40 protein-coding genes are annotated in these 42,949 nt (G+C 72.2%); 11 read left to right on the plus strand and 29 right to left on the minus strand.

Annotated features, from left to right (window positions below; all coding sequences use genetic code 11):
• Nucleotides 1-483: 483 nt before the first annotated feature.
• The 3 genes from rlmN to DEJ04_RS16250 form a co-directional block, all read right to left on the minus strand.
• Nucleotides 484-1,716 carry a 23S rRNA (adenine(2503)-C(2))-methyltransferase RlmN gene (rlmN, locus tag DEJ04_RS16240; protein ID WP_017885785.1) on the minus strand — a complete coding sequence of 411 codons (1,233 nt, stop codon included), beginning with the start codon at nucleotides 1,714-1,716 and terminating at the stop codon, nucleotides 484-486.
• Between the two features lie 93 nt (nucleotides 1,717-1,809).
• A complete protein-coding gene (locus DEJ04_RS16245) occupies nucleotides 1,810-2,763 on the minus strand; it encodes a C40 family peptidase (RefSeq protein WP_111047748.1) in 954 nt (317 codons plus the stop codon).
• Nucleotides 2,764-2,945: 182 nt separating this feature from the next.
• Nucleotides 2,946-3,695, minus strand: coding sequence for a pyridoxamine 5'-phosphate oxidase family protein (locus tag DEJ04_RS16250; RefSeq protein ID WP_111047749.1), 750 nt, complete (start codon nucleotides 3,693-3,695; stop codon nucleotides 2,946-2,948).
• A gap of 21 nt (nucleotides 3,696-3,716) precedes the next feature.
• Here DEJ04_RS16250 and DEJ04_RS16255 point away from each other — a divergent pair, with 21 nt between their 5' ends.
• The gene (locus tag DEJ04_RS16255) at nucleotides 3,717-5,159 is read left to right on the plus strand and encodes a PLP-dependent aminotransferase family protein (RefSeq protein WP_111047750.1); all 1,443 of its coding nucleotides are present in this window, start codon (nucleotides 3,717-3,719) and stop codon (nucleotides 5,157-5,159) included.
• A gap of 9 nt (nucleotides 5,160-5,168) precedes the next feature.
• On the opposite strand, the gene DEJ04_RS16260 is transcribed toward DEJ04_RS16255, so the two are convergent.
• From DEJ04_RS16260 to DEJ04_RS16270, 3 genes are all read right to left on the minus strand, one after another.
• A complete protein-coding gene (locus DEJ04_RS16260; RefSeq protein ID WP_111047751.1) occupies nucleotides 5,169-5,684 on the minus strand; it encodes a hypothetical protein in 516 nt (171 codons plus the stop codon).
• 85 nt (nucleotides 5,685-5,769) lie between these two features.
• A complete protein-coding gene (locus DEJ04_RS16265; protein ID WP_111047752.1) occupies nucleotides 5,770-5,964 on the minus strand; it encodes a hypothetical protein in 195 nt (64 codons plus the stop codon).
• 257 nt (nucleotides 5,965-6,221) lie between these two features.
• On the minus strand, nucleotides 6,222-6,983 hold the full coding sequence (locus DEJ04_RS16270) for an SDR family NAD(P)-dependent oxidoreductase (protein WP_111047753.1): 762 nt from the start codon (nucleotides 6,981-6,983) through the stop codon (nucleotides 6,222-6,224).
• An 80-nt stretch (nucleotides 6,984-7,063) separates the two neighbouring features.
• Here DEJ04_RS16270 and DEJ04_RS16275 point away from each other — a divergent pair, with 80 nt between their 5' ends.
• Nucleotides 7,064-8,659, plus strand: a complete 1,596-nt coding sequence (locus DEJ04_RS16275) for a hypothetical protein (RefSeq protein ID WP_111047754.1) — start codon at nucleotides 7,064-7,066, stop codon at nucleotides 8,657-8,659.
• 32 nt (nucleotides 8,660-8,691) lie between these two features.
• Here the strand turns inward: DEJ04_RS16275 and DEJ04_RS16280 are convergent, their stop codons facing one another.
• The 6 genes from DEJ04_RS16280 to DEJ04_RS16305 are packed head-to-tail and all read right to left on the minus strand — an operon-like array spanning nucleotide 8,692 to nucleotide 14,922.
• Nucleotides 8,692-9,609: a phosphogluconate dehydrogenase C-terminal domain-containing protein gene (locus tag DEJ04_RS16280; RefSeq protein ID WP_111047755.1), complete on the minus strand. Its 918-nt coding sequence runs from the start codon at nucleotides 9,607-9,609 to the stop codon at nucleotides 8,692-8,694.
• Nucleotides 9,606-10,451: a sugar phosphate isomerase/epimerase gene (locus tag DEJ04_RS16285; protein WP_111047756.1), complete on the minus strand. Its 846-nt coding sequence runs from the start codon at nucleotides 10,449-10,451 to the stop codon at nucleotides 9,606-9,608. Before DEJ04_RS16285 ends, DEJ04_RS16280 begins: the two co-directional genes overlap by 4 nt.
• A complete protein-coding gene (locus DEJ04_RS16290) occupies nucleotides 10,448-11,263 on the minus strand; it encodes a triose-phosphate isomerase family protein (protein WP_111047757.1) in 816 nt (271 codons plus the stop codon). Before DEJ04_RS16290 ends, DEJ04_RS16285 begins: the two co-directional genes overlap by 4 nt.
• Nucleotides 11,263-11,760, minus strand: coding sequence for a ribose-5-phosphate isomerase (locus tag DEJ04_RS16295; protein WP_111047758.1), 498 nt, complete (start codon nucleotides 11,758-11,760; stop codon nucleotides 11,263-11,265). Before DEJ04_RS16295 ends, DEJ04_RS16290 begins: the two co-directional genes overlap by 1 nt.
• 25 nt (nucleotides 11,761-11,785) lie before the next feature.
• Nucleotides 11,786-13,507, minus strand: coding sequence for a dihydroxyacetone kinase family protein (locus tag DEJ04_RS16300; protein WP_111047759.1), 1,722 nt, complete (start codon nucleotides 13,505-13,507; stop codon nucleotides 11,786-11,788).
• Nucleotides 13,504-14,922 (minus strand): MFS transporter, encoded by a 1,419-nt coding sequence (locus DEJ04_RS16305; protein ID WP_111024851.1) that lies wholly within the window; start codon nucleotides 14,920-14,922, stop codon nucleotides 13,504-13,506. The genes DEJ04_RS16300 and DEJ04_RS16305 overlap by 4 nt, the downstream gene beginning before the upstream one ends.
• A 216-nt stretch (nucleotides 14,923-15,138) precedes the next feature.
• Between DEJ04_RS16305 and DEJ04_RS16310 the strand changes: the two genes are divergently transcribed.
• Entirely contained in the window at nucleotides 15,139-15,888 is a 750-nt protein-coding gene (locus tag DEJ04_RS16310; RefSeq protein ID WP_111047760.1) for a FadR/GntR family transcriptional regulator, read from the plus strand.
• Between the two features lie 131 nt (nucleotides 15,889-16,019).
• Here DEJ04_RS16310 and DEJ04_RS16315 read toward each other — a convergent pair whose 3' ends face one another.
• Genes DEJ04_RS16315 through DEJ04_RS16330 form a run of 4 tightly spaced genes read right to left on the minus strand, consistent with a single transcriptional unit; the run spans nucleotide 16,020 to nucleotide 20,547 of the window.
• The gene (locus DEJ04_RS16315) at nucleotides 16,020-16,907 is read right to left on the minus strand and encodes a sugar phosphate isomerase/epimerase (protein WP_111047780.1); all 888 of its coding nucleotides are present in this window, start codon (nucleotides 16,905-16,907) and stop codon (nucleotides 16,020-16,022) included.
• 32 nt (nucleotides 16,908-16,939) lie between these two features.
• Nucleotides 16,940-18,151 (minus strand): DUF993 family protein, encoded by a 1,212-nt coding sequence (locus DEJ04_RS16320; RefSeq protein ID WP_111047761.1) that lies wholly within the window; start codon nucleotides 18,149-18,151, stop codon nucleotides 16,940-16,942.
• A complete protein-coding gene (locus DEJ04_RS16325; protein ID WP_111047762.1) occupies nucleotides 18,148-19,422 on the minus strand; it encodes a Gfo/Idh/MocA family protein in 1,275 nt (424 codons plus the stop codon). Before DEJ04_RS16325 ends, DEJ04_RS16320 begins: the two co-directional genes overlap by 4 nt.
• Before the next feature lie 57 nt (nucleotides 19,423-19,479).
• Nucleotides 19,480-20,547, minus strand: coding sequence for a LacI family DNA-binding transcriptional regulator (locus DEJ04_RS16330; protein WP_111047763.1), 1,068 nt, complete (start codon nucleotides 20,545-20,547; stop codon nucleotides 19,480-19,482).
• Nucleotides 20,548-20,793: 246 nt separating this feature from the next.
• Here DEJ04_RS16330 and DEJ04_RS16335 point away from each other — a divergent pair, with 246 nt between their 5' ends.
• The 6 genes from DEJ04_RS16335 to DEJ04_RS16360 all read left to right on the plus strand — a co-directional run bounded on the left by DEJ04_RS16335 (nucleotide 20,794) and on the right by DEJ04_RS16360 (nucleotide 28,121).
• Complete coding sequence (locus DEJ04_RS16335) at nucleotides 20,794-22,074, plus strand: extracellular solute-binding protein (RefSeq protein ID WP_258371408.1); 1,281 nt, start codon at nucleotides 20,794-20,796, stop codon at nucleotides 22,072-22,074.
• 114 nt (nucleotides 22,075-22,188) lie between these two features.
• Nucleotides 22,189-23,163 carry a carbohydrate ABC transporter permease gene (locus DEJ04_RS16340; protein WP_220034952.1) on the plus strand — a complete coding sequence of 325 codons (975 nt, stop codon included), beginning with the start codon at nucleotides 22,189-22,191 and terminating at the stop codon, nucleotides 23,161-23,163.
• Nucleotides 23,160-24,065 carry a carbohydrate ABC transporter permease gene (locus DEJ04_RS16345; protein WP_258371409.1) on the plus strand — a complete coding sequence of 302 codons (906 nt, stop codon included), beginning with the start codon at nucleotides 23,160-23,162 and terminating at the stop codon, nucleotides 24,063-24,065. Before DEJ04_RS16340 ends, DEJ04_RS16345 begins: the two co-directional genes overlap by 4 nt.
• Nucleotides 24,065-25,744, plus strand: a complete 1,680-nt coding sequence (locus DEJ04_RS16350; RefSeq protein WP_111047765.1) for a hypothetical protein — start codon at nucleotides 24,065-24,067, stop codon at nucleotides 25,742-25,744. Before DEJ04_RS16345 ends, DEJ04_RS16350 begins: the two co-directional genes overlap by 1 nt.
• A gap of 11 nt (nucleotides 25,745-25,755) precedes the next feature.
• Complete coding sequence (locus DEJ04_RS16355; protein ID WP_258371410.1) at nucleotides 25,756-27,639, plus strand: DUF6807 family protein; 1,884 nt, start codon at nucleotides 25,756-25,758, stop codon at nucleotides 27,637-27,639.
• Entirely contained in the window at nucleotides 27,636-28,121 is a 486-nt protein-coding gene (locus DEJ04_RS16360; protein WP_111047767.1) for a tetratricopeptide repeat protein, read from the plus strand. Before DEJ04_RS16355 ends, DEJ04_RS16360 begins: the two co-directional genes overlap by 4 nt.
• Nucleotides 28,122-28,127: 6 nt before the next feature.
• On the opposite strand, the gene DEJ04_RS16365 is transcribed toward DEJ04_RS16360, so the two are convergent.
• Both DEJ04_RS16365 and DEJ04_RS16370 read right to left on the minus strand, forming a co-directional pair.
• A complete protein-coding gene (locus tag DEJ04_RS16365; RefSeq protein ID WP_239001530.1) occupies nucleotides 28,128-28,340 on the minus strand; it encodes a PLDc N-terminal domain-containing protein in 213 nt (70 codons plus the stop codon).
• Nucleotides 28,341-28,473: 133 nt separating this feature from the next.
• Nucleotides 28,474-29,379 (minus strand): AraC family transcriptional regulator, encoded by a 906-nt coding sequence (locus DEJ04_RS16370; RefSeq protein WP_111047769.1) that lies wholly within the window; start codon nucleotides 29,377-29,379, stop codon nucleotides 28,474-28,476.
• Nucleotides 29,380-29,489: 110 nt separating this feature from the next.
• Here DEJ04_RS16370 and DEJ04_RS16375 point away from each other — a divergent pair, with 110 nt between their 5' ends.
• Nucleotides 29,490-30,287 (plus strand): SDR family NAD(P)-dependent oxidoreductase, encoded by a 798-nt coding sequence (locus DEJ04_RS16375; RefSeq protein WP_111047770.1) that lies wholly within the window; start codon nucleotides 29,490-29,492, stop codon nucleotides 30,285-30,287.
• Nucleotides 30,288-30,743: 456 nt separating this feature from the next.
• On the opposite strand, the gene DEJ04_RS16380 is transcribed toward DEJ04_RS16375, so the two are convergent.
• Both DEJ04_RS16380 and DEJ04_RS16385 read right to left on the minus strand, forming a co-directional pair.
• Nucleotides 30,744-32,156, minus strand: coding sequence for a GAF domain-containing serine/threonine-protein kinase (locus DEJ04_RS16380; RefSeq protein ID WP_111047771.1), 1,413 nt, complete (start codon nucleotides 32,154-32,156; stop codon nucleotides 30,744-30,746).
• 200 nt (nucleotides 32,157-32,356) lie between these two features.
• Entirely contained in the window at nucleotides 32,357-34,312 is a 1,956-nt protein-coding gene (locus DEJ04_RS16385) for a family 43 glycosylhydrolase (protein WP_111047772.1), read from the minus strand.
• Between the two features lie 104 nt (nucleotides 34,313-34,416).
• Here DEJ04_RS16385 and DEJ04_RS16390 point away from each other — a divergent pair, with 104 nt between their 5' ends.
• Nucleotides 34,417-35,022, plus strand: coding sequence for a dihydrofolate reductase family protein (locus DEJ04_RS16390; RefSeq protein WP_111047773.1), 606 nt, complete (start codon nucleotides 34,417-34,419; stop codon nucleotides 35,020-35,022).
• A 12-nt stretch (nucleotides 35,023-35,034) separates the two neighbouring features.
• Here DEJ04_RS16390 and DEJ04_RS16395 read toward each other — a convergent pair whose 3' ends face one another.
• The 9 genes from DEJ04_RS16395 to DEJ04_RS16435 form a co-directional block, all read right to left on the minus strand.
• Nucleotides 35,035-35,523: a hypothetical protein gene (locus DEJ04_RS16395; protein WP_111047774.1), complete on the minus strand. Its 489-nt coding sequence runs from the start codon at nucleotides 35,521-35,523 to the stop codon at nucleotides 35,035-35,037.
• Nucleotides 35,524-35,618: 95 nt separating this feature from the next.
• The gene (locus tag DEJ04_RS16400) at nucleotides 35,619-36,482 is read right to left on the minus strand and encodes an ABC transporter permease (RefSeq protein WP_111047775.1); all 864 of its coding nucleotides are present in this window, start codon (nucleotides 36,480-36,482) and stop codon (nucleotides 35,619-35,621) included.
• Entirely contained in the window at nucleotides 36,479-37,411 is a 933-nt protein-coding gene (locus DEJ04_RS16405) for an ABC transporter ATP-binding protein (RefSeq protein WP_111033997.1), read from the minus strand. Before DEJ04_RS16405 ends, DEJ04_RS16400 begins: the two co-directional genes overlap by 4 nt.
• A gap of 228 nt (nucleotides 37,412-37,639) precedes the next feature.
• Complete coding sequence (locus DEJ04_RS16410; protein ID WP_220035580.1) at nucleotides 37,640-38,125, minus strand: luciferase family protein; 486 nt, start codon at nucleotides 38,123-38,125, stop codon at nucleotides 37,640-37,642.
• A gap of 49 nt (nucleotides 38,126-38,174) precedes the next feature.
• Nucleotides 38,175-39,035: a hypothetical protein gene (locus DEJ04_RS16415; protein WP_111047776.1), complete on the minus strand. Its 861-nt coding sequence runs from the start codon at nucleotides 39,033-39,035 to the stop codon at nucleotides 38,175-38,177.
• A gap of 27 nt (nucleotides 39,036-39,062) precedes the next feature.
• Nucleotides 39,063-40,811 carry an AMP-binding protein gene (locus DEJ04_RS16420; RefSeq protein ID WP_181437863.1) on the minus strand — a complete coding sequence of 583 codons (1,749 nt, stop codon included), beginning with the start codon at nucleotides 40,809-40,811 and terminating at the stop codon, nucleotides 39,063-39,065.
• A gap of 19 nt (nucleotides 40,812-40,830) precedes the next feature.
• On the minus strand, nucleotides 40,831-41,481 hold the full coding sequence (locus DEJ04_RS16425; RefSeq protein WP_111047778.1) for an HAD family phosphatase: 651 nt from the start codon (nucleotides 41,479-41,481) through the stop codon (nucleotides 40,831-40,833).
• Nucleotides 41,478-42,146: an HAD-IA family hydrolase gene (locus DEJ04_RS16430; RefSeq protein ID WP_111047779.1), complete on the minus strand. Its 669-nt coding sequence runs from the start codon at nucleotides 42,144-42,146 to the stop codon at nucleotides 41,478-41,480. The genes DEJ04_RS16425 and DEJ04_RS16430 overlap by 4 nt, the downstream gene beginning before the upstream one ends.
• Nucleotides 42,143-42,658, minus strand: a complete 516-nt coding sequence (locus DEJ04_RS16435; protein ID WP_111031085.1) for an N-acetyltransferase — start codon at nucleotides 42,656-42,658, stop codon at nucleotides 42,143-42,145. Before DEJ04_RS16435 ends, DEJ04_RS16430 begins: the two co-directional genes overlap by 4 nt.
• Nucleotides 42,659-42,949: the final 291 nt, after the last annotated feature.

Consider the following 42,949-nt stretch of genomic DNA (forward strand, 5'->3'; position numbering starts at 1 on the left):
CAAAAGGAATTGCTTCATGACCCAGTCAGCAAGCCGACCAGGCACGAGGTCAATCAATAAATTGGCATTGACAATGTGCACGCTGTTGAGTTCTCAAGGACCAGACGCACTCCCCGCTCGACCCACAAAAGGTTCCGCCAGAGAGGCATTCGTCTTGTTCCACCGTCAGACACGTCGAATCACTTCGACTTCTTCGGGGGGATGTTGCCTGAGCGGGACCCCGTCCGGACTGCGCATCCAGGGCTTGCACCCTGTGACCGTCTCGGCCGTTCCGTTCTCCGCCTCAGCGGCAACGAGTGATTACTTTACACACGCCCCAGGGGCCCTGCCAACCGTCGTCCCTCCCGGGCGTGTCGCAGTCGGGTGAACGGCACGTGGCCCCCGGGTTTCCGGGGATCGACGGGGGTGAGCGCGACCCCGGGAACGACGGAAGGCACGGTGCGAACCCGCACCGTGCCTCCCGACTGAACGAACAGGACCGACCTACTCGGCCGCGGCCAACTGGCCGCACGCCCCGTCGATCTCCTTGCCGCGGGTGTCGCGCAGGGTCGTCGGGATGCCGGCGGCGTTGAGTCGGCGGACGAACTCGTCCTGCACGTGCACCTCGGACGAGGTCCACACCGAGCCCGGCGTCGGGTTGAGCGGGATCGGGTTGACGTGCACCCACCCCTTGCCGCGCTTGTTGAGCTTCTCGGCGAGCAGGTCGGCTCGCCAGGCGTGGTCGTTCATGTCCTTGATGAGCGCGTACTCGATCGAGACACGACGGCCCGTCTTCACGTAGTAGTTGTGGGCAGCGTCGATCGCCTCGTCGGCCTTCCAGCGCGAGTTCACCGGGATGAGCTCATCGCGGAGCTCGTCGTCGGGTGCGTGCAGGGACAGCGCGAACGTGAGCGGGATCCCTTCGTCCGCGAGCTTGATCATCGCCGGCACCAGTCCGACGGTCGACACCGTGATGCCGCGGGCACTCATGCCGAGACCGTTCGGCTGCGGTGCGACCATCAACCGCACGGCGTCCATCACCCGCTTGTAGTTCGCGAGCGGCTCCCCCATGCCCATGAACACGATGTTCGTCACGCGCTCGGCGTCGACGCGGTCGTTGCCGCCCTTGCGGGGATCACCCCCGAGCTCACCGGCGGCGATCGCGGCGTTGGCCCGGACGATCTGCTCGATGATCTCGGCAGTGGACATGTTGCGGGTCAGCCCCGCCTGACCGGTGGCGCAGAACGGGCAGTTCATGCCGCACCCGGCCTGGGACGAGACGCACAGGGTGATGCGGCCCGGGTAGCGCATGAGGACCGACTCGACCAGGGCGCCGTCGTGCAGCTTCCAGAGGAACTTGATCGTGTCGCCGTTGTCCGTCGCCAGCCGCCGGGTCTCGGTGAGGAGCGGCGGCAGCATCCCGGCGACGAGCTGCTCCCGCTGGGCGGCGGGCAGGTCGGTCATCTTGGCCGGGTCGGACGTGTAGTGCTGGAAGTAGTGGGTCGCGAGCTGCTTGGCGCGGAACCCGGGCAGGCCGAGTTCCTTCACGCGGGCCTCGCGTTCCTCGGCCGTCAGGTCGGCCAGGTGCACGGGCGGCTTGCCACGCTTCGGGGACGCGAACTGCAGCAGCGGGCGACCGTCGGTGTCGGTGGCCTGCTTCCAGCCCTCGGTGCGCGGGCGCACCTGCGGACGAGCAGACTGCTGCTGTTCGAACGGGGTACGGGTGTCGGAAGCCATCACTCCAGGATACGGGAGGCCCGTGATCGGTGGGGACGCCCCGTCCGGGTGGTCCTGGTGGTCACCACCAGGACCGCGCCACGGCTGGTCGAGTCAGCTGCCGGCGGGCAGGACGCGCGCGAAGTGGTGCGCCGCCGAGTACATCGGGACGATGTCGACGACCTCGCCCGGGTGCGGTGCCTGCAGGACGAGTCCCTGGCCGAGGTACAGGCCGACGTGGTCCTCGTCGTCGTACACGACGAGGTCGCCAGGCAGTGCCTCGGACTCGGGGATCGTGGTGGCGACGGCGTCCTGCGTCGGCACGTAGTGCACGAGCTGGATCCCCACCGCCTGGTACGCGACCATCGTGAGCCCGGAGCAGTCGATGCCCTCGTGGCTCGCGCCGCCCTCGACGTACGGGTCCCCCATGTACTGCAGGGCGGTCTGCACGATCGTGGCCCGGTCACCGCCGGCCGAGAGTGCGGCGGACAACGCGGACTGTGCCTGCGCGGTCGTCACCCCGAAGCGGAGGTCGAGCGTCGGGTACGACACGATCGTCGTCGTCGTGGTCATGCCGTCGGTGGAGACCACGGGGACCTGGACGTCGTGCGCCACCGTGAAGGTCTGGGCGGCCTGCGCCGTGGTCGTGCCCGAGCGGGTGTCCGCGGGCAGGGTGTCGGCGTTCGCGGGCAGGGCGAGCGTCAGGCTCGAGGTCACCGCGATCGCGGGGGCGAGCAGGATCGCCGCGCGCTTCGCGTTGGCGGAGCGACGGATGTGCCGCGGGTCGACGGCGCGCTCGGCACGCAGGGTGGCGGTCCGGCTCAGCACCGCACTGCCGGCCGACGACGCGACGGTGGCGGGACGCGGCTGCATCCGCACGGTCCGGGCCGGCTTCGGGTGCTCGACGAAGGTGGAGCGGGCGGCCGCGGGGCCGAGGGCCGAGCGGCGACCACGGGGACGGGACTGCTGCGTGTCCGACGTCAGCGGCGCGGGGCCGACCGCGGGGTGCGTGTGCGTTCGCGCGGGCTGACGGTCGTCGGCTGCTGCAGGCAGGGTGTGGCGTCCCATGGGTCCTTCCGGGTCGGGACCACTCGGCGGTCCGGAAAGTAACGTATTGGTCACGACGGTGCTCGCAGCTGGGCAGCGCCGGAGTGTTCCTGCAGCTGGTCACAGGAACGAGCACCGCTCGCAGGCCACTCCGACGACGCGCACGGGCGTTCCGGAGCCGGCCCGCGGCGGTGGACCCGGGTTCAGACCGGCGTGACCCGCATGACTGCGGCGATCCGGGCCTCCCGGTCGGCCGCCAGGCGGTCGAGGCGAGCCGACAGCGCGACGACCGAGGCGTCCACCGGGCTGTCCCCCGAGATGTCCCCCGGGATCGGGACCCCGGCGCGGACCGCGAGTGGCAGCACGCCCGCCCAGACGGTGTGGTCCTCACCGTCCGCCGGGTCCTCGCCGACACCGTGGGCTCGGACCTTGACGCTCGCGCGGTCGAGGGGCAGCTGGAGGACCTGGGTAGCGCGGACCTCCTTCGCGGTCATCTCGCGCACCTCGGCCCGGCGGCCCGGCATGAGGTGGTCGGCCACCTGCCAGAGGGCTTCGGTGCGCAGGTCGGTCGGCACCACGGTGGCGCGGCCGGCGATCATCGCGCTGCGGTAGTTCGCCGAGCTGTCGTTGGTCGAGCGTGCGAAGACGAGGCCGTCCAGGTGGGTGACGGTGGCGGCGACCGGGACGCCCCCGGCACCGGCGTCGAGGAACAGACCGCCACCGGTCGAGCCGTGCAGCAGCAGGACGGGACCGTCGCCGAGGTCTCCGACGGCGCAGAGGAACGGCAGGACGACGGGGTGGCCGCCGCGGACGACGCCGACGTGCGCGAGGTGGGCCTCGGCGAGGATCGCGTGCAGGACGGCGGGGTCGTCGGCCTGACGGTCGCGCAGGCGGCGGACGTGGAGCGAGGGGCCGTCGGTGGGCGGTTCTGGTTCGGGGCTCGAGGTGGGCATGCCGTCACGCTAGGGTCACCAGTGGTCCGGTGCCTGGACCAGATCGGGGCGATCACGGTGGACCAGTCGAGCAAGGTGTCCGGTGTGGTGGCACGGGTGCGCGGGATGGTGCACGACGGCACCCTGCGCGAGGGCGATCCGCTGCCGTCGACGCGGGCGCTGGCGGCGGAGCTCGGGGTGGCCCGGGGCACCGTCGTCGCGGCGTACGAGCAGCTCGACGGCGAGGGGTACCTGCGGACGCGGCACGGTGCCCTCGCGCGGGTTGCGGCGAATGTGACGGTGGACGCGGCTTCGGGCCCGGCTCCGGCTCCGGTCGGCGCCCGCTCCCCCGATCCGGACGGTCCGGCCCCGACGTCCTCGCTCATCGACTGCCGTCCGGGCATCCCCGCCGTCACCGCCATCCCGCAGCGGGACTGGCGGGCAGCCTGGCACGCAGCGGCGTCGGCCCCGCTCCGGAACGCGATCGCAGAGCCGCTCGGCTCCCCCGACCTGCGCGCACAGGTCGTCGCCCAGCTCGGCCTGACCCGCGGGTTCACGGCGTCGGTCGACCGGGTGCTCGTGACCGCGGGGACCTCGGAGGCACTGTCACTCGTCACCGAGGCGATGCGGGGGCTGCTGGGTCGCGCTCCCGTCGTCGCCGTCGAGGACCCCGGCTACCGCACCGGACACCGTGCGGTCACGAGCGCGGGCGGGTCCCTGGTGGGCGTCCCGGTCGGCGAGGACGGCCTCGACCTCGACGCACTCGAAGCCTCCGGACCGATCGACGCCGTCCTGGTCAGCCCGACGCACCAGTACCCGCTCGGGTCGGTGATGCCCGTCGCCCGGCGCCGGCGGCTGCTCACCTGGGCCGCCGCCACCGGCACCGTGGTGGTGGAGGACGACTACGACTCCGAGTTCCGGCACCGCGGCGCGCCCGTGCCCGCGCTGGCCGCACTCGACGCCGAGGGCGTGGTGCTGCACATCGGCGGGTTCTCGAAGACGCTCGACCCCCGGCTGCGGTGTGCCTACCTCGTGCTGCCGACGACTGCAGCGGCGGGTTCTCCGGTGGCGGACGCGGTGCTCGGTGCGCGTCGGGCTCGTGGCGCGGTCGTCGCCGAACCGGTGCAGGCCGCGCTCGTGCACCTGCTGCGGACGGGTGCGCTGCGGCGACACCTGGGTCGGGTCCGGCGGGACTACACGCACCGCCGGGCCCGGATCGCGACTCGGCTCGGCGACGTCGCCGGCCTGGAGGCCCGTGCCCTGAACGGCGGGCTGCACGCGGTGGTCACGTGGTCGGGTCCGACCACCGGGGCGGAGATCGCGCGTCGGATGGCGGACGCCGGGGTGCTCGTCGCGTCGCTCGAGGAGTACGGGCTCGCACCCGGCAGCACGCCGCCGGGCATCGTGTTCGGCTACGGCGCCGTGACGATGCCGGAGCTCGACCGGGCGCTCGACGCCCTGGTGACGGCGGTCACGGGACCCTGATCAGGGACGTCAGCCGCCGTACTGGGCGGTGCCCACGACGTTCGACCCGGCACCCCGGCACGCGGTGATCAGGGTCCGCCCGACGAGTTCCCACTCGGGAGTCATCTCGAGCGCCGGCCCGGACTTCGGTGCGGGGTGCGCGTCGAGGTACTCGTGCGCGTAGTCGATCGCGTCGTCGAGCTCCTCGTCGCTGCTCGACAGGTGCTCGTAGCCGAAGCGTTCCGCCGCGATCAGTGCCTGGTACTGCGCCTCGGAGAGATCGCCCTGGCTCCGCCCGACCGTCGCGTTCAGCGAAATGGTCGTCAGCGCACTGATCTGGCCGCAGATCGCCGCAGCACTCCGGTCCTCCTCCATCGGGTCCGTCGCGCCGCCCGCGGGCTGGGCGTCCGAGGTCTCCGAGGTCGCCTTCGGGGTCGACGTCGACCGCGCCGCTGCGTCGGCGCCGGCCGAGCAACCGGCGAGCGAGCCGGACACGAGGACCGCGCTCACGACGACGAGGGGCAGTGCGGACCGGAAGGAGACCATGGACGACATCGTGGCAGCGCCGTGGTGCCGTTCGCGTCGTCGTGTCCCGATCGAGACCTCGCCGAGACCGGATCGTGAGCTTGCGTCAGCGGGAGTCGGCGGTGCCGTTCTTCCGGGCGTTCACGAGGTCGGCGAGCGAGGGTTCTCCGGCGTCACCGGGCAGCGCGTGTCCGCGGCGGGCGGCCTTGCGGACCTGTCGGTAGGTGGTGACGTGGAGGGGGTCCACACCGTCGGCGGACTCGTAGTTCGACGGGGCGGTGGCGGTGGGTGATTCGGTCATCGCGACGGACGGTACGCGTGCCGGGAGCCGCGGAACCACGTGCTGCGTTCCGCGGCCAAACGGCGGGCGCGAGACGGACTGACGGGGACGCGCCGGGCCTCCAGGGCGGTGTGGCGGTTCGGCGGCGGGCGGGACCTGTCCGCGGAAGCGACAGACCTCGTCATCGCTGCGGCGACTGTCCCGTCAGGGCGACAGTGTGCCGCGAACGTTCGGTGGAACACTGTCGCTTTCGCAGGACAGGCAGGGCGTGAGTCGGGTCAGAGGCTCGTCATGCCACCGTCGACGCGGAACTCCGCCCCGGTGGCGTAGGACGACTCCACGCTGGCCAGGTAGACCATGATCCCGGTGACGTCGTCGGGAGTGCCCGGGCGACCGAGCGGGGTGCGGGCGACGATCGCGGCTCGGGCCTCGGGGTCACCGGAGATCGCCGACACGAGGCCGGTCTCGGTGTAGCCCGGCACGACCGTGTTCACCCGGATGCCGTCCCGCGCGTAGGCCATCGCAGTCGCCCGGACGAGTGCGTGGATGCCGCCCTTGGTCGAGGAGTACGCCGCGAATTCGGCGCCCTCACCGTTCAGGCCGGTCGGCGACCCGGTGGCGATGACCGACCCGCCGGTGCCGCCCGCGAGCATCGCCCGGACGGCGTGCTTGATCGTCAGGAACGTGCCGGTGAGGTTGACCGCGACCGTGCGGTCCCAGGTCTCCAGCGACAGGTCGGCGACCTTCGCGTCGTGGCCGAACAGCTGCACACCGGCGTTCGCGACCACCACGTCGGGGGTCGCACCACGCTCGGCCAGGTCGGCGAACCCCGCGGCCACGCTCGCCTCGTCGGCGATGTCCATCGTCAAGCCGATCGCGGTCGGGCCGGCTGCGGCGGCGGCACCGGCGGCCGCTTCGGCGTCGCGGTCGGCGTAGACGACGGTGGCCCCCTCGGCCACGAAGCGGTCGGCGATCGCGCGGCCGATGCCGGACCCCGCTCCCGTGACGAGTGCGGTCCGGCCGTCGAGTCGTGCGGTCATGTGGGACTCCGTCCTCAGAGCAGCGCTGCTCCGTCACCCCCATCATTGCCCAACCGGTTGACCGGTGCTAGGCATGCACCATGACTGCGACGTCGAACGACGAGATCGTGTCCGTCGGGCCCTGGCGTCTGGCACTGCGCGGAGCCGAACTCGCCGACGTCACGTTCCGGGGCGTGCTCGTCCTGCGTGCCGTCCGGTTCGTCGTCCGCGACCACGACTGGCGCACCGCCGACGACACGGTGCTGAGACGGACGGTGGACGGCGACGACGCGCGCATCCGCCTCGAGACCAGCGCACGCTACGACGGCGTCGAGGTCGTGCGCACCGTCCTCGAGGTCACGCTCGACGACGACACCCTGCGGGTCGCCGCGGTCGGGACGGTCACGCGGGCCTTCCGCCGCAACCGCATCGGGCTCGTCGTCCTGCACCCGCCGACCCTGGCCGGGCAGCCGCTCACGGTGCGGCATCCGTCCGGTGACACCACCGCGACGGCGTTCCCGTTCTGGATCGCGCCGCACCAGCCGGCCGTCGACGTCGCCGGGCTCGACTGGTCGGTGGGCGCGACCGCGCTGGCGCTCGACCTGACCGGCGACGTGTTCGAGACCGAGGACCAGCGCAACTGGACGGACGCCTCGTTCAAGACGTACTCGACGCCGCTCGCCGAGCCGTTCCCGGTCGCCCTCTCGCCGGGGACGACGGTCCGGCAGGGGCTCACCCTGCGTGCGACGGCGGTCGGTCCGGCAGGTGCCCCGGGCGCCCGGTCGGGAGGCGCGGCCTCCTCCGCCCCGGACCTCGCGGCGCTCGACGGGCCGGGTCCCGGTGCCGTGGTCACGCCGTCGCCGACGCTCCAGCTGCTCGCAGGTTCGGCACCGGTCGCTGCGCGCCCGGACGACGCCGACCTGCTCCGCGGGTTCCCGATCCTGGTCGAACCGGTCCTCGGGGCACCGAACGTCGAGGCGGTGCTCGCCTCGGCCCGGCGGGACGCGGGTGGCGCTCCCCTGGACGTCCGGTTCGTCACCGACGACCCGGTGCTGCTGCGCGCGGCGATCGACGCGGTGCTCGCGGGCGGGCCGGTGGCTCGCGTCGGGGCGTTCGACCCGGTGTCGCACGTGACGACGCCGGCGCTGCAGCGGGCACTGCGCGAAGCGGTGGCAGCGGTCGGCGCGCTGGAGGTCGTCGCCGGTACCCGTGCCCACTTCACCGAGCTGAACCGCTCGATCGCGGTGTTCTCGGGTTGGGACGGCCCCCTGACCTGCAGCGTGACGCCGCAGATGCACGACCGGTCGCCCGAACAGGTGACCGAGTCGATCCGGATGCAGCGCTGGGTGGTGAGCAGTGCCTCCAGGCTGGCCGCCGGCAGGGTGCTGCACGTCGGACCGGTGACGCTGCGGCCACGGTTCAACGCGGTGGCGACGGCGCCGACCCCGGTCGTGACGGACGCGACCGTCGAGCACGGGTACGGGCCGGAGACCGTTCCGGACGCGACCGACCCGGCGCAGCACACGCCGGCCGCCGAGCGGTGGTTCGCCGACGCGGCGCGAGCGCTGACGGTGCCGGGCGTGGCCTCGATCACGCTGGCGGAGGCGTGGGGGCCGCGCGGGTTCGTGGCCGCCGACGGCACGGGGAACGCCCCGCCGGAAGGGGGTCGGCGGGGCGTTCCGGTCCGGGCGCGCTGACGGGTCGGCGCGGAGGTCGGTGGCGGTGTGTCTCAGCGCCGGACGGCGTCGATCTTGAGCATCTTCGCGATGACCGAGTCGAGCTCGCTGTCGTCGAAGACCTGCTTCCAGTCCTCCTTGATGAGCTTCTCGCGGCCGTAGCCCATCGCGATGTGGCAGGCGTCGGAGAACGGGTTCGAGCCGCGCAGGCCGTTGGTCAGCGCGATCCAGGTGTGGCCGTAGAGCATGGCGCGGGCGGCCTCGCGGGGCACGCCGACACCGGTGACGGTCTCCTCGAGGGCGTCGTTGAGGAAGTCGCCGATCATGCAGGCGATGGTCTCGACGAGGGTGGGCTCGAGCACGGCGAGCTGCTTGACGGTGACCCAGTGCACCTGGATGACCGGGGCGTACATGGTGGTGATGACGGCCTCGGCGACGGCCTTGGCGCGGTCGCCCTCGTCGCCGAGCGACTCCGAGGCGTCGAAGGCCGCGATGACCTCCTGCGGGGCGGCGATGCCACCGAAGGTGTCGTCCCACTCGGCCTTGGTGGTGCGCTCGAGGAACACCGACGGGTGGCACGGGTGCGCCACGGCGTAGTGGATGTCCTCGCGCTTGGCGAGGAGACCGGCGTAGGCGGCCGCAGGGTCGAGCGTCAGGATCGACGCGCCGGGCTTCATGACGGGGACGAGCTGCTCCGAGATGGTGCCGAGCAGGACGTCCGGGACGGCGAGGATGACGACGTCGGCGGCCTTCGCGGCGTCGACGCTGTCGGTGATCTCGCGGCCGAGGGCCTGGATGCGCTCCTGGCCGGCGGGCGAGGCCTCGCTGTACAGGGTGGTGTACTCGCTCTTCGCGAAGTTGTTCGAGACGCGGGTGCCCATCTTGCCGCCGGCACCGATCACGGCGACGGTGACGTCGGCCGTGCCGGATCCGGCAGCGACGGTGTGGGTGGTGGTGACGGTGTCGGTCATGATTCCTTGCTCCTGATGTACTCGATGGTGTGTTCGGTCCACGCCGCTTCGATGCGGGTGGTGGTCTGTGCGGGGGTCTCCCCCGGCAGGGGTTCGGCGCCGGCGTGCTCGTCCTGCCACGGCAGCCAGAACTCGATGACGCGGTTGATCCCCCGGGCGTCGGGCTCGATCGCGGCGCGGACGGCGTCGTGGTCGAGGATCCCGGTGCCGATCGGGACGCCGGTGTACTGGAACCCGACCCAGCCCGGTGAGCGGGTGAAGGCGGAGTCCTTGACGTGCCAGTTGACGACGTGCGGGGCGGTCATCGCCACGACGTCCCCCGGGTGTTCGAGCCGGGCAACGGTGTTCGCCGGGTCGAGGCAGATGCCGAGGCGGTCGGAGCCGATCGCCTGGACGACGGCGACGAGGTCGGCGGTGGCGACGACCTCGTACGTCTCCAGCGCGAGGGTCACGCCCACGCGCTCGTAGGCGGGGAGCGCCTGCCGCAGGCGTCGTTCGGTCTCGGCCGCGTCGGGCTGGTCGTCACCGCTCGTCCACATGGTCCGCACGAGCGTTGCGCCGAGCTGCTGCGCGACGTGCAGGTACCGGGCGAGGTGCTCCGGCCGGGTGCCGCGGGTGCCGACCTCGAGCGTGAGACCGAGGTCGGCGGCCAGGGACCGGATCGAGGCCAGGCGCTCGTCGGTCGCGGTGTCGAGCGGCAGGTGGTCGCAGATCTGGAACAGGTCGACGCCGTCGTGGGTCGCGGCGTCGCGCAGGGCGTCGTCGAGGGACAGCGGCGACGGGACGCGGTCGGACATGCGCCAGAAGTAGGCGTAGGTGGAGAGGCCGAGCAGGGAGGTCATGCCGGTGCTCCGTCCTGCGTCGCGGCCAGCGCCTCGGCTTCGTCGAGGATCGTGCGGATCGCCGCGGGGTCGTGGGCGAAGCGGCCGAGGAACAGGCCGCCGATGCGTCCGGCACCGCGCGTCAGCAGGCCCGGGCCGGCACTGCCGCCGTAGATCGCGACGGAGCCGGCGAGCTCCGGCCGGGTCGCCAGGTGCTGCTCGATACCGGCCAGGACGGCGACGATGTGCTCGTCGGGCGCGGGCTGCGGGGCACCGATCGCCCACACCGGCTCGTACGCGGCGATGAGCGGTCCGGCCAGCCCGTCGGCGGTCGCGGTGGCGGTGAAGCGGTCGAGCTGCGCGGTGACCTCGGCGATTGCTGCCGCGGGGTCGCCGTCGGCGGCGCGCTCGGTCTCGCCGATGCAGACGAGGGGCCGCAGGTGGTTGCGGTACGCCGCGTGCACCTTGCCGGCGATCTCGTCGTCCGTCTCGTGGAACAGTTCGCGTCGCTCGGCGTGTGCGATCTCGACGAGGTCGACCCCGATCTCACGGAGTTCGGCGCCGGAGACCTCGCCGGTGAAGGCGCCGCTGTCCGCCCACGCCAGGTCCTGCGCGCCGAGCGTCACGGGGGCGTCCCCGATCACCGCACGGACCGGGACGAGCGACGGGAACGTCGGCACCACGAAGAGCTCGACCGCGCCGGACCGCACCGCCGGGTGGCTCCGGGCGATGTCGGCCACGGCGGCCGCCCACTCGAGCGTCCGGGCGTGGCTGAAGTACATCTTGAGCGACACCCCGATCGTCACCGGGGCGGCTGCCGTGGTCGCGGGCATCAGGCGTCGGCCGCCTTGCCGGCAACGTCGGCTGTGCTCGTCTCGTACCCACAGATCGCGTTGACCTTCTCGGCGCTCGCGCTCGTCTGGTCGAAGGTGTAGCCGAGCCACTCCTTCGCCATCCGGCGCGCGACCTCGACCCCGACGACGCGCTGGCCCATGCAGAGCACCTGGGCGTCGTTCGACAGGATCGAGCGCTCCACCGAGAACGAGTCGTGCGCGGTCACGGCGCGGATACCGGGGACCTTGTTCGCCGCGATCGCGACGCCGAGGCCGGTGCCGCAGATCAGGATCGCGCGGTCGGCCTCGCCGTTCGCCACCAGACGGGCGGCGTCGACGGCGACGTGCGGGTAGGCGGTGTGACCGTCGGCGTCCACGCCCACGTCGACCACGGAGGCCACGCGGGGGTCCTTCGCGAGGTCGGCCTTGATGACCTCCTTGTAGTCGAGGCCGGCGTCGTCCGAACCGACAACGATGCGGAACTGCTGCTCACTCATGCGGGTGTGCCTTTCGTGGTGGGGGTCAGGCGGGGACGGCGATGGTCGCCAGGACCGCGGCGGTGATGAGCGCGAAGGAGATCGCGCCGGCGTCCGGGGTGCCGACGGCGTCCTCGCCGTGGGTGCGGGCACGGCCCATCCGGGGCAACAGGTCGGCCGTGGCGTCCGCCGCGGTCTGTGCTGCAGCCGAGGCGGCCGACCAGGCGTCGACGAGTTCGTCGCCGGCGTCGACCCGGGCGGCGAAGACCTGGTCGAACGGCACGAGCGCGTCGACCATCGTCTTGTCGCCGGGGACGGCCCCGAATGCCAGGACGGCTTCGGTGGCGGCGTGCACCGCGCTCTGGACGGTGGCGGCCGACGGGCGTTCGTCGTCGCCGAGGACGCGACCCAGTGCCTCCAGGGCGGCACCCCAGATCGCACCGGACGTCCCACCGGCCTTGTCGGACCAGGCGTCTCCGGCGATCGCGAGGACCGAACCGGCGCCGGCGCCACGGGCGGCGGCGTCCTGTGCCGCACGGTCGGCGGCGGTGGAACCGCGCTGCATGCCGATGCCGTGGTCGCCGTCCCCGGCGACGGCGTCGATGCGGCCGAGCTCGTCGGCGTGGTCGTCGATGGTGGCGCGGATCGCTGAGATCGCGCTCGCGACGCGGACTGCTGCGGCCTGGGACTCCTCGGTGCCGGGCGTCACGGGCACGACCACGCCGGCTTCGAGGACCTCGACCGGCACCGGCTGCTGCGGGACGGCGCCGCCCTTGCGGTAGGCGGGGGCATCGGCCGGTGCTGCCCAGAGCTGCTCGAGTTCGTCGTCGAGCCAGAACAGGGTGAGCGAGACGCCCGCCATGTCGAAGCTCGTGACGAGTTCGCCGACCTCGGGCTCGACGACGACGATGCCGGCGTCGGTGAGCTTCCGCTGGACGGCGCCGAAGACGACGAAGAGCTCCTCGTACTTGACGGAGCCGAGGCCGTTGAGGATGGGGACGACGCGGGCACCGTCCGCGGTGACGCCGGACGGCAGCTCGGTGAGGAGTTTGTCGACGAGCAGGTCGGCCAGGCCGTCCGCGGTGGGGACGTCGGCCTCGGCGATGCCGCGTTCGCCGTGGATGCCCATGCCGATGGCCATGCGCCCCTCGGGGACGGTGAAGAGCGGCTCGTCGGCACCGGGCAGGGAGCAGCCCGAGAACGCGACCCCGAAACTGCGGGTGCGGTCGTTGGCCCGGGTCGCGATCGCGGTGACCGCGTCGAGGTCGTCGCCGCGTTCCGCGGCCGCGCCGGCCACCTTGAACACGCAGAGGTCCCCCGCGATGCCGCGGCGCTTGTGTGCCTGGTCGACGGGCGCGGACGCGACGTCGTCGGTCACGCGGACCGTGCGGACGTCGATGCCCTGCGCCTCGAGTGCCCGTGCCGCCGCGTCGAAGTTGAGGACGTCGCCGGCGTAGTTGCCGTAGCTCAGCAGCACGCCGCCGCCGTGCTCGGACGCCTTCGCGACCGCGGTGACCTGCTGGGCGCTCGGGCTGGCGAACAGGTTGCCCATCGCGGCACCGGCCGCCAGGCCGTGCCCGACGAGGCCACCGAAGGCCGGGTAGTGGCCGGAGCCACCGCCGACGACGAGCGCGACGGTGCCCTCGGGGCTGGTGGTGGAGCGGGCGACCCCGCCGTGCACCTTGCGCACCCGGGCGTGGTTGGCGGCGACGAAGCCGTCCACCATCTCGTCGGCGAAGTCCGCCGGGTCGTTGAACAGGCGGGTCATGCGCCGGCCTCCTTCGCGATGGCGGTCGGTCCGTCCGTGGCCGCGACCGCGGTGTCGGCTCCGGACGCCGCGGCGGCCGCTTCGTTGCGCTTCGTGTTCCGGCCGAGCACGAACATGAGCACGCTCGACAGCACCATGAAGAACCCGACGATGAACATCGGCACCTGGTACCCGCCGGTCCACTCGCTCACCGCACCCGTGATGTACGGGGCGGCGAACCCACCGAGGTTGCCGACGGTGTTGATGAGGGCGACCCCCGCGGCTGCGGCGGCACCGGTCAGGAACTGCGTGGGGACCGTCCAGAAGTTCGGCAGGGCCGCGAAGATCGCACACGCGGTGATCGCGATGACCGCGACGGTGGCGGCCGGGCTGTTCATGTAGAGCGCGACCGGGATGCTCAGGCCACCGACCAGGGCCGGGACGGCGATGTGCCAGACCCGGACACCACGACGGAAGGCGTCACGCGACCAGAAGTACAGGACCACCGCGGCGGGCACGTACGGGATGGCCGTGATCAGGCCCTTCTGGAACAGGTCGAACGTGGTGCCGAACTGCTCCTGGAAGCCGTCGATGATCGTCGGCAGGAAGAAGCTGAGCGCGTAGAGGCCGTAGATGAAGCCGAAGTACACCGCGGCGAGCATCCAGACCCGGCCGGAGCCGAAGGCCGCACGCAGGCCGCCCTTGCCGTGACCGTCCCCGCCGCCCTTCGCGGCGCTCTCGGCAGCGAGCGTCGTCTCGAGCCAGACCTTCTCGTCCTCGTCGAGCCACTTCGCCTGCGACGGCTTGTCCTTGAGGACGAAGAGGCACAGGACGCCGACGATGATCGCCGGGATCGAGACGCAGAGGAACATGAAGCGCCAGCCGGCCAGGCCGCCGAGGATCCCCTCGTGGGTCATCAGCCACCCGGCGAGCGGGGAACCGATGACGCTCGTGAGCGGCTGGGCCAGGTAGAACAGCGCGAGCATCTTGCCGCGGTGCCGGGCCGGGACCCAGGTCGACAGGAACAGGATCGCGCCGGGGAAGAAGCCGGCCTCGGCGATGCCGAGCAGGAAGCGCAGGCCGACGAGCTGCGGGTAGTTCTGCACCCACGTGAAGAGCAGGGACACGATGCCCCACGTGATCATGATGCGGGCGAGCCAGATCCGGGCGCCGAACTTGTGCAGCGCCAGGTTGGACGGCACCTCGAGCACGAGGTAGCCGATGAAGAACACACCGGACGCGAAGCCGAACTGGGCGGCGGTCAGGCCGAGGTCGGCCTCCATGCCGTTGGGGGCGGCGAAGGAGATCGCGGTGCGGTCGAGGAAGTTGATGAAGAACATCAGTGCCACGAACGGCACGATGCGGATCGCGATCTTGCGGATGGCCGTCTTCTCGACGACCGAGGTGGGGATGCCTCGCGTGGCGGGGATGTCCACGATGACTCCTGCTCGGTGGGGGTGGTACGACTCCCGTCCTGGCGCCTGCGCCGGGACGGTCCGTGCTGCTGCGCGGATCGGGAGCGGGCGCATCGGTGCGCCTGATCCAGTGTGCGTCGCGCTCGGCCGACTTGTCAACCGGTTGACCATTCGGCGCGCTCGGTGCCTCGGCGCTGCTCTCGCCGCAACCGGTTGACCGACCGGTACGCTCACTGCATGCCCGCGTTCAGCCCGGACGATCCCCTCAACATCCGACTCGAGCTCGAGTCGGTGCCCGTCGGGTCCCCCGCCTCGGTGGTCGCCCGACAGCTCGTCTCGCTGCTCACCGCAGGCGAACTGGCCCCCGGCTCGCGGCTGCCCTCGGAGCGGGTCCTGTCCGAGCGGCTCGGCGTCGGACGCTCGGCGGTCCGTGAGGCCCTCGCCGCCCTCGAGATCCTGGGCATCGTGCAGATCCGCCCCGGCTCGGGCACCTACCTGCGCGGAGGCACCTCGGACCTGCTCCCGACGACCCTGTCGTGGGGCCTCATGCTCGCGTCGAACCGCACCCGCGAGCTGCTCGAGATCCGGTCCTCGCTGGAGCGCACGGCCGCGATCCTCGCCGCGCAGCGCGCCACCGACGAGCAGATCACCGAGCTCGGCGAGTACCTGGTGCGGCAGGAGGCGACGCTCGACGACCCGCAGGCCTTCATCGACGCCGACGTCCGGTTCCACGTCCTGCTGGCGCGGGCGTCGGGCAACGACGTGCTCGCCGACCTGCTGCAGAGCCTGCGCTCGATGCTGAGCGTCTGGGTCGCGCGGCGCGTGCAGACCCGGCAGGCGACCGAGGCCGCGTTCCACGAGCACCGCGCCGTCTTCGAGGCGTTGCGCGCCCGCGACGTGCCCGCCGTGCAGCGCGCGATGGACGCGCACATGGCCACGGCGAGCGCACGCATCGAGCACGCCGAGCCGCTGCCCGCCGACGAGTAGCGGTGCGCGCGCGCTTCGTGAGCAGGAATGGTCGGGTCCGTCGAGCCGACCCGACATCTTCTGCTCACGATCAGGGCGGACGGGAGGCCCGGGGCGCGCCCGCCCCGCACCGTGCGAGGGCGGCGCCCGCCTCAGCGCGGGAGCGGGACCGCTTCAGCGAAGGACGCCACGACGCGGGCGACGACCTCGGCGGGCGGGGTGTCCCAGATCGCCTGGTTGAAGAGCTCGACCTCGACGTCGCCGGAGTAGCCGGCGCCCATCACCGCATCGGTCACCGGCCCGAAGTCGACGTGCCCGTCGCCCGGGTAGCCGCGTGAGAGCAGCGGGTCGGCCGCGATCGGGGTGGTCCAGTCGCACACCTGGTACGACGCGATCCGGCGGGCGGCACCGGCCCGGGCGATCGAGGCCGCGAGCGCCGGGTCCCACCAGACGTGGAAGGTGTCGACGACGACGCCGACGGCCGCTGCCGGGAACGGGGCCGCCAGGTCGAGGGCCTGTGCGAGCGTCGACACCACGGCGCGGTCGGCGGCGTACATCGGGTGCAGGGGTTCGACGGCGAGCTGCACGCCGGTGTCGAGTGCGTGCGGCACGAGGGCGGCGAGGGCGTCCGCCACCCGCACACGCGCACCGCCGAGGTCGCGCGAGCCCGCTGGCAGGCCGCCTGCGACGAGCACGAGGACGGGCGCCGACCCCGGAGCACCCGCGGCGGCCAGGGCGGCGGTCTCGTCGATCGCCCGGCGGTTGTCGTCGAGTGCCCGCTGCCGTGCGGCCCCCTCGGGCAGGGTGAAGAACCCGCCACGGCAGTGCGACGACACCCGGAGCCCGGAGTCGGCGACCCGCCGCACGGCCTCGGCGAGCCCGAGCTCGGCGACGGGTTCGCGCCAGGTGCCGATCGCCCCGACCCCGGCACGGCGGACGGTGTCGAGCGCCTCGGGCAGGGTCGCGTACTTGATCGTCGCCTGGTTGACGGACAGCCGCGGGTGCGGTGCGGGTGAGCCCGGCGCCGCCGGCGCGACCACCCCGGCCTGCCCAGCCGCGCCGACCGGCGTGCTCACGCGACCACCCCGGCGGCGGTGCGGTCGACGGCGGGTGGGGCGGGCCTCCCGGCGGTCGTCTCCACCCCGTTGACCGCGAGCAGGGCGTGCCAGCGCGCGGCGGCGAGGTCCGGGGCCTGCAGGGCGCCGCAGGCGTTCGCGAGCCGGACCGTCTCGGACAGGTGCGACAGCGAGCGGCCGGCGTGCTGGCCACCGACCATGGCGAAGGCCGGCTGGTGCCCGTTCAGCCAGGCGAGGAACGCGATGCCGGTCTTGTAGTGCCAGGTGGGGGCGCTGAAGAGGTGTCGGGACAGGGCCTCGGTCGGCCCGAGCAGCGCGCGGTAGGCGGCTTCGTCGGGCAGGGCGCGCACGGCGGCCGAGGCGAGCGGTGCGATCGCGGCGAAGGCCCCGAGCAGGGCGTCGGAGTGCACGCCGTCGCGGTCCGCGATCAGGTCGACGTAGTGGAAGTCGTCGCCCGTGAACATCCGGGCGGTCTCGGGCAGCCGGGCGCGGAGTGCCACCTCGGCCGTCGCGTCGAGCAGGCTCATCTTGATGCCGGAGATCCCCGGACCGGCGTCGAGCATGATGTCGAGCACGGTGTCGGGGCCCAGGTGCCCGCCGAAGTACCCGGCGAGGGCGGGGTCGAACGCCTCCCCCAGCCAGTGCAGGACGACGGGGGCGCTCGCCCGCTCGACGACCCGACGGTAGACGCGGCGGTAGGTGTCCGGATCGTCCAGCGCGAGTCGTGCCAGGTGGCGGCTGGCCATCAGGACCACGCCCGCCCCGGCGTCCTCGGCGTGGTGGAGCTGCCGGGCGTAGGCGTCGACGACCTGCTGCTCGGTGACGGGTTCGTCGGGCAGGTCGTCGGTGTTCACGCCGACGACGATGCGGCCGCCGACCGACTGCGCCTCGCGGGCGGAGCGCGTCACGAGCTCGCGGGTCGCCGCCGGGTCCAGTCCCATGTTCCGCTGCGCGGTGTCCATCGCGTCCGCCACACCCAGCCCCCACGACCACAGGTGGTGCCGGAACGCCAGGGTGGCGTCCCAGTCGAGGTCGGCCGGAGCACCAGGGGTGTTGTCGGCCGCGACCCGCGGGACGACGTGGGCGGCCGCGTAGACGATGCGCTCGGTGAGCGGTGCCGCGGGCACGGCAGTGGCGTCGACGGCCGGTGCGCCCAGCGGCGTCCGGCTCGTGGTGCCGTCGGGCGCCAGCAGGGTCAGGTCCGTCATGCGGACGCCCCGACGGTCTCGGTGCGCTGGGCGACCTCCGGCGTCTCGACCGGGAGGCGCGGCTCGGCCCCGGCGGGCAGGGTCAGCTCCGGCAGCTCCACACGCCGGCCCTCGGCGCTGGAACGCAGACCGGCTTCCGCCAGCGCCACGCCGCGGGCACCGGACAGCAGGTCGTAGGGGTGCGGGCGCCCGGCGACGAGGTCCTGCAGGAAGTCCTCCCACTGGGCGCGGAACCCGTTGCCGTAGACCTCGTTGTCGGGGACCTCGAGCCACTGGCTGCGGTAGTCGGCATCGTCGCGCAGATCGGGGTTCCAGACGGGCTTCGGCGTCGCCGTGCGGGGCTGGATCCGGCAGCCGAACAACCCCACCACCGCGCTGCCGTCGGTGCCGTCGACCTGGAACTCGACGAGCTCGTCGCGGTCCACCCGGACGGCCCAGCTCGAGTTGATCTGCGCCGTGACGCCGCCGGCCAGGTCGAACACGCCGTACGCGGCGTCGTCGGCGGTCGCCGGGTAGGGCACGCCCTGCTCGTCGGTGCGCTGCTCGATGTGCGTGACGGCGCGGGCGTAGACGGACTCGACGCGGCCGAACAGCTGCTCGAGCACGTAGTTCCAGTGCGGGAACATGTCGACGACGATGCCGCCACCGTCCTGCCGGCGGTAGTTCCAGCTCGGGCGCTGCGCCGACTGCCAGTCCCCCTCGAACACCCAGTACCCGAACTCGCCGCGGACGCTCAGCACCCGGCCGAAGAACCCGGAGTCGAGCAGGCGACGGAGCTTCCGCAGCCCGGGCAGGTAGAGCTTGTCGTGCACGACGCCGTTCGGGACGCCGGCCTCGGCCGCGAGCCGGGCGAGTTCGAGGGCCTCGGCGGAGGTCTCGGCCGTCGGCTTCTCGGTGTAGACGGCCTTGCCTGCGGCGATCGCGCGGCGCAGCGCGTCGGCACGGGCACTCGTCACGGCGAAGTCGGCGAAGACCTGCCAGCGGGGATCCGCCAGGGCGGCATCGAGGTCGGTGGTCCAGTGCTGCAGGCCGTGGCGGGTCGCGATCTCCTGGAGCGTGGTTGCGTTCCGACCGACGAGCATCGGTTCGAGCTGCACGCGCGTGCCGTCGGGCAGCAGCAGGCCGCCGTCGTCGCGGATCGCCAGGATCGACCGAACCAGGTGCTGCCGGTAGCCCATGCGCCCGGTGACGCCGTTCATGATGATGCCGATGGTGCGCGTGGTGGTCAACGCGTGCTCCCTTGCTCGCTGTGGCCCGCTCTCCGCCGTCATGGAAAGCGCTTGCCGGAACCGTACACCACGGCGCGCGTCGGGTGCGCGGTGACGAGGTCAGCGGGCGGTGCTGGCGCGCAGGACGACCTCGCCGTCGACGGCACCGTCGGCCTCGAGCCCGAGTGCGCGGCGGACGGCCCGCTCGCCGATCTCCTCGAGCGGCAGCCGCACCGTGCTGAGCGCCGGCACGACGTCGGCGAGCATCCGCACGTCGTCGAACCCAGCCACGCCGACGTCCACCCCGGGCACGAGCCCGCGCTCGCGGATCGCCGCGACCGCCCCGACGGCCATCAGGTCGGTGACCGCGAAGACGCACCGGGGCACCGCGGCCCCACCCTCGGCGGCACGGTCCAGCAGCGACACCATCGCCCGGTACCCGCCGTCGCGCGTGAACTCGGAGGGCACCACGTCGTCGTCGGGCACGCGCAGACCGTGGGCCGCGAGGCCGGCGACGAACCCCTCGACCCGGGCGTGGGCGGTGACGAGGTCCGGGTCGCCGGCGAGCACGGCGAACGAGTCGTGCCCCTGTTCGACCAGTGCCCCGGCGAGCGCCGCGGCCCCGCCGAGGTTGCGGATCACGACGCCGTGCACGCCCGGGACGCCCGCTGCGGCGCCGTCCAGGTCGGACACGAGCGCCGACACTCCCGCCCCCGCGGCGATGAGGCCACCGACCGCCGCCGCGACCTCGGAGGGTCCGGAGCCCGTCGCGGATCCGGAGCCGATCCCGAGCCGACGGCTGACCGCCAGCACGACGGCTCGCGGGCGGAGTCCGGCGACCACGTCGAGCACCGCCACTTCGCGCGACGGGTCGCCGCCGGTGGAGGTGATCGTGACGACGAGCCCGGCGTCGTCGGCGGCGCGGATGGCACCGGCGGCGATCGCGGCGAAGTACGGGTCGGCGATGTCGCCGACGACGAGCGCCAGGGTCGTGGTCGACCCCCGAGCGACGGCCTGCGCCTGCACGTTGGCGGTGTAGCGCAGGGCCCGGGCGGCGGCGCGCACCCGGTCCACCGACTCCTGCCGGACCTTGCGGGTGCTGCCGTTGAGCGCCCGCGAGGCGGTCGCGAGCGACACCCCTGCCCGCTCGGCCACGTCGGCCAGGGTGACGGTGCCTCGCTCGGGCATGTCGTGCCTCCAGTCAGGGTCCGCGCCGTGCGCGGCCTGTGGCGAGGATAGCGATTTCCCGCCGGCCAGGGCGGGGTTCCGAGCGGCCGGTCTCGCCGTCGAGACCGCAGGTCACGTTGTCAGAACAACGCTCAGGAAAGCGCTTGCCAGAACAGCGGGGGTCGTGTAGACCTGGGGTCCTCGGCCGAGACACCCCGAACGCTCGCCCACGGCAGATGCACGTGGTCCCGAACGAAAGCAGTGACGATGAAGTCATCCAAGAGAATGCTCGCACTCGCCGGCGGGATCGCGGCGCTCGCGCTCCTGAGCGGCTGCGCCTCCGGCGGGTCCGGGGACGGCGGCAAGGTGGACGAGCTGACCTTCTGGCTCTCCACCTCGTCCGCGCAGGAGAAGGGCTACCAGGACCTCGCGACCGCCTACGAGAAGCAGACCGGCGTCGCGGTGAAGATCGTGAACCTGCCGTACGACGGCCTGCAGACCAAGCTGCGCGAGTCGGCGCAGGCGAACTCGCTGCCCGACGTGGTGCGGGCCGCGGGCATCGACCCGATCTGGAGCGGCAAGACCGTCGACCTCGCCTCGATCGTCAGTGACAAAGCGAACGGGATCGACCAGGACCTCATCGCGAAGGATGAGGACGGCAAGGTCACCTCGATCCCGTCCGACGTCACCGCGGCCGGACTGTTCGTGAACAAGTCGCTGTTCGACAAGGCCGGCGTCGCGTACCCGACCGACCCCGCGAAGGCGTGGACGTGGAGCGAGTTCCTCGACGCCGCCGACAAGGTGAAGGCCGACACCGGCGCCAAGTACGACCTGGTGTTCGACTCGTCGCCGTCGCGCCTGCGGGCCTACATGTTCACCAAGGGCACCGACTTCATGCAGCAGGAGAAGGACGGTTCCTTCCCCACCGACGCGAAGACCGTCGACGCCCTGCAGGACTTCGCCGACATGAACGACGACTCGGTCATGCCGAAGTCGGTGTGGACGAGCGGCCAGGACCCGAACGCCCTGTTCAAGAGCGGCCAGGTCGTGGCGTACTTCTCCGGTGTCTGGCAGTCGTCGGACTTCGCGTCGAACATCACCGACTTCGACTGGGCCAGCGCCGCCACCCCGGCCGACCCGACCCACGCCACCGAGATCAACTACGGCGGCAACATCGTCGGGTTCGAGAACTCCGATACCCGCGGCGCCGCCGCGAAGAAGTTCATCGACTACATGTACGACCCGACGAACTACGCGAAGCTCGTGACCACCAACGGGTTCCTGCCGGTCGAGTCCGGGCTGGACATCACCTACCCGTTCAAGTCGCAGGCAGCCAAGGACTCCTTCGCGCTGTACCAGAAGGAGATCGAGGCGGCCGACCCGATCTCGAGCTCGTACGCCAAGGCAGCGTCGGAGTGGGCGGTCGAGGGCAAGGAGATCGGCACCGACCCGACCACGGCCGAGGTCGGCAAGCTCATCAACGGGCAGCAGTCCGCCAAGGAGACGCTCGACACGATCACGAAGTACTACGAGGAGCACGTGGGGTGACGGAACGGGGCCGGGCGTGGACGCGCCCGGCCCGAGCCCCGCGTCCCGCGTCCCGCGCCCCGCGCCCCGCGCCCTGTCCGGTCCCCCCGCAAGCGACGAACGAAGAGGATCATCGTGAGCATCCCCACCGCAGCCGGTGACGTGCAGACCGCCGTCCCCATCCCGGTGCCGCCCCGCCGGCCCGGAGCCGCGAAGACGACGAAGCGCCGCCGCTCCGGCGTCAGCAAGCCCGTCCTCGCCCCGATCCTGTTCGTCAGCGTGAACGCCGTCCTGTTCGTGGTGTTCTTCGTGTGGCCCGCCGTGATCGGCCTCGGCTACTCGTTCACCGACTACAACGGCGTCGTCGACCCGAAGTTCGTCGGCCTGGCGAACTACTTCGAACTGTTCGCCGACGACACCTTCTACGCCGCCCTCGGTCGCACCTTCCTGTACGCGATCGTCGCCGTGCCGCTCGGCTTCGTCCTGTCGCTCTCGATGGCGCTCATGCTCACGAGCCCCGCGGCGAAGGGCCGGAGCGTCGCCCGCATCGTGTTCTTCGTCCCGTGGCTCATCTCCCCCATCGTCACCGGTGTGATCTGGCGGTGGATGTTCGGCGAGAACTTCGGGTTGGCCAACTTCGTCATCGAGTCCCTGGGCGGCAAGGCCGTCCCGTGGCAGTCGAACGCCGACCTGTCGCTGCTGGTCGTCGTCTTCGCCACCGCATGGGCAGGGGCGGCGTTCAACATGCTGCTGTTCGTCGCTGCGATCCGGAACGTCCCGCAGTCGTACTACGAGGCCGCGTCGCTCGACGGCGCCGGCGCCTGGCACCAGTTCCGCTACATCACCCTGCCGAGCATCGCGCCGACGTCGTTCATCGTGATCCTGCTGTCGTCACTCAGTGCGTTCAAGGAGTTCGCCACCGTGCAGGCGCTCAACGGCGGCGGCCCCGGCACCGACAACAACCTGCTGGTGCAGTACATCTACACGAACGGGTTCCAGAACGCCCACATCGGCTACGCGAGCGCGGCGTCGATGGTCCTCATGCTCATCCTCATGGCCATCGCGCTGATCCAGCTGGCCGTGAACCGCCGGACGGAGTCACGTCGATGACCGCCACGCTCCCCACCGAGACCGACAAGACCGGAAGCGGCCGTCGGGCCGGACGGGCCGGCCGCTCGAAGGCTGTGGACACCACGCCGCGTCCCCGGGCCATCGCCGCCACGGCCCTGCTCTGGGTGTTCATCATCGCGTTCGGGTTCCCGGTGCTGTGGTTCGTGCTCAGCGCGTTCAAGCCGGGCGGCGAGCTGTTCTCGTACCCGCTCACCCTGCTGCCGAAGAACTGGTCGGTCGAGGGCTTCGCCGAGGCGTGGTCCAGCTACGACTTCGCCCAGTACTTCGGCAACACGGTGATCGTCGCCCTGGTCACCACGGTGCTGACGGTCCTGGCGAGTGCGGCCACCGGGTACGCGCTGGCGAAGTACGACAACCGGTGGCTGAAGGTGTTCTTCGTCTGCATCCTCGCCACGACGATGCTCCCCACCGAGGTGATCCTCGCTCCGACGTTCATCGTCATCCGCGACCTCGGCATGTACGACTCGCTGGCCGGCATCATCGTGCCGTCGGTGATCACGGCCACCGGCATCTTCATGTTCCGGCAGTTCTTCATCACCGTGCCGGACGACCTGGTCGAAGCGGCCCGGATCGACGGTGCGAGCGAGTTCGGGATCTTCTGGCGGATCATGCTGCCGATCTCCCGCCCGATCATGCTGACGCTCGCGATCTTCTCGTTCCAGTGGCGGTGGAACGACTACATCTGGCCGCTCCTGGTGCTCAACGACCCGAAACAGTTCACGATCCAGATCGCCCTGCAGAGCATCGTCGGTGCCGAGAACGTGAACTGGACGGTCCTGCTCGGTGCCTCCGTCATCTCGATCATCCCGCTCGTGCTGCTCTACCTGGTGTTCCAGAAGTACGTGAACGGCGCCGACCTCAACGCGGGTCTGAAGGACTGATGGGGTTCCTCGACCTGGCCGGCCCGGCTGCCGACGCCGAGGTCGCCCGCCTGCGGCTGGCCGACGACGACCCGGCCACGCTGCAGCACCGGGAACTGATGGCGCGTGCGCTCGCGTTGGTCGGCGCGTGGGTCCGTCAACGGCTTGGAGGCCCGGCTCACCCCGCAGACGACGACCTCACCACCGCGCACGGCTGGGTCCGGCACCTCGCGACCCGGCAGTCGCCCGGCGGCACGTTCGTCGGCGGCGACAACGTGCTCTCCCCGCCGGACTCCGCGTTCACCGTCAACGACGTCTGCGACGCCCTCGAACTGCTCGCACCGCACCGGGCGACGGTGCCGGCAGCGGCCGCGCTGGCTGACGACCTCGACGCGATCGTGCACCGGGCGACCCCCGCACTGCTCACCGGTGGGGTGCACACCCCGAACCACCGGTGGGAGATCGCAGCCGCCCTCGCCCGGGTGCACCGACTCCACCCGGCGGCGGCACTGCTCGACCGCATCGACGCGTGGCTGGCCGAAGGGCCGGACATCGACGCCGACGGTCTGTGGTCGGAGCGGAGCCCGAACTACGCGTCCGCCGTGTCCGGGCCGTCGTTCCTGGTGCTCGCCGCCGTGCTCGACCGACCCGCCCTGCTCGACCCGGTGCGCCGCTCGCTCGACGCCACGCTCGCGCTCCTGCTGCCGGACGACACCGTCGAGACCGTGCAGTCCCGACGGCAGGACCAGTCACGGCCCTTCGGGATCGGGCCGTTCGCGCCGCTGTTCTGGCACCTCGCGGTGCTCGACGGCCGGGGCGACCTGGCCGCGGTCGCCGCCCGCGCCGCCGTGGCCGAGACCTGGCAGCCCGCCGCCGTCGCCGCGCGGTCGATGACCGATCCACTGCTCGAGCGTCCGCTGCCGGAACCCGTCGCCCTGGCGCCGGCCGTGCACACCTTCGCCGACGCACGGCTCGTGCACGTCCGCGAGCCCGACCGCAGTGTCGTGCTCTTCGCCGGTTCCGACGTCCCGGCACAGGGCCACGTGCGGTCGGGGCTGGCGAACAGCCCGACGTTCCTGCGGGTCGTCGTCGGGTCGGTCGTGCTGTCCGACGTGCGGCTCTCGCGGGAGTTCTTCGGCCTCGGACCGTTCCGACCGACCGCACTCGAGTCCCTGGCCGACGGACGGTTCCGGCTGACCGAGACCGTGTCCGCCGGCTACCACCAGCCACTGCCCGCGAGTGCTCGCCAGCCGGACGGCTGCTACCCGCTCGCCGACGAAGGCCGGTTCTCCGCCGCCATGTCGTTCGGCGCCCGGTCCGTCGACACGGTGGTCCTCAGCACGACCGTCGACGTCGCGGTGACCCCGGACGCCGTCGTCGTCGACGTCGTGACCGAGGGGGCCGAGGTGCCGTGGTCCCTGCAGCTGACGTTCCGCGCCGGGGGGACCCTCACGGGCGTCGAGACCGACGCCGTCACCGGGGAGCGGGTCCTGGCCGAGGGGACCGGCAGCTACCGCGTCGGGGCCGACGTCGTGACGTTCGGCCCGGGCAACGGCGCCGGTCCGGGCCAGCCGGCGTGCTACGCCCCGGGACAGGACTACGCGTTCCTCGGCGGGACCGACCGTCCGCAGGGTGAGCACGTCCACGTCACCGGGCGAGCCCCTGGCTCGACACGCATCGTGATCGGGACGGGCCGGTGACGCTGCCGGGCGTGGTGCTCGTCGGAGCCCGCGGCTACGGCCTGCACCACCGCGCGAACATCGACCGGCTCGTGGCAGCAGGGGTCTGCACGGTGACCGCCGTCGTCGACCCCGCGCTCGGCACGACCGCCGACGCCGGTGTGCCCGTTGTGGCCGACGTGGCAGCGGCGCGCAGGCTCGGACCGGTGGACGTCGTCGTCGTGGCGGCTCCGATCGCGGCACACCTGCCGCTCACCCTCGATGCGCTCGACGCCGGCGCCGACGTGCTGCTCGAGAAGCCCCCGGTCACCACGCGCGACGCCCTCGACGTGCTGCTCGAGGCCGAACGTCGGACCGGCAGGGTCGTGCAGGTGGGGTTCCAGAGCCTCGGTTCCGCCGCGCTGCCGGCGTTCCGTGACGGGGCGCTCGTCGGTGCCGTCCGGTCTGCGGCCGCCGTCGGCACGTGGACCCGCGACCGGGCGTACTGGGACCGCTCCCCCTGGGCGGGGCGCCGTCGGGTCGGCGGCGTGGACGTGCTCGACGGCGTCGTCACCAACCCGCTCGCCCACGCCGTGGCGACGGCCCTGGCGCTCGTCGGGTGCCGCCGGACCGCCGACGTCGCGCGGGTCGAGGTCGAGTTGTACCGCGCGAACGCCATCGAGGGCGACGACACCTCGGCCGTCCGGGTGACCACGACCGCCGGCCTCGAAGCCGCTGCCGCGCTCACGCTCTGCGCCACGACCGAGGTCCCGCCGACCGTGCGGGTGCGGGGCGCGACGGGGGACGGCGTGCTGCACTACACGACGGACGACGTCACGATCGACGGCGCGACCACGCACCTGGAGCGCACCGACCTGCTCGAGAACCTGCTGGCGCACCGGTTGCGCGGCGACGAACTGCTCGTGCCGCTCGTCTCGACGGGAGCGTTCGTCGAGGTGCTCGAGGCGGTCCGCACGACCGAACCCGTGCAGCTCGACCACCCCTGGGTGACGTGGGAGGGCGAGGGGCCGACCCGGCGCCCCGTGGTGACCGGTGTCGAGGCCACGATCGAGCGCACCGCCGACGCCCGCGCGCTGTTCTCGGAAGTCGGGGCACCGTGGGCGCACACGGCCCGCGACGAGACGCTGCAGGAGCTCCGCGTGGACGACGTCACGGTCGCCGTCGAACGCAGCGGCGCCGGCACGATCGCCACATCGTCCCCTCGTCCGTACCTGCACCCGGTCCGGACCCTCGGCGGCACCGTGGTCAGCGCACACCACCCGGGCGACCACGACTGGCACTGCGGGGTCGGCGTCGCGATCCCCGACGTCGACGGCGTGAATTGCTGGGGCGGACGGACCTACGTCCACGGCCCCGGCTACGTCTGGCGCGACGACCACGGGTCGGTCGAGGTCGTGCACGCCGCGCAGCACGGACTCGGGTCGACGGAGGAGCTGGTCTGGCGAGGTCCGGACCGCGCGGTGGTCCTGCACGAGGACCGCACCCTGCGCTGGCGCTCGGTCGGAGCCGGGTGGGAGTTGTCCTGGTCGTCGTCGTTCCGGGCCCCCGGTGACTCCCCCGTGCACCTCGGCGGCCCCGGCAGCAACGGCCGGACCGGAGCGGGCTACGGCGGCTTCTTCTGGCGGTTCCCCGAGTGCACGGGAGCGGTCATCCGGACCGCCGATGCCGAGGGCGAGGCCGCCGTGCACGGCTCGGCCGCACCCTGGATCACCTGGTCGGCGGTGTTCGACGGCGGTCCGGCGACGATCCGCATCGAGGCCCTCGACCACCACGACCCCTGGTTCGTCCGCGCCGAGGAGTACCCGGCGATCGGCTCGGCACTGGCGTGGGACTCCCCCGCCGTCGTGCAGCCCGGCGCTCCGCTGGTCCGCTCGTTCCGCGCGACGATCACCGACGGCGGTACGCTCGCCGGATGAACACCGGGGACTGGGAGTCACGCGTCGCGGCGCTGTGGGACGACGAGACGATCGACGATCAGCAGCGGATCGAGTGGATGCGCGACCTCGCCGCCGACGCCCCGCATCCCGCACTCGGCGCGTTCGAGCTCGGCGGCGCCTTCGACTCGGGCGGACACGAGGCCGACGCCGACGTGCAGTACGCCGCCGCGACCACGGCTGGCCTGGACACGGTCGACCCGGACCGCGCCGCCAGGATGGTCGTCCAGCACGCCTCGACGCTGCGGAACCTCGGCCGGATCGACGCCGCCATCGCGATGCTCCGAGACGCCCCGGAGCACGCCGCCACCGGAGCGGCACCCAAGGTGTTCCTCGCGCTCGCCCTGCACAGCGCGGGACGCTCCGCCGAGGCGCTGCGCGTCGCGATCGAGGCCGTCGAGCCGACGCTCCCCCGGTACCACCGGTCCGTCCGGGCCTACGCGGCAGCCCTCATCGAGGACTGACGCGCGTCAGGCGTTCCGGCGCTGCAGCGCGTCCGCAGCCTTGCCGAGCAGCCAGTTCACGGCCCACCCCAGCACGCCGATCACGGGCAGCGCGAGGATGACCACCGTCCACAGCACCTTGACCACCTGCGTCCGGCGACGATCGCGCCAGACCTGCACCAGCGCCACGGCCTCGAGCGCCAGCAGCACGAGGAGCACCACGGCGTGTGCCCCCGACACGTTCGTCAACACGAGCTGTCCTCTCCGTGGCGACGGTCGTCGCCCGCATCGATGACAGTAGGGCCTGCCCGGACTCGTCCGCGTCATCCGTCCGACTGACCGCGCGGGTCGGTCTGGCGATCACGCCGGCAGATCAGGCGACCGCGACCTCACCCCGCGCGAGCAGTTCACGGGCCCGACCGGCGTCGGCAGCCGGTGGCCGGCCGTGCAGGGCGCGGTAGTCGCGCGAGAAGTGCGAGGCGCTCCGGTACCCCACCGCGACCGCAGCCTGTGCGGCGGTGTCACCGAGCACGATCATCCGCCGCCGGGCCTCTCCGAGCCGCAACCGCCGCAAGTACTGCACCGGGCTCATCCCGGTGACCTGCCGGAAGCGCGCGAACAGTGTCGACTCGCTCGTCCGGACCGCCGCGGCCAGGCCGGCCACCGACCACGGGTCCGCCAACCGCTCGGTGAGCAGGGCCGTGGCCGCTGCGACGACGTCGCCGTCGCGGTTGCCGATCGCGGCCAGGATGCGCGGTGCCTGGTCGGTCTGCAGCAGCCGGAGCACCACCTCGCGGGTGACGAGCGGGGCGAGGACCGTCATGTCCTCCGGAGCATCGAGCAGTCCGACGAGTCGGGCGAACGCGTCCGCCAGGGCCGGGGTCCAGCTGCCGAGTCGTGCCGGCGGCGCCTCGTCCTGGTGGGGGCGGGACATCGCCGTCGCGACCTCGGCGACCACCGCGGGGTCGAGCTGCCAGACGACCGCGACGAACCCCGCGGGTGGTTCGACCTCGACCACCCCGGCGATCACGGGCAGGTCGACGGGCGTGATGATGAAGCGTTCCCGACCCCAGAGCTGGTCGTCATCCCCCACTACCGAGCGCTTCCGCCCAGCGAGCACCACCGACACCGACGGCGTGTAGCGCTGGTACCCGAGGTCGGTCGGACGGTCGACCCGGGCCAGGCGGAGGCCGAGCCGTCCGGCGCGCTCCGTGTCGTCGAGGTGGGCGAGGACGCTCTGCAGCGCACGGTCCAGCCGGTCCGAGGTGACATCGTCCATGTGCCCATTCTGTCGAGGCATCCGGCGCGAGTGGTGCCCGTGCGGGATCCGGCAAGCACTCCGGAGTCCTGGGCAATCACGGCCGGGTCCGTCGGACCGAGCATCGGAGCATGCAGACCAACGAAGCACTCCTCGACTCCCTGACCACCGACGACCGACTGGCCGGCCGCACCGCGCTGGTGACCGGCGCCTCGAGCGGCATCGGTGAAGCCGTCGCCCGTGTCCTCGCCGCCTCCGGCGCCACCGTCGCGGTCGCCGGCCGCGACCCGGAGCGCACGCAGGCCGTGGTGGACGCCATCACCGCGTCCGGAGGAACCGCCGTGGCCGTGATCGGCGACCTGAACAGCCACCCCGACGCGGTCCGTGACCTCGCTGCCCGCGCTGCCCAGGCCCTCGGCGGCCGGGTCGACGTCCTCGTCAACAACGCCGGCGTCTACCCGGTCGGCCCCACCGCACTGCTCGCCGACGACGACGCCGAAGCGCTCTGGGCCACGAACGTCCGCGCGCCGCACGTGCTGGTCGGAGCGCTGGCTCCTGCGATGGTCGAACGCGGCTCGGGCGTCGTCGTGAACATCGGCTCGTGGATGTCCCGCGTCGGCGTCCCGTTCACGGCGCTCTACCCGGCGACGAAGGCCGCGGTCGAGCAGCTGACCCGCGCCTGGGCAGCCGAGTTCGGACCGCACGGCGTCCGGGTGTCGACCGTGTCGCCCGGTGCCACCGCGACACCGGGCAACGCGGACTCGCACGACGTCCTCGCGCAGATGACGGCCGGCACCCCGGCCGGCGCACCCGTCCGACCGGTCGACGTCGCGTTCGCCGTGCGCTGGCTGGCCTCCGACGAAGCGACCTTCGTGCACGGCGCCACGATCGACGTGGACGGCGGCCTCGCCGCGACCCGCCTCGGCTGAGCGCGCCCACCACGAGCGGGCGAAACACCCGGGTCGGCGCGCGGAGGCACCCCGGCATTCCGCCCGCTCGGCAGCGCCAGCCGACGCGAGCGAACCCCCACCACCACGAACGGGCGAAATACCCCGGTCCTCTCGCGGAACCACCCCGGCATTCCGCCCGCTCGGCAGCGCCAGCCGACGCGAGCGAACCCCCACCACCGCGAACGGGCGGAACGCCGGGGTCGGCACGTGGAGGCACCTCGGCATTTCGCCCGCTCGGCAGGAGTCGGTCAGCCGGGCATCGGTCCGCGAGTGGTCACGACACACCGCCGGCGGGTGGCCGTGCGGTCACGGACCGTCGCGCGGGAGCGCGTCAGCCGACGGATCGTGACCGCTCGGCGGACGGCGTGGGCGCGGCGGTGGGCGCGACCACCACACGGTCGGGAGGCGCGGTGCGGGCTGGCACCGGGCCTCCCGTCAGGCGGTGTGGTCGCCGACCACCCGTGGGACCGGCAGCGAGTCGCTGGTCGTGCGGAGGGACTCCTGGCGAATCTCGAGCTGGGTGACCGCGAGCGCCGCCAGGTCGCGGAGGTTGGCGAGGTCGTCCTCGGTGGCCTGCCGCGGGCGGGTGTCGAGCACGGCGAGGGTCCCGATCGGTGCGCCGTCGTGCTTGACGAGCGGGACGCTGACGTAGAAGCGGATGCCGAGCGGACCGGTGACCAGGGGGCTGTTCCGCATCTCGGGGTGCGCGGAGCCGTCCGGGATCACGACGGGGACGGGGACCGGGGCGAAGCCGTTGCGGAAGCTGATGCTGCGGGCTGCCTCGTCGACGCCCTCGGCGATGTACGACTGGGACCACTCGCGGTCCTCGTCGAGGACCTCGACCAGGGCGATCGGTGCGTCGAAGAGCCGGGCCGCCATCGCCGTGGTGCGCTGCAGCGACTCGTCGGGCAGGGTGTCGAGGGTCGCCGGGCGGTCCGTCTCGGGGCGCGTCGGTACCGGTGCCGTCTCGTCGGTCGGCTCGACCACGTGGTCGGCCGTGGCGGTCTCGGCGATCACGACGTCGCGGAGCATCGTGACCAGCTCGGCGCCGAGCGGACGGGCCGCGGGGTCCTGCGCGGTCATGGCACGGAGCAGGTGCTTCCAGTGCTCGGGCAGGGGCTCGGGGACCACGGGGTCGCGCGACAGCCGGGCGACGGCGGACTCGACGAGCGAGCCCGGGAACTCCCGGCGGCGGGTGAAGCACTGCAGCAGCACGAGGCCGAGCGAGTAGACGTCGCTCGGCGGGCCGACCTCGCCGCCGCGCGCCTGCTCGGGGCTGAGGTAGGCCGCGGTGCCGGTGGTCACGCCGTCGGCGGTCAGGCGCTCGACGCCGGCGGCGAGCGCGATGCCGAAGTCGGTCAGGCGTGCGCGGGCCCGCTCGGAGGCGTTGCCGTAGTCGACGAGCAGGATGTTCGACGGCTTGATGTCGCGGTGCACGACGCCGTGGGCGTGGATGTAGTCGAGGGCCTCGGCCATGTCGTAGCCGATCTCGGCGATGTGCCGCGAGGCGAGCGGGCCCACGGCCAGGCGCTCCTCGAGGTCCTGCCCGACGACGAGCGACATCACGATGTAGCGCTGCTGCGTGCCGTCCTGCCCGGTGACGACTCCGGCGTCGAGCAGGCTGACGAGGTTGTGGTGCTCGAGCGACGCCAGCACGCCGAGTTCGGCCTCTTGGCGGGCGATGTCGACGATGCCCGCGTGGAAGAGCTTGATCGCGACCGGGCGGTGCAGGCTCTCGTCCACACCCCGGTAGACGACGGACATGCCGCCCTGGCCGATCGCTTGCTCCACGCGGTACCGACCGTCGAGCAGCGGCGCGCTCGCGTCGTGGTCTTCCGTCGGGATCATCCAACCCTCGTTCTCGGCTCCGGCACCAACGATGCATCTTCGCATCCCGACGGGTATCTCGTTTGCCGACGTCGTTCTCCGGCTGAACGGGGGCCGGCCGGCCTGCAAGACACCGGTGTTCGCGGGTCGAACACGCGCAGACCGCGGTTCAACGTGCGAACACCGGTGTCTTGCGATCCCGGCGCCACCCGACCACCCCGTCAGCGACGCGTCGCGACCGTGCTCACGCGGAGGTCCTCGAAGGTGCTGGTGAAGCCGGAGCCTCCGAGCGAGATGAGCCCGACGCGCGGTGCGCTGCCGAGGTCCGCCGTCCAGGTCCCGCCCCGGACGAAGTGCCGACCGTCCAGGCTCGTGTAGGCCGTGTACCGGTCCTCACCCCGGACCTCGCGGTGGACGATCCGGAGCGTGGTGGTGTCCCCGACCGGGCCGACGACCATGTTGCCGTAGCTCGGCGCCCCGGCCGGTTGCCCGGACACCTGCCTGCCGAACTCGGTCTGGCGGGTGTTGAAGATCGAGTTCGAGGTGAGCCGGACGTAGTTGCCGTCGTCACCCCACACGATCAGGCCGCCCTGCACGTAGTTCAGGCCGTCGCCGGTGGCCGGGGTGTCCACCCCGACCGTGGTCTGGAGCATGTAGTCCCCACGGGGTGCCGGTTCGGACAGCACCGATGCGAGCGGCGTCGCCGGCGGGTGGATGTCGGCGTCCTGCGTCTGCCAGCGGAACGTCCCGTCGGCGACGGTCCACGTGGACCGGTCCGGCTCACGCGTCCAGGCGAGCTGGGCAGGCAGCGCTCCGGGCAGCGCTCCGGGCTCCGCCCCCGGCAGCGCGGCACCGTCGAACGAGGTCGACAGTGCCCGGATCGTCCGCCCCGGCACGTCGACGGGAGCCGTCGACGCCCGGTACGTCGGCCGTTGCCCCGGCTGCGCGACCGGCCCTGGCTGCACCGTGTCGGACGGCCCGGCACCACCGCGGACGACCGGCCAGCCGCCCTGCCAGTCGAGCGGGTCGATCAGCGCCGGCCGCTTCGTGTAGGTCGGCTGCCCCGCGTAGGACGGGTCGTTGCGATCGGCCGCGTGGTAGATGATCCAGTCCTGCCCGGCGAAGTCGGTGACCACGGTGTTGTGGCCGGTCCCGACCCAACGGTTGCCGTTCTGCGCGAGCAGGGGCGTGCCCCCGACCCGGGTGCTCGTGATCGCTACGCCGTCGCGGTCCGTGAACGGTCCGAGTAGGCTGCGCGACCGGGCGACGAAGACGCCGTAGCCGGTCAGGGCACCGTTGCAGCAGTTCGTGGCGGAGCCCATGAAGTACCACCAGCCGCCGTGCCGCATCAGGTACGCGCCCTCGTAGCGGTTGTCGATCGCGATCTGCCGTTCGGTCGACGGGTCGGAGCGCAGTCCGTCGGCGCTGAGCCGTCGGACGTTCACGCCGCCGAAGTAGCTGCCGAAGTACAGGTAGGTCGTCCCCTTGTCGGTGATGACCTCGGGGTCGAACGCCCACCGTGCTCCGTCGCCGTTCGGTGCGGTCTGCGGTGCCACGACCGGGCCGCCGGAGTCCTTCCACGGGCCCGTCGGGCTCGAGCTCGTCGCCACCCCGACCGCGGAGCCGCCGCCGCTCGGCCCCGTCGCCGATGGGGTGTCCGAGGCCGCGTAGTACAGGTACCAGGTGCCCGCGCGGCCACGGTCCCCGGCGCGGTACACGACGTCCGGCGCCCAGATCCCGTTCGCATCACCCACCCAGGCGGGCTTCGTCGGGAACGCGTCGTTCACGTACGTCCAGTGGGTCAGGTCGGTCGACCGGTACGTCGGCACGGCGTGCTGCACGAGGGACCCGTCCGGGTTCTGCTCCGTCGCGGTGAGCGCGTCGGTGGTGCAGTACAGGTACCAGTTGCGGTCGCGTCCGGCTCCGTGGATCACGGTCGGGTCCGCGCAGCTCGCCGCCGTCTGCCCGTCCGGCAGGCTGAGCGCGACCGGGTTCTGGTGGCTGGGCGCCGCGCGGCCGTTCCGGCTGGCCGCACTCGACGCCGCGGTCGTGGAGGTGGTCGCCCGGGTGGTCCCGCCCGGCACCGCGGACGCGTCCGCTGGTGCGGCCTGGAGGCCCGTGGTCGCGACGCCGAGGAACGTCACGACGGCGAGGAGTGCGGTGGACGATCGGCGCATGCCGGACCTGCTCTCGTCGTTGAGGGAGGTACTGCTGGAGGGAGTGCGGGTGTCGCCTGGCGACGTGCGCGAGCGTACGCTCGGCTCGACGAAGGAGTCATGCCATGCCCGCGAGGTTCGTCTACTGGATCAACGTCTCCTTCGACGGGTTCGTCGAACGGGCCCCCGGGGAGCACGACGGCCTGGACGGACCCGACTGGATCCGGATCGACGAGCCACTGCACCGCGAGTTCAACGCCCGCGCCGCCGCGATGACCCTGTCCGTCGAGGGCCGGGTGGTGCGCGACATGATGGACCCGTTCTGGCCCGACGCCCGGCACGACGAGTCGATGCCGCAGTACCTGCGCGAGTACGGCGAGATCTGGACCGCGCAGCCGAAGGTCCTGGTGTCCCGCACCCGGACGACCGCCGACCACGACACCCGGGTCATCGGTGGCGACGGCGACGCGATCGCCGAGCTGGCCGCGATCCGTGCCTCCGGCGACGGCGACATCGGCGTGGGTGGGCCGAGCATCGCGAGCCAGTTGCTCGACGCCGGGCTGCTCGACGAGGTCATGCTCTTCACGCACCCGTCAGTGCTCGGCGCCGGCCGCCCGTTGTTCGATCCGCCGCGCTCGGGGCACCGTCCGCTCGTGCAGCTCGACCTGCTCGAGCAGCAGCGCTACGACAACGGTGTCACCCTGCACCGGTACGACGTCCGGCGGTCCTGAGCGCTCGGTCGGTCAGTCCTCGACGGGCTTTGCGCCGATCACGCGAACGTTCCAGGCGCTGTCCCGGTCGCTGTCGAACCCGTTGAAGGAGACGCTGTCGACCTCGGCACGCCAGGTTCGCCGCAGGTCGATGCGTTGCTCTCCGTCGCCGCAGGGCATCGCCTCGGTGATGTGGTTCCGAGAGGTGCCACCGGAGACGATCATGACGGAACCGCTCATGTGCCCGTCACCGAAGCACGAGAACTCGAGGTGGTCGACCGTTTCCGGGTGCGCGAACGTGATCGTGACGCCGCGGTCGATCTCGTCGTCGTTCCCCGTCGCGCTCTGCCCGGCGGACTCGTCGGCGTACATCGCCCCGAGATCCCGGTCCGAGTGGGTGGCCATCTGGCGCTTCTCCCAGGCGGACAGCGCTGCCTCGTCGACGGGCGGCGGCCCGGCGCAGCCGGCCAGCAGGAGCACACCAGCGATCGCGGGCAGGAGCAGGGCGGGGACGGAACGCACGCTGTGAGCCTAGTGAGGGCCTGGACTCGCACCGCGGAACGACGGGAGGCGCGGTGCCGGCTGGCACCGCGCCTCCCGGCCGTGGAGTGGTCGCGTCAGACGTCGCGACGGCGCGCGAGCGTCAGGGCGAGGCCACCGATGACGAGCACCTCGGCCGCGAGGACGCCGAAGCCGCCCCAGCCGTTCAGCACGACTCCGCTGTTGTCGGCGGCGCTCGCGCCGTCGTACGAGTAGGCGTAGAGCTGGCCGCCGGCCGAGTCGGGCAGGAACGCCGCGATGTCCATCGGCCAGTCGACCTTCATCAGTCCGCTCATGAGTGCGAGCACCCCCGGAACGACCAGCAGGAGGCCGAGCGTGATCGCGATGCCGCCGGCGCTCGACCGGACGAGCAGACCGATGCCGTACGCGAGGAGCGCCAGCAGGGTCAGGAAGACCGACGAACCGAGGATCGGCAGGAACACCGACGGGTCACCGAGCTCTGGCTCGACACCGTTGCCGGCCAGCAGCGGGAGCGAGATGAGGACGCCGATCCAGGTGGCGACGGCGCTGACGACGAAGGTCGCGATGGCGAGGACGGTGGCCTTCGCCAGGATCACGCCGGTGCGCCGCGGGTCTGCGGTGAAGGTCGAGCGGACCTGGCCCGTGCCGTACTCACCGGTGATGATGAGGACGCCGAGCACGCCGACGACGAGCGACGAGAGCAGGACACCCACGGCGTTGGCGTTCACGAAGGTGCCGTTGGCCACGTCCGGCGGCAGCTCCTGGCCGCCGCTGTTCGTGTTCGCCCCGATCAGCGCGGCCATGCCGATCGTGAGGACGACCAGGATCGCGTAGCACCAGAACGTGGACCGGATGCTGCGCAGCTTGATCCACTCGCTCCGCACCAGGTGCGGGAACGACAGGCGGGTCGAGCCGGACATCCGGGTCGACGGCGTGGTGGGCGAGGTGGTGGCGCTCATCGGGTGCCCTCCGATCGGTACTCGACGTCGTCGCGGGTGAGGGCCATGTAGGCCTCCTCCAGGCTCGCGCCGGTCGGGGTGAGTTCGTGCAGGGGGACGCCTGCCTGTGCGGCGATGTTGCCGACCGTCGGTGCGTCGGGCCCGACGACGAGGAACGAGCCGTCCTCGCGCTGGGTGACCGCGGCGTTCGGGCCGATGGCGGTGAACAGGCCGTTCGGGTCCGGCGTGCGGACGATGACACGGCTGACGGCGGCATCGGTGCCTGCAGCGGCGCCACCACCGGCGACGAACTCGGCGATCGGGGCGTCGGCCAGGACCTTGCCTCGGCCGAGCACGACCACGCGGTCGGCGGTCTGCGCCATCTCGCTCATCAGGTGGCTGGAGAGGAACACCGTGCGGCCGTCGGCGGCCATGCGGCGAGCGAGCTGACGCACCCACACGACACCGTCGGGGTCGAGGCCGTTGACGGGCTCGTCGAGGATCAGGGTCTTCGGGTCGCCGAGCAGTGCGGCAGCGATTCCCAGACGCTGCCCCATGCCGAGCGAGAACCCGCCGACGCGCTTCTTCGCGACGGAGTCGAGGCCGGTCATGTCGATGACCTCGTGCACGCGGGATTTCGGGATGCCGTGGGTCGCCGCGAGCGAGAGCAGGTGGTTGTAGGCGCTACGGCCCGAGTGCACGGCCTTCGCCTCGAGCAGGGCGCCGACCTGCCGGAGCGGGTCGCGGAAGCTCGTGTAGGGCTGGCCGTTCACGGTGGCTGTGCCCGACGTGGGCCGGTCGAGCCCCATGATCATGCGCATCGTGGTGGACTTCCCGGCGCCGTTGGGCCCGAGGAAGCCGGTCACACTGCCGGGACGCACGACGAAGGAGACGTCGTCCACGGCGGTCTTCGGACCGTACTGTTTGGTGAGATGGCTGACTTCGATCACGGCCTCGACGCTACGGGAGGGGCCGTCGGCGCCGCGTCCGCCGTTGGGGGGAGATGTGTGCTCCCACAGGGTGACGCGGGGCATGGCGCGGGCGGGATCGCGCGGGTGCGGGTGCGGGCGCGGGCGCGGGGCGGCATCGGCGTCGCGCGGGTTTTCGCGCTGGGCGACAGTTCACGCGTGCGGCGGCCCGTGAGGTGTCGCTGGACGCGAAAGGCCGGCGCGCCGTGCTCAGACGGGCTGGTGGGCCGGACGCTCATCCCCAGGGTCGCGAGCGAACGCGAGGCTCTCCTCGATGATCGACAGCACGACCGCGAGTTCCTCGGCGTCGCGCGGGCCGTAGACCATGAACTCGGTCCCGTGGTCCTCGTACTGGTGCGGGATCGCCCACCCGAGTTCGGTCAGTTCGGCTCCCCGTGCCACCGGGAGACAGAGGTGGACCGAGGTGTCCTCGACGCCGTGCAGGTGCACGGGTTCGAGTCGTCCGTCCGGCGCCAGTGAGGTCCACGGGACGACGTGGGCGCGCTGACCGCGCAGGAACAACGCGCGTGACGACGCCGGCGACACCTGGCTGTGCCCCTCTTCGACGCCGGGCAGGGCGACCGCACTCCCCACGAGTGCTCCCCACAGTTCCGGCGTCGCACGGTCGGTGAGCTGCCGCTGGGGACCGGCGTCGGACACGGTGGGCCGTTCGCCGCGACGGATGGACCTGATCATTGCTCGACGATACCGGCTCGGCCGGGTTGCGTCGCTCCTGTTCGGGCCCTCACGAGGAGGGGGAAGCGTCCGCGTCGACCTCGTACGCCTCGAACCTGGCGTCGGCGAGGATCGCGTCGACGAGTGACCGTGAGCCTGCGACGATCGTCGAGTCCCAGTCGATCTCGGAGGCGAGCACCCACTCGTGCCCCTCGGGCCAGAGCATCTGCGGGGTGTGCCGGACATCGACGTACGTGCCCACGCGGGCGTCGTCCGTCCAGGACGGGTCGCTGAGCTGCGGCAGGGACATGGAGAGCAGGAAGCACTCGCGGGCCGGCCACAGGAAGCGCGGACCCGCGAGCGACTCCCGGAGCGCAGCCTGCTCCCGCCCGTGCTGCGCCTGAGCCCGGGCCATGTGCGCCTGCATCTCCGCGCGCTCGGCCGCCGTCGGCTCGCCGCTCCCCTGCCACCCGAAGCCCAACGTCGACGTCCCGTTCAGGTCGCCCCATCCGTCCCAGATCGCCCCGACCAGGTCGTCCGGCGTCGACGTCGCGTCGGCGAGGAGCCCGGTGAGCGCGGCGAGTTGCTTCGGCTCGTACCAGCCCGTTTCGGGTGGATGGACGACCCAGCCGTCCTCGAAGGGCAGGTCCGACTCGTCGTCCCGACCGCTGAGCGTCTGCCACGACACGAGCGGGTCGATCGTCCGACGGGTGCGCTCGGCGACGTCGGCCCAGCGCCACTCGGCCGATTCGAGGACCGGGTGATCGTCGTACTCGTCCACGCTCGTACGGTCCTCGCGATCCGCTCGGAGCGGGTGCAGGATCCGGGCGTACGCCTCGAACCCGGTGCCCGCGACGCCGCCGAACGTGGCGAACGCGCCGGCTCGGGCCAGCAACCAGTCGCCGCGCGTGACGTCCTTGATCAGTTCCACGTGTCGAGCCCTCGGCGCACGTGCAGGTCAGCTCGCCTGCGGGCGGGGTGCGCGGAGGCCGGGGAACTCGTCGTCGCGCCACTCCGCCTCGGCGCGCGTGCCGTTGGTCACCGACTGCTCCTCGCGCTCCCGCAGCTCCACGCGGCGGATCTTGCCCGAGATGGTCTTCGGGAGCTCCGCGAACTCGACGCGGCGGACGCGCGCATACGCGGGGAGAGCCGTGCGTGCGTACTCCAGGACCTGCCTGGCGGTGTCGGCCGACGCCTCCCATCCGGTGGCCAACGCGACGTACGCCTTGACGACGTTGAGACGGGCATCGTCGGGTGCCGGGACGACCGCGCTCTCGGCCACGGCCGGGTGCTGCAGCAGGGCGCTCTCCACCTCGAACGGCGACACCTTGTAGTCCGAGGACTTGAAGACGTCGTCGGTGCGGCCGATGAAGGTCAGCTCGCCGTCGGCGTCGCGGACGGCGATGTCGCCGGTGTGGAAGAAGCCGTCGCGCATCGACGATGCCGTGCGGTCGGGGTCGCCGAGGTACTCGGCCATCAGGTTGACGGGCCGCTCGGTGAGGTCGAGGCAGACCTCGCCCTCGTCGCCCGGTTCGCCGGTGACGGGGTCGAGCAGCGTCACGGTCACGCCGGGGAGCGGCTTGCCCATCGCGCCGGGCGTCACGGCGGCGCCCGGAGCATTGCCGATGATCGCCGTGGTCTCGGTCTGCCCGTAGCCGTCGCGGATGGTGAGCCCCCACGCTGCCTCGACCCGGCCGATGACCTCGGGGTTGAGCGGCTCGCCGGCCGAGATGAGCTCACGGAGCGCGCGCGGCTTCACGCCGAGGTCGGACTGCAGCATCATCCGCCACGCGGTCGGCGGCGCGCAGAACGTGTTGACCTCGGCCTGCTCGAGCTGCGCGAGGAGTGCGGCGGGGTCGAAGCGCGCAGTGTTGTGGATGAACACGGTGGCCTCCGCGATCCACGGCGCGAAGAAGCAGCTCCAGGCGTGCTTGCCCCACCCGGGCGAGCTGATCGTCAGGTGCACGTCACCGGGCCGGACGCCGAGCCAGTACATCGTGCTGAGGTGACCGACCGGGTACGACGTCTGGGTGTGCACGACCATCTTCGGCTTCGACGTCGTGCCGGACGTGAAGTAGACCAGGCACGGGTCGGTCGTGCGGGTGACGACGTGGGGGCGGACCTCATCAGTGGGAGCGGGCTCACCCAGGTCGCTCGGGTACTCCGTCCACCCGTCAGCGTGACCGCCGACGACGATGCGTGTGAAGGACCCGCGGACGTCGTCGTACTTGTGCGTCTCGCTCCGGTTCGTGACGACGTGCGCCACTGCGCCCCGGTCGACGCGGTCCTGCAGGTCGGCCGTGTCGAGCATGGTCGACGTCGGCAGGATGACCGCACCGAGCTTGATCACGGCGAGCATGGTCTCCCAGAGCTCGAGCTGGTTGCCGAGCATGACGAGGACGTGGTCGCCCTGCTGCACGCCGAAGACGTGCAGGCGCGCGGCGAGCCGATCGGACCGTGCGGCCATCTCGGCGTAGCTGAACCGCTGCTCACGGCCGTCCTCCTCGACGATCCAGAGCGCGGTGCGGCTGTTGTCGGTCGCGATGACGTCGAACCAGTCGGTCGCCCAGTTGAACGTGTCGCCGACGTCCGGCCAGCGGAACCCGGCGCGTGCCGCCTCGGGAGAGTCCGCGGCGAGGAGCTGGTCGCGGGCGGCACGGTACGCGGCGGTCGGGTTCACATCAGGCACGGACCGATCATGCCGCATCCGTCTCAGAGCCGATCGATCAGGCGAGTTCCCGGAGCCAGCGGTCGAGCCAGGGAATGATGCGCGAGAGGTCGTCCGCGTCGATCGCGTCACTCGCGGCCGCACGTGCCGCCGGACCCGCGTTGAGCGCCAACGCACTGGGGAGCGCCTGGAAGAGCGGGATGTCCGAGCGGCTGTCGCCGATGGCGCAGCAGTGTTCGATCGACACACCGAGGTCGCGAGCGAGCGCGAGCGCCCGGTCCCGCTTGTCGAACTCGTCGAAGTGCTCGGCGACGGTGCCGTCGTGGACGCCGCCGTGCTCGCCGACTCGGGGCCCGCCGTTCGGGACGAACCCGAACCGCCGCGCGAGGGAACGGGTCACGGGTTGCCACGCGAGCGACGCGAGCACGGGTTCGACGTCGTGGGCACGGCACCACGCGACGACGGTCTCGGTTCCGGGCAACACCGGCAGGTCGTCGAGCCACCGGTCGACCGTCGCGACGGACGTGCCACGCCACGCGAGTGCGTCGACCTCACTGACCTGCTGGTTGGTGAGATCGCCGTCGGCGTAGCGGGCTTCTGCGTCGTCGAGCATGTCCTGGTGCCCGAGCCGGGCGGCAAGGAAGCTGCTGCTGGAACCGGGGCTGACGAGGGTTCCGTCGACGTCGAAGAACACGATGCCGACGGTCACTGTCGGCTGCTCCGCACGACCGCATCGAGCACCCGGATCGTCTCGTCGGTGTCGACGTGCAGGTGCGCCCCGATGCCGAGCGCACGTGCGGCCTCGATGTTCTCGGGCACGTCGTCCACGAAGAACACCTCGTCCGGGTCCGCCCCCAAGCGCTCGAGCGTGATGCGGAACGCCTCGGCGTCGGGCTTGTTCACGCCGATCTCGTGGGAGTAGCAGATCGGATCGAACACCGCCGAGAACCGGAAGCGCCGCTCCTCTTCCTCTCGAGCACCATCGCCCGAGTTCGACAGGATCGCGAGGCCGATGGTGCCGCGAAGTCCGGCGAGGAAGTCGTACAACGGCTGGTTCAGCGTTCCGCAGTACGCATCCCAGAAGTCGGCCCGCATGACGGCGAGCTGGTCGGCCCCGAGGTCGAGCGCTGTCCCGATCGCACCCCAGTACCGGTGGACGACGCCGGTCTGACGGGAGGCGTCGGGCAGGTCCGCTGCGACGAGGCGTGCGGAGAAGTCGTCCGTCGTCATCCCGAGACGCTCGGCCCACCGCGCCCGGAAGCGTCCGGGCCAGGCGGCGTCGTCGACGAGCTCGAGGACGCCGCCCACGTCGGACAGCAGCCACCGCACGACGGGCCCGGCAGCCCCGGCAGCTTCGGCCGTCCCGCCGCTCACAGCGATCCCCGCAGCTGCCGGATCATCTCGACCTCGAGTTCGCTCGGATCGAGGACGTACGCCTCGGTCGCACCTGTCGGCTCGTAGCCACGTCGGGCGTAGAAGGCCTGCGCGCGGGTGTTCCCCTCGTGCACGTGCAGCCGAAGGGCCGATCCGTGCGCCGCCGCCCACACCTCGATCTCGTCGAGCAACGCATCGGCGACACCGGCGGAACGGCCCCGGTGCGACGGAGCGACGTAGACGCCGACCAGGAGCGGCCCGACCCGGGGGCCGGGCACGAACACCCCCATCGTCCCGAGCCACCGGCCGTCGGCACCGATCGCGGCGAGGGTCGTCCCGCCGACGTCGTGCTCACGGCGGCCGCGTCGACGCCAGTCACGCTCCTGCAGCCGCTCCGCGTCGGCGAGCCGCTCCCCGTACGCCTTCGGGGTGTCCCGGAGCATCTCCAGCCGCAGTGCCCGAACGGACTCCCAGTCGTCCTCCGTGGTCGGTCGGATCGTCGTTCCCCGCATGACCCGAGCCTAGGGGTGGCAGGCCCGGAGAAATCGTTCCAATCCGACTGGCGGACGACGCCGAATCACCTGCAACGACCGGGAAACACCCGGAGCGCTCACCAGCCGCACATCGCTGGTTCTCCACCCCACCAAGGGTGTGTTCGGCGCGCACACAGCAGCCGCGCCGAGCGCGACAACAGCAAAGGACTGATCACGATGCGTAAGAGCCTCAAGACCTCCATCACCCTCGCCACGACCGGCGCCCTCGTCCTCGGCGGTGCCGCGTTCGGGATCTCCTCCGCCCAGGCC

Source organism: Curtobacterium sp. MCLR17_044 (genome assembly GCF_003234435.1).
Taxonomy (GTDB): Bacteria; Actinomycetota; Actinomycetes; order Actinomycetales; family Microbacteriaceae; genus Curtobacterium; species Curtobacterium flaccumfaciens.

Bases quoted from the DNA above. Each gene is read 5' to 3' on its own strand.
- DEJ04_RS16260 (WP_111047751.1), bottom strand. From the start codon at position 5,684: ATGGTCTCCTTCCGGTCCGCACTGCCCCTCGTCGTCGTGAGCGCGGTC.
- DEJ04_RS16320 (WP_111047761.1), bottom strand. From the start codon at position 18,151: ATGACGGACCTGACCCTGCTGGCGCCCGACGGCACCACGAGCCGGACG.
- DEJ04_RS16375 (WP_111047770.1), top strand. From the start codon at position 29,490: ATGCAGACCAACGAAGCACTCCTCGACTCCCTGACCACCGACGACCGA.
- DEJ04_RS16275 (WP_111047754.1), top strand. From the start codon at position 7,064: ATGACTGCGACGTCGAACGACGAGATCGTGTCCGTCGGGCCCTGGCGT.
- DEJ04_RS16300 (WP_111047759.1), bottom strand. From the start codon at position 13,507: ATGACCCGCCTGTTCAACGACCCGGCGGACTTCGCCGACGAGATGGTG.
- DEJ04_RS16435 (WP_111031085.1), bottom strand. From the start codon at position 42,658: ATGCGGGGAACGACGATCCGACCGACCACGGAGGACGACTGGGAGTCC.
- DEJ04_RS16330 (WP_111047763.1), bottom strand. From the start codon at position 20,547: ATGCCCGAGCGAGGCACCGTCACCCTGGCCGACGTGGCCGAGCGGGCA.
- DEJ04_RS16380 (WP_111047771.1), bottom strand. From the start codon at position 32,156: ATGATCCCGACGGAAGACCACGACGCGAGCGCGCCGCTGCTCGACGGT.
- DEJ04_RS16335 (WP_258371408.1), top strand. From the start codon at position 20,794: ATGAAGTCATCCAAGAGAATGCTCGCACTCGCCGGCGGGATCGCGGCG.
- DEJ04_RS16325 (WP_111047762.1), bottom strand. From the start codon at position 19,422: ATGACGGCGGAGAGCGGGCCACAGCGAGCAAGGGAGCACGCGTTGACC.
- DEJ04_RS16385 (WP_111047772.1), bottom strand. From the start codon at position 34,312: ATGCGCCGATCGTCCACCGCACTCCTCGCCGTCGTGACGTTCCTCGGC.
- DEJ04_RS16420 (WP_181437863.1), bottom strand. From the start codon at position 40,811: ATGCGGCATGATCGGTCCGTGCCTGATGTGAACCCGACCGCCGCGTAC.
- DEJ04_RS16280 (WP_111047755.1), bottom strand. From the start codon at position 9,609: ATGACCGACACCGTCACCACCACCCACACCGTCGCTGCCGGATCCGGC.
- DEJ04_RS16265 (WP_111047752.1), bottom strand. From the start codon at position 5,964: ATGACCGAATCACCCACCGCCACCGCCCCGTCGAACTACGAGTCCGCC.
- DEJ04_RS16310 (WP_111047760.1), top strand. From the start codon at position 15,139: ATGCCCGCGTTCAGCCCGGACGATCCCCTCAACATCCGACTCGAGCTC.
- DEJ04_RS16245 (WP_111047748.1), bottom strand. From the start codon at position 2,763: ATGGGACGCCACACCCTGCCTGCAGCAGCCGACGACCGTCAGCCCGCG.
- DEJ04_RS16390 (WP_111047773.1), top strand. From the start codon at position 34,417: ATGCCCGCGAGGTTCGTCTACTGGATCAACGTCTCCTTCGACGGGTTC.
- DEJ04_RS16270 (WP_111047753.1), bottom strand. From the start codon at position 6,983: ATGACCGCACGACTCGACGGCCGGACCGCACTCGTCACGGGAGCGGGG.
- DEJ04_RS16350 (WP_111047765.1), top strand. From the start codon at position 24,065: ATGGGGTTCCTCGACCTGGCCGGCCCGGCTGCCGACGCCGAGGTCGCC.
- DEJ04_RS16370 (WP_111047769.1), bottom strand. From the start codon at position 29,379: ATGGACGATGTCACCTCGGACCGGCTGGACCGTGCGCTGCAGAGCGTC.
- DEJ04_RS16345 (WP_258371409.1), top strand. From the start codon at position 23,160: ATGACCGCCACGCTCCCCACCGAGACCGACAAGACCGGAAGCGGCCGT.
- DEJ04_RS16360 (WP_111047767.1), top strand. From the start codon at position 27,636: ATGAACACCGGGGACTGGGAGTCACGCGTCGCGGCGCTGTGGGACGAC.
- DEJ04_RS16410 (WP_220035580.1), bottom strand. From the start codon at position 38,125: ATGATCAGGTCCATCCGTCGCGGCGAACGGCCCACCGTGTCCGACGCC.
- DEJ04_RS16250 (WP_111047749.1), bottom strand. From the start codon at position 3,695: ATGCCCACCTCGAGCCCCGAACCAGAACCGCCCACCGACGGCCCCTCG.
- DEJ04_RS16290 (WP_111047757.1), bottom strand. From the start codon at position 11,263: ATGCCCGCGACCACGGCAGCCGCCCCGGTGACGATCGGGGTGTCGCTC.
- DEJ04_RS16285 (WP_111047756.1), bottom strand. From the start codon at position 10,451: ATGACCTCCCTGCTCGGCCTCTCCACCTACGCCTACTTCTGGCGCATG.
- rlmN (WP_017885785.1), bottom strand. From the start codon at position 1,716: ATGGCTTCCGACACCCGTACCCCGTTCGAACAGCAGCAGTCTGCTCGT.
- DEJ04_RS16400 (WP_111047775.1), bottom strand. From the start codon at position 36,482: ATGAGCGCCACCACCTCGCCCACCACGCCGTCGACCCGGATGTCCGGC.
- DEJ04_RS16295 (WP_111047758.1), bottom strand. From the start codon at position 11,760: ATGAGTGAGCAGCAGTTCCGCATCGTTGTCGGTTCGGACGACGCCGGC.